This is a genomic window from Streptomyces sp. RKAG290 (assembly GCF_023701695.1).
Taxonomy (GTDB): domain Bacteria; phylum Actinomycetota; class Actinomycetes; order Streptomycetales; family Streptomycetaceae; genus Streptomyces.
In genome coordinates, this window is sequence record NZ_JAJOZC010000001.1 from 7811494 (window position 1) to 7867969 (window position 56476).

Consider the following 56476-nt stretch of genomic DNA (forward strand, 5'->3'; position numbering starts at 1 on the left):
GGATCTGGCTGGCGATGCAGTTGTGGCCGGAGTTGTTCATCTTGCTGGTGACGATGTGTTCGGCCTGGAATCGGAAGTCGGCATCGCTCCACGGCCCCGGCACCACGATGCAGGGGCTGACGCCGCCCAGTTCGCTGCTGAAGGACTTGCTGATCAACGGGAGGTTGTCACGGCGGCGCTGCTCGGCATCGTCGTCGGTACCCCAGACGATGGCGTCGTGGGTGCGCTCGCTGCCCGTGACATGGATGGCGTCGACGCCTTCGTGGCGGCAGAGATAGCCGCCCTCGGCCGGGCCACCGTCGACGAAGGCCAGCCAGCCCCGTTCGACGAACTCGGCGAAGACGTACTCGAAAATGGGGCGCAGGTAGGCGTTGACCGGGTTCATCTTGGCGATGACGACCTGGCCCTCCGCGTAGAGCTTGTGCAGGATGTCCAGCGCGGTGATGGCGGCGACGTTGCCGGCGCCGAGCACCAGGGCCAGGGCGGGGTCGCCCTGCCTGCCCCGGTATTCGCCCGCGGCGCAGGCCCGCGTCTGCTCCGCGGTGACGCCGGGGCGCATCCACACCTGTGCCGTGAACCCGTTGAGCAGCAGGGAGTCCCAGCCCGTGGCGGGGAAGACGTTCACGCGGGTGCGCCCGTTCTCCTCGTGAACCGCCCGTCCGGCCAGCGGGTCCCTGCCCGCGGCGATCCGTCGAAGGACGTGGAGGTAGGCCGCGGTGTTCTGGGCGAGGGCCCAGGGCCACCGGTCCAGTCCTCGGCCGCCCAGGGGAGTCCGGTCCGTATCCCTTCGCCGTGGCGCCCGCACCGGCCATCTCGACCGCACGCGCGATGATGCGGGGCTGCAGCCTCTCCAGGAGGGCGATGCGTTCGGTGAGCGGGGTGCTGGACCAGGACTCGGCGTTGCCGCGTACGTGGGCCACGGTGCGGTCGAGGGCGGAGGTGTCGAGGGCGCTTGTGTTCAACGTCGTTCCTTGCGGAAGGGGAGGAGTGGGTGGCGCGCGGCCTGCTCCGTACGCTGTGCGAAGAGCAGGCCCCCGCGTGTGGTCACGCTGACAGCCGGCGGGCGTCGCGGTCCGGGTCGATCAGCGTGAGGGCGGCGGCTCCACTCAGCAGGAGCACGGCACCGGTGATCAGGACCGCGTACCGGTAGCCCTCGGCACCGTGGGTGTCCACGAGGCGCCCGATCAGCGTCGGGGCGATCAGGCCGGCGGTGGTCACCACGGCGTTCATGATGCCCAGGGCACCGCCGCGACGGTCGGCCGGAGCGAGTTCCGTGACGGTGGTGACGGCGACGCTGCTCATCGCTCCGGCGAGCCCGAATCCCGCGACCAGGAGTATGACGGTCACGGCACCGGCCGGAGCCACCGGCAGGGTGAGGCATGCCGCGGCGCCGATGAGCAGCAGTACGCCGCCGACTCCGCCGCGCGCCCAACGGCTCGCCGTCCCGCGGCGCAGCAGCCATCCGGTCAGACCGGCCTGCCCGAGCACCACGACGCCGCCCAGACCCCAGACCAGCATCACCACCTGCGTGGACCCGGCCGAGGTGTAGCCCAGCGAGTCCTGGAGGTAGGAGGGGAGCCAGACCAGGGCGAACGCGATGACCCAGTAGGTTCCGAAGTAGGCGGCCGTGGCACCGATCCAGGTGCGGGTCGCGAGGATCCGTCGGTAGGGCATCCTGGACCGGGCCGGACCCGGCGCGGCTTCCACCGCAGCCTTCTCGTCCCTCCCGTGGCCGGTGCCCGACGCGGTCGCGTACGGCCCCTCTCCGCCGAAGGTGATCCACAGCAGCGCCCACACGACACCGGTGAGAGCCACCATGGCGACGGCCGAGCGCCAGCCGTGGTGCTGGATCACCCAGGTGAGTACGGGAGCGGCCACCAGGACCCCCAGGGTGATTCCGAGGACGATGAACGCCCCGGGCAGGTTGCGCCGGTGGTTCGGAAACCAGGACAGGGTGGCCTGCTGGGCGACGGGGAAGGCGGGCCCCTCGGCAGCACCGAGGAGAACCCTTGAGGTGATCAGCACCGCCAGCCCGCCGCCCACCGCCATCGGTGCCTGAGCGGCGGACCAGAGCACGGCCATCGCCACAATCAGCCACTTGGGCCGTATGCGGTCCGCGAGCAGCCCCACCACGGCGCCGGAGATCGAGAACAGCAGGAAGAAGGCGCTGCTGGCGAGTCCGAAGGCCGATGCGGACAGGCCGAGGTCCTGTCGGATCTCCTCCGCGGCAAGGCCGAGTACGGACTTGTCGGCGAAGTTGATCATCATGAAGACGACGAGCAGCGCGGTGACGATCCACGCTCGGCGTCTCGTGCTGCTCTGCGCCCTCGGGGGGACGGCGGGCACAGCGGGTGCGACATCGGTGTCGGTCACAAGGGCTCCGCGGAGACTGGATGGGGGAGGGGAAGGGGCCGGGCGCTCGTTCAGGAGAGCGGGACGCCCGCGATGGCGATGCGCTCCATGACACGGCGCTGCGGGAAGTAGTCGCTGATCGCGTAGTGCTGGGTGGCGATGTTGTCCCAGATCGCGACGGAGCCCGGCTGCCAGCGGAAGCGCACCTGGTACTCGGGAATACGGGCCTGGAGGACGAGCTCCTCGAGCAGATCACGGCTCTCCACGTCCGACAGGCCGACGATCCGGGTGGTGAAGGGCTCGTTGACGTAGAGCAGCTTGCGGCCGGTGCGCGGGTGGCGGACGACCACCGGGTGCTCGACGGCCGGCAGGTTCTCCCGGTGCGCCGCGACCTGGCTTTCGGTCATCAGGGCGCCCCAGCTCGGCACCCAGTCGTGCACGGCGGTGAGGCCCTCGATGCGGGCCTTCATGGACTCGGTGAGGTTGTCGTAGGCGGCAGCCATGTCCGCCCACATGGTGTCGCCGCCGGCGGAGGGGACCTCGACGGCACGCAGGACGGAGCCGAGCGCCGGCGCGGCCATGAACGAGTGGTCGCTGTGCCAGATGTTCTCGGTACCGGTGGCCATGGCGTCCTTGGCCAGACGGGAGACGCCGACGGTGTCGCCCTTGGGGAAGAAGGGGTTGGCCTCCGGCTCGCCCCACAGGGCGGAGAACGCGAGCTGGGACTGCGGGTCGAAGGCGTGCTGGTCGCGGAAGAAGAGCACCTTCCACTCCAGCAGGGCCTGCCGGATCTCCTGCGCGAGGTCCTCGCCGACGGGGTGGGAAAGATCGACGCCCCGATCTCGGCGCCGATGTGCGGGGTGAGGGGGCTGACGTCCAGAAGCCGGTAGGCGGGCTGCTCCGCGCCCGGTGCGATGCGGTCGAGCATGCGCTTCCCGTAGTGCATCAGCGGCTTGTCGAGCGCGGGAGCGGGGGTGGTGACGACGCTGTCCATGAGTCCTCCACGAGGGCGGCCTGAATATCGTTACGGGGAGTATCGTTATTAGGGCGCGAGGAAGCAAGGGTCCGTGCAACATGAAAATGTGCAGCCGGAAAGCCGAAGCCGGGAGCTGTCAGCCGCCGGTGCCGGCCGCCCGGGCGACCAGATCGACCAGTGAGTCCACGAAGCGGGCGTCGGGCAGCTCCAGCTCGCCGATCAGCCGGAAGATCAGTGGTGCTGCCACCAGAGTCGCCGCGGCCCGGACGTCGGTGTCAGGGCCCACGTCACCGCGGGCGATACCCCGTTCGAGGATGCGCCGCGTCTCGCTCGTGATCCGCTCGGTGTACTCGGCGTACTGGCCCCGCCCGCGCCCGCATCGGCCGACGCCCCGATCAGGCCCGCGATCAGCCGGTCCGAACCAGGCAGTCGGTAGGCCTCCAGGCGAGCGGTGAGTACGAACCGGAGCTCGGCACGGAAGTCGCCCAGATCGGGCACCGACAGGGCGCCGATGCGGGTTTCCGCGGCGGCGATGATCAAATCCTGCTTGGTGGGCCACCGCCGGTAGATGGCGGGCTTGCTCACCCCGGCCCGTGCCGCTACGGCGTCCATCGTGACCGCCCCGATCCCCTGCTCGGTGACGAGGCCGACGACCGCTTCGAGGACGGCTCCGGCGACCCGCTCCTCGCGCGGTCGACCCGGTCCTCGCACGGCCCCGTCCCGCTGCATACCCACCATGCGCAGAGACTACGGCCTCCACCGCCACCACCCCGCGTCACACCCTCACCTGTGGGGTGGCGACCGGCGGAGCCGCGAGCCTCTGGCACGGACGCGGGACGTATCGCTCGGGCCCTTCGCTGCCCTGCGCGTGGGGCCCGGAGGTGGTGCGCCTGGCGGGCCATCAATTCCCGGCACGGCACGGTGCGGTGCGCATGGAGAGGGGGCGTTCTCGCACATATTTGCGTGCCTGGCCGCCGGACGTGGCCCATTTGCGTGGATCCTTACTCCGGGTGACCCACCTGTGGTTGTCGGGCGGCTACCGGGGAAGCAGCGAGATGACACGACGGAACGGCCACCGGTTTCGGTTGCCCGGTGTGAGGAGATGGGTCTGTGAGCAGTGTGTGGACGTACAGGCAGGACAGCGGTTACACGCACGGGCAGTCACTGGCGGGCTTCACGGTGGAGGCCTCTGACGGGGGCATCGGGCACGTGGACCGTCAGCAGGACCAGCCCGGCATGCAGCACCTGGTGGTCGACACAGGCGTGTGGAAGTTCGGCAGGAGCGTGCTGATCCCCGCCGGAGCTGTCACCGCTGTCGACACCGAAGCGCAGACGGTGAAGGTCGCACCGCCCCGGGAGGAGATCAAGTCCGCTCCCCGCTTCACCACCGACAGCGAGACAGCCGACCATGACTACCTCTCTGCGGTCGGCGACTACTACCTCTCCCGCCTCTGAGCGAAGGGGCGCCCTTCGCAGGCGAGGCAGGGATCGTTCCCGGGCACGCATCCCATTTGGTGCCCGGGAACGCCGGGGCGGGGGCGTTTCGCTCCGGCTCTGGGATGGTGTGGCGCGGTTTCGCTGTCCGTGAGTGGTTCCAGGTGCTGCACACCGCAGGACATCACTGTCAGTCCTCACAGAAAACCTGTCGTGGCGAAGGTAGACATCTGGGTCTTGCTGGGGTTAGTGTCTTGTCCGTAGCCAAGAGATCGAGCAGGCTCGGCAGAGATGAACTGCTGGGAAGCAGTACACGTATGTGCAGGTCGGTACGGTGGTGGAGTTCCGAAGCCAGGATTGTTGCTGGATGGTGACGGGGCTGACGACCGGACCGGGTGGCCCGCAGTGATCAGGGGCCGCCGTGAGCAGTGCCGCAGTTCACGCAGTGGCAGGACCAGCAGCGAAGTAACAGCAGTCCCTCGGTAAAGGCGTCAGGCTGCGGCGCGCGTGCCGGGAAGTTCGGCAGTGGGGTTCCAAGCCAGAGCGGATGCAGGACGGGCGACGGGGCTGGCTGCCGGAAGGTGGCGCTTGATCAAGCCACGAGCAGTTCGCTTCACCAGCAGTACGCAGTTCCCGCAGGTAAGCAGTTGATCCCCAGAGGGAAGAACGGAGGAGTTGAGCGCCATCAGGATCGCCCGGGCGGAATGACTGAGCTCGGGTACCGCAGGACATCGATAGTGAGGTGGTCTCCGGTCAAGCAACCGCGATCCCCGCACCCCCGACAGAGTTCAGGTCGGGTCTGCGGAACAGAGGGCCGGCGCAGTACCAGGGCCGGCTGATGGTGTAGCAGTTCCTTCGGGGCCCTGGTGCCATTGGCACCAGGGCCCCTCCGACGCGTGTTTCACAGGAAGGTACAGATGACAGCAGACGACTCGTTCGGCCGTCTCGATGACGACCACTACCCCGCCTACACCATGGGCCGGGCAGCCGAGATGCTTCACACCACCCAGGGTTTCCTCCGCGCCATCGGCGAAGCCCGCCTCATCACCCCGCTCCGCTCCCCAGGCGGCCACCGCCGCTACTCCCGCTGTCAACTGCGCATCGCTGCCCGCGCCCGGGAACTCGTCGATGCCGGCACCCCCATCGAGGCCGCCTGCCGCATCGTCATCCTCGAAGACCGGCTCCAAGACGCTCAGCGCATCAACGCCGAACATGGCCGCACCGCTTGATAAGCGGCGCCCCGATCGAGCGAGATCGGCCACGGAGGGTGCACCCTGCCCGCCGCCTTCAGCCTGTGTGACACCCGACCGCCGGACCAGGCGCTCCTTCAGCTCGCTGTAGAGCGGGAAGCGGCGGTAGCGGTTGCGGCGTCGGCGTGGATGGTGAAGACCCGGTCCAGGCCGACAATGGACAGGACTCGGGCGGTATTGGCAGGAACCGCGGCCAGGGCGATGTCGGCGCCGTGCTCGGCCGCGAGGTTGCGGGCGGCGAGCAGCGCGTTGATGCCGCTGGAGTCGCAGAATTGCAGGCCGGCCAGATCCAGCACCAGCAGTTGCCCGGACGCCAGGATGAGGCGGTCCACGGCCTCGCGGAGGTCGGGGGCCGTTCCGTATTCAAGGTCACCGGTGATCTCCAGTACGGGCCCGGTGGCGGCGTCCCGAGAGATGATCGTCAGCGGGCTCATATCAGGCTTTCACTCGCGGGGCAGGGAGCAGCGCGGGCACGCCGAGGGCGAGTAGCGCGGTGTCGTCGTCGAGTCCGTCGCCGAAGCCGGCGAGGAGCCCTGTCAGTGCAGTGATCAGGGCCTGGGGGCCGGCCGGGGGTTGGGCAGCGGCAAAGGCGCGCAGGGCATCGTCGCCGTAAAGCTCGCGCCGGGGCCCGGTGCGGGCTTCGGTCAGGCCGTCGGTGTAGAGCAGGAGCGTGTCCCCGGGCATCAGCTGGGTGCGGGCGGTCGCGAACTGTGCCTCGGGCAGAACCCCGATCAGCATTCCACCCGGGGTGGGCAGGTACTGGGCGGTGCCGTCGGCTCGCTGAACGAGCGCGGAAGGGTGGCCGCCGGAAGCCAAGTGAACAGCGGCGCCGTCCTTGCCGGGCTCAAGGAGACCGTATATGGCGGTGCAGTAGCGGGTGTCGCCGCTGGTGTAGCGCTCGTGGAGCACCGTGTTCAGGGTGGTCAGCACATTGACGGGGTCCTGATCGTGCAGGGCTGCCGCACGCAGGGTGTAGCGGGTCAGCGAGGTGACTGCGGCGGCCTCGGGACCCTTGCCGCACACGTCGCCGAGGAAGAATGCCCACCGGTCCGCTCCCAGGGGGAACAGATCGTAGAAGTCGCCGCCGAGCAGGTCCGGGGAAGCGGTGTGGTAGTACGAGCCGGCTGCCAGCCCCGGAATCGCGGGCAACTCGGCGGGCAGCAGGCTCTGCTGGAGCACGGCGAGGGCTTCTTGGAGTCGCTCACGGTCCGCCTCTGCCTGCCTGTGCGCGGCTTCGGCCGCCTGGCGGCCGCGCAGCAGTTCGGTCTCGTAGGCGCGACGATCGCGGGCGTCGAAGATGCTGGTGCGGATCAGTAGCGGCTCGCCGACGTCGCTGGTCTTCACCTTCGAGGTGACAAGGACGGGCATTCGCTGCTTGCCGGCGGTCTTGATGTCCAGGGCGATGCCGCTGATCTCGCCCTTCATCTGCAACATCGGGGCGAAGTGAGTCTCGTGGTAGAGCTTCCCGCCGACGGTGAGCAGGTCGGTGAACCGCATCCGGCCCACGACCTGGGCCCGCGACAGGCCCAGCCAGTCCAGCAGCGTGGCGTTGATCTTCGCGATGGTGCCGTCCATCAGCGTCGACAGGTAACCGCACGGAGCCTGGTCGTAAAGCTCCTCCGCACTGTCCTCCAGCAGCGAGGTGAACACGGCGTCGGTGGCATCCACGTCCTGCTCCTCACTGGACTCGGGGACGGGTCGGTGCGGCACATCATCGCGAGGCGCCGATGAAGTCAATGATCGCCCCTGCAGTGGCCTGGGGGGCACTGAGCTGCGGGCAGTGCCCCGTCGCGTCCAGAGTGACGAGCCGGCTGCCGGGGATCGCGGCGTGAACGTAGGCGCCGACCTCGCGGGGAGCGATCACGTCCTGCCTGCACTCCAGCACCAGAGTCGGCAACGCGACCGTCTTGAGGTCCTCACGGCTGTCGGACAAGAACGTCGTACGGGCGAAGACCCGGGCCATCTCAGGGTCGGTCGCGCAGAACGAGGCCGTCAGCTCTTGACCAAGTTCCGGCCGCTCCGCGTTGCCCATGATCACCGGAGCCATCGCCGCCGACCAGCCCAAATAGTTCGACTCGAGCGACTCCAGCAGCTCATCGATGTCCTCCGCGCCGAACCCACCTCGGTACCCGTCCTCATCGATATACCGAGGCGATGGCGCCACCATCACCAGACGGGAGAACCGCTCCGGTGCCTCCGCCGCCGCCAGGACGCCGACCATGGCGCTGACCGAATGCCCCACGAACGTCACATCCCGCAGGTCCAGCTCCTGGCAGACATCCAGCACATCACGCGCGTAGCCCGCCAGCGAGCTGTAGCGCTGCTCACTCCACGCCGAAGGCTCAGAGCGGCCCGATCCCACGTAATCGAACAGCACCACCTGGTAGCCCTCGGCCAGCGCGGGCACCACAAGGCGCCACATGTTCTGGTCACAGCCGAACCCATGCGCCAGTAGGAGCACCGGCCCATCGGCACAGCCCGAGACAGTGACGTTGTTCCTGCGACGGATATCCATCCGGGCATTCTCCCATCACTCACACCACCTGATGGGCAGGGGGACTACCGCCTGGGCGTAGTCCTGGTACCGCGGGCTGACCGGTCGGCGTGGCCACGCGAGGAGACGCGGTCGAGGACCACCGCTCGGTCCGAATATCGCTCCTGCCAGCTGAGGGGGCGCCGCAGGCGCGGCTGAAATCGCCTGACCGTGGCCACTCGCTACGGGCACCCACCGCAGCGCCGAACCCGCATACGCCTCGCTGCCCCCACCTGCCAGGTGGCTCCGGTCCCGCCGTCGCAGCGTGAGAACGATCACTCGATGGTTTACCCAGCCGATCGGCGGCGAGAGGAACGTGGCTGGACTCACCGTAGGCCTGTGTGTGGCGACGCCTCATGCCACGAAGCGGCGAAGGTACCGAAGGTTCCCCAGCACCGATGCAATGAGGAGGTTGAGTGCACATATTGGAACGCTCCCGTGAGCGTTCGACCGGGGCGCGAAGTCAGCCTTTAGCGTCGCCCGTTCGGAAGCAGCACCGAGACCAGTGGCTGCACTTCCAGCCTCAGGCGGCATGTAAAACTCTCGTGCCCTAGTCACAATTTCCTGTGCGACCAGAGTCACACAGAACTACCCATAGATTGCGAATCCGTTCTTGTCTGCGCAACCGGTACATTCAGTGACCTCGTCATTGGATACGGCACCTTCAGCCCCTCGCGCGATTACTGCTTGTGCGGGGATGAACAACGCCCCCCAGCAGGGAGGGGTTCGAAGATGACGCCTGCCCTCACCCCGCTGACGGGCCGGGAAATTGCCCTGGTGCGTACGAGTCTGACGGTGGTCGCCCCGGAAGCCACAGAGATGACCGTCTACTTCTATGCCATCCTCTTCGCCCGGTATCCCGAAGTCCGTGGGCTGTTTCCCGAGAACATGGATGTGCAACGCGACCGGCTTCTGCGCGGCCTGCTGCGCATCATCGATCTCGTCGACGACATAGACAACCTCGTGCAATTCTGTTCTCGGCTGGGCCGGGACCACCGCAAGTTCGGTGCCCTCGATGCCCACTACCCGGCTGTGGGAGAATGCCTGGTCGCCTCACTGGCCCGCTATGCGGGGACCGCATGGAATCCCGAAGTCGCCGCTGCCTGGACGCATGCTTACACCGTTGCTGCGCAAGTGATGACCGAAGCCGCCGCCGATGACACCCGCCTGCGCCCGGCATCCTGGGAAGCGCAGATCATCCGCCACGAAGACCGCGGCCATGGCATCGCCGAGATCACCGTGGAGCCCGAACTGCCCTACGCCTACGTGGCCGGACAGTACGTGAGTATGGAAACCCCTTGGCATCCACGCACGTGGCGGCACTACTCACCCGCGCACCCTCCTCGAGCCGACAACACACTCACGTTCCATGTCCGCGCGGTCCACCGTGGTCAGGTCAGTAGCGCGCTGGTTCACCAGGCCGCTCCGGGCACAGGGTGCGGCTCGGACCACCGCTGGGCGACATGACCCTCGCCGCGGCCGGCGACCGGGACTTGCTTTTCGTAGCCGGCGGAACCGGTCTGGCACCGATCCGCGCGCTGCTGGAGGAAGCCGGCGCGCGCCGGATGGACCGCTATGTGGACCTGTTCGTCGGAGCCCGCACCGCCCAGGAGCTGTACGGGCTCGACGACATGCTGCGCTTGTCGCAACGTCACCACTGGCTGACTGTCCGGGCAGCCGTTTCGCACGAGAACATTCCCGGCCAGCAGGGCACACTTCCCCAGGTTCTGCACGAGTTCGGTCCCTGGGACCGGCACGAAGCCTTCCTGTGCGGTCCCCCCGACATGGTCACCACAGCCGTACGCACCCTCCTGCACCAGGGCACACCCCGGGCCCATATCCACCACGACCCGCTCGACACACCCGTCCTCACCGAGCCCCTCACGCCACCCCGACCCGGTCAGGAGATCAACCAGCTGTGACCGACAACGACGCCACCCCCTCCCAGGGAGAGCGCCTGCTGCAGACTCATCTGGGCACCAGCGAACGCGCCGAAGCCTTCTACGACCGGCAGGTCCACCCGCACCTCACCGCGGCCATGCGTGACTTCATCAACCGCCAGACCATGGTGTTTCTCTCCACCGCCGACTCCCGCGGCCACTGCGACGCCACCTTCCGCGCCGGCCCTCCCGGATTCGTCACTGTGCTGGACGACCAGACCTTGGCCTACCCCGAGTACCGCGGAAACGGCGTTCTGGCCAGTGCCGGCAACATCACCGAGAACCCGCACATCGGTTTGCTCTTCATGGATTTCACCCGAGATCACATCGGGCTGCACGTCAACGGCTCCGCCCAACTGCTCGGCGACCAGCAGCTGCGCTCCGTCCACCCCTGGATACCCGTCGATCCCGCCCCGGGGCGGAACCCCGTGTTGTGGACGGTCATCAACCTGCACGAGGCGTACGTGCACTGCTCCAAGAACATTCCCCACCTCGAGCCCGCCCCCGCCCCCTGCGGCTGGCGCGGTCTCGCCCCAAAGACGCCGAGTACTTCACCAACCGGGCCCCGGCACAGACGGACGTCAGTCAAGGCGTGCCGTACGGAGAGGTATCGAGGACCACCATGCCCGCAGACTCATAGCTGAGCCTCAGCAGTTCGAACAGCAACCGCCACGGGGTGCCCACCCTGGGCCTGTTCGCCCGGCAACGACGAGGGTGAGGGCGGCTGGTGGCAGCCGGCCGGGTATCGGCACGCGCAGTCGGGTCAGGTCCGGCCATCACCGCTGTCGGGGCAGTCGATATCGGTGATGGCAATTTCACGCCCCCACGCCATCCCCTCCGCCGGCGCAGGTTGACTTCAGCGGCTAGTGCAGATTCACTAGAACGACGCTGATGCCCATGCACTATGAAGGAGTGCTGCGTCAGTGGACAGCGGGGGTTCCTCCACGGGGAGGGCCTCAAGACTGCGGTGCGCGGGCACGCGCCGCACGTGAGGACGAAGAGGGCGGGACATCGTGACCGTTTACCCGTTCACGTCGTATGTCGTGGTTCGTTCGGGTGTCGGGCGTGTGGCTCTCGCCGGCGAACTCGACCTGGACACCGCCCCCGCGTCCGGGAGGCGGTGACGGCGTGTCTGGCGAAGCAGCCCACGAGCCTTCACCTCGATCTGGCCGACGTCACCTTCTGCGACTGCGCCGGCCTGAGCGCCCTGCTGATGGCACGGTCGACAGTTCTGCGGGCGGGCGTCGGTCTGGTCGTGGAAGGGGTCGGAACGCAGTTGGCACGACTGCTTTTCCTGATCGGAGTCGACGGCATCCTCACCGGGAGGGACACAACTGCGGACGCGGAGCCGGCTCGTGTCCTTCCGGGCAGAGTCACTGGGCATGGTGACGCAGAGGCAGCGACCGCGACGGCGCAGCAACTCCGGGACCTTCTGGCATGATCGTGAGCTCCGCCACCTGCAAGGACGCACCGATGCCTTCACCCTCCCCGCACAGCCGACCGGTCAGGCTCCTGCTGGTCGAGGATCACGACATGGTGGCCGAGGCGATCCGCCTCGCACTGGAGCGCTCATCCGATCTGCAGGTCGTGGGACGCGCGGCGACGGTCGCGTCGGCACTGGCCGACGTCAAGCGATGTGAGCCGGACGTCGTACTGATGGACCGGCGTCTGCCGGACGGTGACGGGGTCGCCGCCATCCCCGACCTGCTGGCACTCGTGCCGGAGGCGCGGATACTCATCCTGGCGGGCGAGGGCAACGGCGCGGTCGCCGCGCGCGTCGCGGAGACCGGCGGAGCCGGCCTGATCCTTAAGGCCCGCGGTCTGAGCGAACTGGAAGACGCCGTGCACAGAGTGGCGGCGGGCGAGATGGTGTTCAGCCAGGACCTGTTGGGCGACGTGCTGGGACGGCTGACCGGCAGATCGCCGGGCCCCGGCGCGAACCTGACGCCGCGGGAGCGGGAGGCTCTCCAGCTGCTGGGTGAAGGCCACACCACCGCAGAGATCAGCGAACAGCTGGGGGTCGCTCTCAACACGGGACGCAACCACGTCCAGCGGGTGCTGGAAAAACTGGGCGCGCGTTCGCAGCTGGAAGCCGTGGCGATCGCGCGACGTGAAGGGCTCCTCAAGTGACGACGCAGCCACGACCGCGGAAGCAGGCGGCCCCGCTGTCCGAAACGGCCTTCACGCTGCTGGTCCAGGGGGTGCTGGACTACGGCATCTTCATGCTCGACCCGCAGGGCTACATCATCAGCTGGAACGCAGGGGCGGAGCGGATCAAGGGTTACAGGGCCACGGACATCCTCGGACAGCACTTTTCGGTCTTCTACCCGCCCGAGGACCAGTCTTCGGGCAAGCCGCAGTGGGAACTGGAGACTGCTGTGGCCGAAGGCAGACTGGAGGACGAGGGCTGGCGGGTCCGCCAGGACGGCTCCCGGTTCTGGGCGAACGTGGTCATCACCGCGCTGTGGGACGAGAAGGGGGTGCTGCAGGGGTTCGGGAAGGTCACCCGCGACATGTCCGAACGACGGGCGGCACAGCAGGCCCTCAGCGAACGACGACGGTTGTTCGATCATCTGGTGCAGGCGCAGGAGACGGAACGACGCCGCATCGCGTGGGACGTCCATGACGACTCCATTCAGGCCATGGTGGCGGTTGCGATGCGGCTGGAACTGATGGCGGAGCGGGTGCCGGAGGCGCACTCCGCGGAACTGTGGCGCCTGGACACGACAGTGCGCGAGGCGATCGCGAGGCTCCGGAGTCTGACCTTCCGGCTGCATCCGCCCGGGATCGACAGGCATGGCCTGGTCGATGGGCTTTCGAGTCACCTGGACGACGTCGTCCGTTCCTCCTGGGGGATGGCCTGCTCGTTCGATTACGAGATCGGCCGTGAGCCCACGGCCGAGACGGCCATCACCATCTTCCGTATCGTCCAGGAAGCCTTGCTGAACGTGAACAAGCATGCGCGTGCGAGCAGAGTCGACGTGCGCGTCACGTCGACTGACGGAGGTCTGCTGACGCATGTCACTGACGACGGAACCGGCGAACCCCGCTCCGAGGACGGCACCCGCGATCATTTCGGCGTCATCGAAATGCGGGAGAGAGCCGAGACGGCAGGAGGATGGTGGTCCATGCACAGCCGCCCCGGGACGGGGACGACGGTCGAATTCTGGGTGCCGAACCCACTTCCTGTACCGGCGTCGGTGCCGACGGGCCAGAAGCCTTGAACATGACCACACCGGGCAGCTCTTCCGGCCCGCCGTTCAGCGTGATCCTGTGCGATGACAACGTGCTGCTTCTGGAGACCCTGAGCGAAGTCGTCCAGTCGCAACCCGATCTGGAAATTGTGGGCACCGCGCGCAACGGCGAGCAGGCGCTTCGGCTCGCAGGGCATCATCAACCGGACCTCGTGCTTCTGGACGTCCGCTTCCCTGGCGGCGGCCCCGCCGTCGCCAGGGACATCGCTCGGTGTTCACCGGCCAGCCGGATCGTGGCGTTCTCCGCGTACGACGACAAGGGATCCGTCGAACAGATGACGAGCGCCGGCGTTCTCGCGTACGTACTCAAGGGCGCGAGCAATCGGGAACTCCTGACAGCACTGCGCCGGGTGGCCAAGCCCCGGTGAAGGCAGCCGCGTCAGAGGCGTCCTGCCCCAGGCAGCTGCCCCCGGCTCACTTCCCGTACCGGACGGGACAGCTGGCCGCCGCCCGTCTTTTACGGAGATCACGCCAGGGTGACCCGCATGCCGCCCGCGGCCAGGACGTCGACGACCTCGGCGAACAGGTCGTACGACTGTTCCTCCAGCATCGGGCGCGGACATCAGCCGGCGGCGGAACGGTGCTCGCGGTTCCACTTCCAATTCCAGAGCGCGGAGAGACGGTGGTCGTGCTCGAAGCCGGGGCGGGAGAGCGGACGGACCCGCTCGATCGCCTCCCCGGTGCGTGGGTCGTCCCGCCGAAGGAGACCATAGGCGGCGTTGAGCCGCGTCCCGAAGTCCTCCTCGTCGAGCAGGGCCACGAGGGCGTCGGCGACCGCCGCCGAACGGTCCACACCGTCCGCGACGGCCTCCGCGGTACGAGCCCGCACACCGGCCACCGGGTCCCGGAGCAGCCCCACGATGACGTCCGTGAACTCGGAGCTGCCGTCGTGAGCCGCGATCAGCGCCCGGCCGGCCATGGCACGCACCCCCCAGTCCTGGTCCCCGGCGAGCACCAGCAGGGCGGCCCGGGCCGCGTCAAGGAGCGGGCGAGGCGTGGCCCAGCCGAGCAGGAGGTCGGGGACCCGGCCACGGACGCGCGGGTCCGGGTGAGCGGCGTGCCGCAGTCCCACGGCCTCCGTTTCCCGGTGCTCTGACTCGCTCAGAACGAAGAGCACCTCGGCAAGGACGCCGGGGTCCACCTCCCCATCGGTCGCCCAGTCGACGAGCAGCTCCGCCGACTCCTTGTCGTAGGAATTCCGCCGGCTCGACGACGTCAGGAGGTAGAAGTGGAGGACGTCGAGGACAAAGCGACGGTGTTCCGGAGCCGGGTGGTAGCGGTGCGCCGTGAGAGCCGACCACGTCTCCTTGCTGCGGCGTTCGCTGAGGACCCACCGGGCGGACGACCAGTCGACATGGTCCGGGTCGCGCTGCGCCACGGCCCTGGCCACCAACTCGTCCACCGACGTCAGGACGCGGAAGGCCCATTCCAGGTCTGTGAGGATCGCGCCGTGCCCGGCGCGGACCGTGAGGGCGCCGAGCCTCAGCTGCGTCACATGACCACGCCCGTCGTCCATCGCCCGAACCTGGCACACGTGGCCGGCGTCGCCCGTCCTGCCCCGGAGCTCTTCCTCCGCACCCCGCTCGTACCAGCGCCGGGCCAGGGCGAGCAGCTGCAACCTTTCGGCCTCCGGGAGGCGCAGCCGGGGCTCGCGGCCCAGCACGGCGGTCACCACCGTTGGAGAGCCGCCGTCAATTGCCCGTACCAGCGGCGTCGTTCCGTCCGGCAGCTTCTGGTCCGGGTCCGCGCCGCCCTCGACAAGGGCCTCCGCGACGCCGGCGTCATAGGCGGCGGCCGCCAGGCACAGCACCGGAAGTCCGTCGTCCATGACCGTGTTCGGGGCCGCTCCCGCTTCCAGCAATGCGGTCACAACCTTCACGTCCCCCCGCCGGACCGCTGCTACGAGCTCCGTACCGTCCATGTCCCGCTGTGCCCCCGTCGCGTATGGCCTGCCGGCCCGACCGCAGGGCTCACCGTCCCGCAGTGAACGCCCCCTCACCCACCGGACCCTGCCGACCGGCGAGCAGATGAGCCCGGCCAAGGCGAGGGTATCCGGCGGGGCTACGCCGAGGCGTCGTCCACAGAGCCGCCGGCGAAGGAGAGCCCGAGTGCACGGGAATTGCCGCACTGATCACGCCTATGGGCTGCCCGGACAGCCCTTAGATCCCCAACAGGCCCGACGGGAACGGTGCTGGAGGACGGCCACTCTCGCGTAGCGGGAAACTTCAGCCCGCGCGGGTGGCGGACGTACCTCGCTCATCGCACCGCCAGGGGCGGGCGGGCCTGCGGGACGCGCCATGCCGGCAGGAGCACTTTCCTCAGCTGGGCGCAGTTCCCCCGCTGCTGCCAAGCGAGTGGTGAAGACTGGACCCATGTCGATCGATGGGGTCGTGCGAGACGTCAATTTCCTCAACGGGGTGGGCACGCTTGCCGGCTCGTTGGGAGTGCCTGCCGGGGGCGCCGAAGGGTCTCCGGGTGTGGTCATGATCGGTGGGTCAGGACCGTCCGACCGGAACAACGACACGTATTTTCCGCCGCTCCGCAGACACTTCCTCAATGCCGGGTTCGCCGTGCTGTCCTTCGACAAGCGTGGCGTTGGTGAATCATCCGGGGATTGGCGCGAGGCGACCATCGAAGATCTGGCGGCTGATGCGACCGTCGCGCTGGACTTCATCCGTTCTCAGCCCGGGGTGCGGGCCGACGCAGTGGGACTGTTCGGTCACAGCGAAGGCGGCTGGGTCGCCCTTTCCGCCGGCACTGCACGGGACGACATCCCTTGGGTGGTCACCAACAGCTGTCCAGGGACGACTCCGGCAATTCAGGAACGGCATGCACTGGCCAACTCCCTGCGGGCAGGAGCGGCCACGCAGCACGACATCGACAACACCCTGCTTCTCTACGACCGTCTCACAGAAGCAGGTCGCCGCGACATCGACTTCATCGAGGCGACACGAATCGTCGACTCCGCCGGCGGGCCGCCCGGATTCGCCTACTACTGGGCGGATATGGACGAACGACTGTGGGAGTTCCTCAAACGCAAGCAGGACCACGACCCGATGCGAGACGTAACGCGCCTGCGCTGTCCACATCTGGCGCTCTTCGGAGGCGCGGACGAACTGGTGCCCGTCGCCGACAGCGTCCGCTTGTTCAGCACCGCGGCTTGCCACCCTGACCGCCACCGTCGCGCAACGCTGACCGTTGAGGTATTCCCCGGAGCTGACCATCGTGTCCAGACCAATGGAAGCGCTCACTTCGCACCCGGATATCTCAGCAGCCTGATCCGATGGATCGAGGACCGGAACCCCTGCCGCTGACGGGGCGGCGGGAGCGGACGGGAAGGGAGTCGGCCCGGGCACGTTTCAGCGCCCAGCCCGGCCCAGCCCCGGGTCCTCAGCCGGTGCGGCCGAAGTCGTCGATCAGCCGCACTCTGTCGTGCAACCCGCGCCGCGCACTGACCGCGCGTTGCAGTGACAAGGGCGGCACCCGGATGTCCCGGTCCCGCCACCGGACCGTCTCCAGGCCGGCGGCGGCGACCAAGCCGAAGTCGGTCGGCTCGGGGAGGTCGGCGGCGGGGCCGACGCCGCCCACCCACTCCACCCGCGCCCCGAGCATCGCCCGCCCCACCAGTCACAGAACCAGTCGGCCGGGGCCACCGGTTCGACGAGCCCGTCGAGCAGCAGGTCACCCACCCGGTGCGCGTGCGGCCCGGAGACCACCAGGTCCAGATCGCCCGGCGTGACGGCGATGCCCCGTACGGCCAGAGCGGCACTGCCGGTCAGCCACCAGTCCACCCCGGCGGGGGCCAACCGCCGGCAGACATCGGCCAGGGCCTCCCGCCACGGCACCGGATCTGCCCCCACGGCCTGCCGCAGCTGCGGCACGATCAAGCGCTGGAAGTTCTCCCAGGCCCGGTCCAGGTGCGTGGTGCCGGCGGGGAAGCTCTTGAACCAGTACCCGTCGCGTTCGGTGAACCCCGCCGGACCCAGCGCGGGGAGCAACGCGTCGGCGACCTCGACGATCCGGAACTCACTGACCGCCCCGCCGTCGTACCGTTGGCAACGCACCACCGGCCCGCTCATGCCGTCCACCCTCTGCCTCCCTCGCGCCCGCCGAACCGACGTCATCCCGAACCTGTGGGAAGGCGTCGCCCCGCTACTTCTGGTTCGTCCGCCTCGGGGCGGGACCGGTATCCCGGGCGGCTGCCCGCCGATGGCCGTGCTGCTCTAGCGGGGCATCGTCTACGTGCTGCGCAAGAGTGTGAGCTGGCGGGACGTTCCCGCGGAGCTGGTGGGCTGCAGTCACGATACGAGCCGACCTCCACCTCCGACTACTCCAACTCGCCTGCAACATAATCTGCTTGAGACGACTCCGGGCCTCGTTCTGAAACGATCGGTAAGCCAGAACCCGAGAACGGGAGTCAGCGCAGCAGACCTTCCACCCGGGAGTCCGTCACGTCCCCGTCCGGTTGAAGCGGGCTACTGAGAAACGGCCGGTGGTGCGAATAGTTCCTGGACGGTCTCGGTGGCCAGGCCGCGCAGCCAGGTGTGCGCGCGGTCGTCGTCGTAGCGCTGGTGCCACAGCAGATACAGGGGTACGCCGGGCAGCGGGAGTGGCGGCAGCAGGGTGACCAGGCCAAGTTGCTCCCGGGCCGTTCGGGTGACCGCGTCAGGGAGGGTGACGACCAGGTCGGAGTCGCGGGCGAGTTGCAGCGCGAAGGCGGCGGTCGGCCCCGCGGCGACGACACGTCGTTCGAGGCCCTGTGCGGTCAGGGCGTCATCGATCGGGTCGCGCAGGTTTCCGCGCCGCGAAACGGTGAGGTGTTCCGTGGCGGCGTAACGCTCAAGGCTCAGAGGTCCTTCGGTGAGCGGGTGGCCCGGACGGACGGCTACGACCAGCCGGTCTTTGCCGACGAGATGGTGGCGGATGTCCGGGATGGCCGGAGCGCTGGAGCTCGATTCGAGGTCGACTTCTCCCCGGCGCAATTCGGCGTCGTCCGTACCGGGTTCGGCGGACAGCCGTAGCCGGACGCCGGGGGCCTGGCGGTGGACCGCCGTGGCCAAGGCGGTGCCGCACGCGGTGGTCAGGGCGTCGTGCCAGCGCACGGTGAACACCCGGTCCAGAGCCGCCAGGTCGAGCTCCTGCTGCGCGGACAGTAGGTGGTGGGCCTGCTGCACGAGGACGTGGACCTGGGCGCGCATGGCCAGAGCGCGGGTGGTGGGGACCATGCTGCGCCCGGTGCGGACCAGGATCTGGTCCCCGGTGGCCTTGCGGATGCGGCCCAGGGAGCGGCTCATCGCCGGCGAGGTGACGTGGAGGCGGGCTGCCGCGCCGGCGACGCTGCCTTCTTCCAGCAGGGCGTCCAGGGCGGTGAGCAGATTCAAATCCAGTTGCATGAGAGTAACTCTATAAGTGACAAGCATGCACTTGCTGTTAATAGTCCGGCGACCTACCTTCGAAGTGCGGGGCAGGACAACCGCCCCCGCTGAAAACCCACTTCGACTGAGCCCAGGGAGACCACCATGAGCACCGCCACGCCTTTCGACGCCGGCAGGACGCTCCTGTCCGACGTGACGGCCGCGGTGACGGCCGCCGGCGCCACGCTGCGCGACCGCCACACCCCGTACGCCCGGGGCGTGAGCCTCGACGAAATCGTGGGCGAGATCCACGCCAACGACGACGCGGTGCTGGACGAACTGCGGGAACCGCTGCTGGCGGCTCGGCCGGGGTCGCAGTGGGCCGAGGACGAGCTGGCCGGCGGCGCGCTCCCGCCCGGCGAGTGGTGGGTCGTCGACCCCGCCGAGGGCAACATCAACCACGTCCACGGCATGGACGACTGGTCCGTCACCGCCACCCTGGTCCGCGACAACCAGCCGGTCCTCACCGTCGTCCATCTCCCGCTGACCGGCGACACCTACACGGCGGTCGCCGGCGGCGGTGCCCACCTCAACGACCGACCCCTGAAGGTCTCCGCCAAGAGCGAGCTCGGCGCCGCGCTCATCGGCACCGGCCAGGCCAAGCCCGGCGAGGACGAGCGCACCTTCCGGCGGATCGGCGACTCCGTCACCGCGATGCTCGTCAACGGACTGGTCGTGCGCGTGTCCGTTCCCGCCACGATGCAACTCATCCACGTCGCCGCCGGGCGCATGGACGCCTTCTGGCAGTTCTCCGACGTCCGCTCCGGCCTCGTCGCCGGCGCCCTGCTGGTCTCCGAGGCCGGAGGCACCGTCACCGACCTCGCGGGCGAACCCTGGAACACCGGCAGCCGCGATTTCCTGGCCTCCGCCCCCGGCATCCACGCCGCCGCCCTCAAGGTCCTCGCACCGATCGCCTGAACGAAGTCTTCCCCTCCTCTCCACCGATACCGCTAGGAGCATCACCACATGACCCACATCGGCATCCTCGGCACGGGCCGCGTCGGAACCACCCTCGCCGGCAAGCTCGCCGCAGCCGGACACCACGTCACCCTCGGCGGCCGCGGCCCCGAAGCCGCCGCCACCCGTGCCCCCGTGCCCTCGCCGCAGATCGCCTTCGCCGACCAGCGCACCACCGCCCGCACCGCAGACATCGTGATCAACGCGACGCCCGGCGACAGCTCTCTGGAGCGCCTCGCCGACCTGCGCGAGGAACTTGTCGGCAAAATCCTCATCGACGTTTCCAACGCCACCACCGATGACGGCGACGGCCTGCCCGGCGACCTGTGCTACCCCGGAAGCAGCCTCGCCGAGAAGCTTCAGACCGCGCTCCCCGACACCCACGTGGTCAAGACCCTCAACACCATGCTTTTCATGGTCATGACCGCTCCCGAAACCCTGTCCACCCCACCGACCGCCTACCTCTCGGGCGATGACGAACACGCGAAGAGGACCGTCACCGCCCTGCTCGGCGACCTGGGCTGGCAGCCCGAACAGGTCGAGGACCTCGGCGGTATCACCACGGCCCGCGCCACCGAGGCCATGATCCTGGTCGTGCCCCACATCCTGCGCCGACACGGCTTCAAGCCCTTCGCGGTCTCCCTCACTCGCTGACCCAGGAAGAGCGGGCTCAGATCAAAACCAGTTACCGGGGGTGAGACGGTAGGGGGACTGGTCGCACCTGGGCATCCTCAAGGGAGCCAAGGGGGCGTTTCCAGCCTGTTTTATGGCTTGTTGGGCGCTTTGCCGAATTTGCTTCTTCTCTCGCTCCTAGCCTGTGATCTGCTGCGGCCGAGTGGCCGCGGAGCGTCGCAGCGCTGGGAGGTATCGGTGTCGGGCACGAGGGCCGGGCCGACGGAGCTGAACCGGTTGGAGCGGCTGCGGAGTCTGGTGCCGGGGCCGTGCGCGCTGGGTACCAGGTGCGCTTCGCGCCTTCTGGCTCCGGTCTGATGCCGAGTCGTCGGTTGCCAGCCACCCCGGAAGACGCATCCACACACCCACCTGGACAGCAAGCGCTGGGGCGAACAGTGCTTCCATCACCTCGTAAGCAAGAGGACCACCATGATCGCTTTGGTCGACCCCCTTTCCAGTGGCGTCTTCCTCTCCTCCGCTCTCAGGGAACGTGGCCAGGACTGCGTACACCTGTACGAGAAACGCTTTTCACGGACGGCCAGAAGCGACGCGAGCGCGCCTGTCCTGATCGCGGGTGAAAACACGGCGGACACGGTAGCCGCACTGCGCCACCGGGGCATCCGGCACGTTGTTCCTGGCAGCGAGTTCGGCGTCGCGTTGGCCCATGACCTTGCAGCAGCCCTGGGTCTGGCGCGCAACGAGGACGAGACGGCCGCCGCGCGGCGGGACAAGGCGCTGATGGGCGAAGCCCTGCGGAGGGCCGGCGTGCCCTGCGCGGGGCAGGCCGCAGTGGGAACGGTGGAGGACCTGACCGGGGCCCTTCGGCGTCTTGGGCTTCCCGTGGTCGTGAAGCCCAGCCACAGCTCCGGCAGCGACGGCTGCAGGGTGTGCTGGACGGAAACAGAGGCGGTGACTCACTTCCTCGACATTCACGAACAGATGAACCTCGTGGGCCTTCCCAACGACAAGATTCTCGTACAGGAGTACTTGCACGGCGAGCAGTACGTGGTGACAACGGTGAGTCTGGACGGCCGGCACGTGGTGTGTGAGGTGACACGAAATGTCATCGCCGAGCTCGACGGCCTTCCGGTGCGCCGGTACAACGTCAGCTGCCCAAGCCTTGGGGCAGCCGAGCGGAAATTGGTGTCCTACACCCTCGACTGCCTGGACGCTCTGGGGATTCGTCATGGCGCAGCCAATGCCGACGTGCGCCTCACCTCTGACGGCCCGCGCCTGATCGAGGTCAATGCGCGCATCCTGGGGCCGGTGCTCCACCCCGATCCGTACTTCGCCGCGTTCGGCAGCAGTCAGCAGCACTTACTGGCAGAGAGCCTCGACGACCCCGCCTCGTTCCGGACCCGCTTCACCGACCCATACGCTCCGCCGCAGGTGATGGGCAAGGCGTTCGTGCGTTGCTGGGAGTCCGGAGTCCTGACTGCGGTCCCGGGCCTGTCATCCGTGCGCCGACTCCCGGGTTTCCACAGCGTGCAGGGACTGCCGTGCGTCGGGGAACCGATCCGGAAGAGCACCCTGACCAAAGGCAGGACAGGGATCGTCTACTTCGTCCATCCCCAGGAACCCGTGGTCCGGCAGTCTCTTGAGGCGCTGAGCAGACTGGAGGACGAAGGGGCCCTCTTTCACGTCACGCCTGCGCCGACGACGGAAAGTGGCTGTACATGAACGACGTATTCTCCACGCTGGCCGCGTGTGATCGCGAGACCACGCAGCAGATTGCGTCAGTGCTGAACTCCCGCAGGCAGGACCCGGATCAGTACCGGATGACGCAGCGATTCCTCAAGGCCGTCGACGTCACCTCCGGACCAGTGCTGGAGATCGGCTGTGGTTCTGGTGAACTTCTCGCCGACCTCTGCGACCGGACGCCTACCGCCCCAGTTGTCGGCATCGACCACAGCGTCGACCTGCTGAGGATGGCCGGCCTCTCGAACGGAACAGCGGGGAACCTCAGGCTTCTGGCAGCCGACGCGCACCGGCTGCCGTTCGCCGCCGAGTCGTTCTCGACGGTCCTCATGTACACATTGCTCAGCCACACTCCGGACATCCGCTCGGTGCTCCAAGAGGCATACAGGGTGTGCCGCCAGGGAGGGCAGATCGCTGTACTGGACGGTGACTACGCATCGACGGACTTCTCACTGGGACCGCACGATCCGCTGAACGCTTGCGTGGCCGCCTGGCGTGCACAGTACGTCGTGAACACGCACGACCTTCGATCCCTCCCGCGATTGCTGGAAGCGGCAGGCTTCCAGCTCATGCAGGCAGGTTCCCATAGCTACACCGCTGCGCACTCGGCCTACGCGTACACCATCATCGACCGAGGCGTGGACACGATGCTCGACAGCGGGACGATCGGCAAAGACCTCGCCCGCTCGCTGAAGGACGAAGCGCGCCGCAGGGCACACGAGGAAGGGTTCCTCGGCAGCATCACTTATCGCTTCGCGCTGGCTTGCAGGCGCCCATCCGCCAGTACAGCGCCCCCGAAAGCCTAGGAGCTGCGCATGCGAATCTGCATTGTGGGCGGGGCACGGCCGCGGCATGTCTCGTCATGGCGCTAGCCCGTGCGCTCGGCTCCCGAACCGTTGACCTCGTGATCGTGGAGCCCTCGGACCAGCTGTGGCGCGGCAGGGCGTATCGAATGGACCGGGACGAGATCGTGGTGAACGCCCCACCCTCCATGATGACGCTGGACCCGAACGATCCGGAGCACGCACAGCGGTGGCTCGCCCGTCGCCACGACGGGGGCTGTGCTCCCGACTCGTGGACGCAGGAAGTCTTCCCTCCGCGGCATGTCTACGGCCGCTACCTCGAGGAAACTCTCTCTCGGACCCTGGACGGCCTGACGGAAGCCGGCTGGCGTGTCAACTGGGTGCGTCGACGCGTCGCGAGTGTCGCGCCCGACGGTGACAAGGCACTGGTCGGACTGGAGGACGGGACCACCGTCCCGTGCGACTACGCAGTGCTGTGCGTCGGAGAACCGTCCGGCTACGACCCCTACGAACTCGCCGGCCACCCTTCCTACATCAGCTGTCCCTATCCCGTGGCATCCACTCTCGACACCGTTCATCCGTCGGCCTCCGTGGCCGTCATCGGCTGCGGGCTCACCGCTGTCGACGTCGTCCTGGGACTGCGCGCCCAAAGACATCAGGGGCAGATCACACTGCTTTCACGGGACGGCATCCTGGCTGCCGTGCGCCGCCCACGACAGGTCGGCCGCCCGACACTGATGACCCCCGAAACCGTCCGGGACCGGCTTGAGCGCTCGTCCTCACCTCTTCGGCTGTCGACGGTGGCCGCTCTGGCCCGGGCAGAAGCACTTCGCGCGGGGGCCACGCCAAAGCAACTCGCCGCCGAGAAGTCCATGGCGGACTGGGGGTTGAGCCGCGTACGCCGACAACTCGCCGACCGGGAACACGTACGGGACGTCGACTGGCTCCAGGTCACCACCTGGGCTCTGATCACCACCGTGCACTATTGGTGGCCGACTCTGCCCCGCACCGATCGGCAGCAGTTCTTCCGCCGCTACCACCGACTGTGGGCCAGCTTCACTTCCCCCATGCCCGCCGCAACGGCCGGCACACTCGTTGGAATGGCCGACAGCGGTCAGTTGCAAGTCCTACGCGGCCTTGAGAAGGTCACGCCCGCGAAGCGGGGGTTCCGGGTCGCGGCACAGCACCACACGGTGGAAGCCGACGTGGTGATCGCCGCTGCAACCGCGGCACCGACGGCACACCCAGCCACGCCACATGAGCTGATGGACTCGCTGATCCGTAACGGGTGTGGACAACGGCACCCGGACGGTGGCTTGCGCGTGCAGCCGGAAACCGGACGGCTGGTCAACCGGATCGGCAGGCCCCAGCGGTCGCTTCTTGCCCTGGGCCACCTCACCAGCGGCACCCACTACTACATGTCCGGCATCCCGATGCTCGTATGGCGCAGCGAAGCAGTCGCCGCGGCGATCGCCGCCGATTCCTCAACCAGCCCAAGCCTGTAAGGGCACCGGCCCTGCCCCGCACACTCCACGTCGGTGCGGTCTACGGGGGAGCCTATCCGTCGCTTGTCCTCTTGAACTTGGAATCAGGCGGCGACGAGCTCCTGCTCGCGTTCCGGCGTTTTGACCTTGGGCTTCTTGTTCGGCAGTGAGAGCCGGAAGACCTTGTGCCACGCGGAGAACACCTGCTTGGGCAGCGGGCCGGTGACGTACTCCAGCTCGTACTTGTCGAACAGCGCGCGCACCTTCACCGCAACCTCGGCGTACCGGTTGCTCGGCAGGTCCGGGAACAGGTGGTGCTCGATCTGGTGCGACAGGTTGCCGGTCATGAAGTGCATGGCCTTGCTGCCGCTGATGTTCGCCGAGCCCATCATCTGGCGCAGGTACCACTGGCCGCGCGTCTCACCCTTGATCGACCGGCGCTCGAAGACCTGTACGCCCTCGGGGAAGTGCCCGCACATGATCACCGAGTGGGACCAGATGTTGCGGACCAGGTTCGCGGTGAACGTGGCGGCGAGCGTGGGGAGGAACGACGGGCCCGACAGCAGCGGGTGGACCACGTAGTCCTTGAGCACCTGCTTGCGGATCTTGCGGCCCACGGCCCTGGCCCGCGCGCGGAACTCCGGGTTCTTGCGTCGGCGCTTGTGCAGGTTCATGCCGAGCTCCAGGTCGTACGCTGCGATGCCGTACTCGAAGAAGCAGGCGTTGAGGAAGTTCCACAGCGGCTGGCCGAGGTGGAACGGGTGCCACTTCTGGTCCTCGTCGACGCGCATGATGCCGTAGCCGAGGTCGTTGTCCTTGCCGATCACGTTGGTGTACGTGTGGTGCAGCTCGTTGTGCGAGTGCTTCCACTGCTCGGACGGCGAGACGTGATCCCACTCCCAGGTGGTGGAGTGGATCTTCGGGTCCCGCATCCAGTCCCACTGGCCGTGCAGGACGTTGTGGCCGATCTCCATGTTGTCCATGATCTTTGCCACGGACAGCCCGGCGGTGCCGAGCAGCCACGCGGGCGGGAAGATCGAGAACAGCAGCACACCCCTGCTGACCAGCTCGAGCTTGCGCTGGGCCGAGATGACCTTTCGGATGTAGGCGGCGTCTTGCTCGCCGCGGCCGGCGATGACCTCGTCACGGATCGCGTCCAGCTCGCGGCCCAGCTCCTCGATCTGCTCCGCGGTCAGGTGGGCGGTGGGGTCGATGGCGGTCAAGGTGCTCCTACCGTTCGATGTCGCAGGGGCCCGCCGCGGCGGACACGCAGGTCTGGATGAGGACGCCCGGCTCGGCCTCGGTGATCTCGCCGGTGCGCAGGTCGCGGACGGCGCCCGCCTTGAGCGGCGTGACGCAGCCGAAGCAGATGCCCATGCGGCACCCGGAGGGCATGAGCACGTCGGCCTCCTCGCCGACGTCCAGCAACGGCGTGGCGCCGTCCGCGTCGACGGTCTTGCCGGTGGTGCTGAACGTGACCTCGCCGCCGTTACCGTCGCCGGCTAGGGCGATGCTGGGGCGGAAGCGTTCGGTGTGCAGGCGCTCCTGTACGCCGTGCTCGGTCCAGTGCTTTTCGGCGGCGTCGAGCAGGCCCGCGGGCCCGCAAGCCCAGGTCTCGCGCTCGGCCCAGTCGGGCACGAGTGCGTCGAGACGGGCGATGTCGAGCATGCCGTCCGTGTCGGTGTGCAGCTCGGTGAGACGCAGCTTCTTGTCCGCGACCAGGTGGTGCAGATCGTCGCGGAAGATCACGTCTTGCGGCTGTGGCGCGGAGTGGACCATGACGACGTCGTCGAACGCGGTGTCGCGCAGCATGCCCATCACGGGCGTGATGCCGCTGCCGGCCGTCAGGTAGAGCACCTTGGCGGGCTTGGCCTCCGGCAGCACGAAGTCCCCGGTCGCCTGGTCGAGCTGGATCAGCGTGCCCGGTTCTGCCCTGCGGACCAGGTGGTTGCTGACCTTGCCGTCCGGGATCGCCTTCACGGTGATCGTGACGCGGCCGTCCCGGCGGTTTGTCGGCGAGGTGATGGAGTAGGCACGCCACAGGCGCACCCCGTCGACGTCGACCCCGATCCGCACATATTGACCGGCTGTGTGGCCGCGCCAGCCCCGTCCGGGCCTGATCACGAGGGTCGCGGCGTCACTCGTCTCGGGGTGCACGGCCTCGATACGCCCACGCAGGTCAGCGCCCGCACGCAGCGGGCTGACCAGGTCGAGGTAGTCCGACGGCAGCAGCGGCGTCGTGACCATCTCCAGCAGTTTCCACGCCCTGCTGCGGAGGGCTGCACTCGTCATGACTCCAGCTTGATGTGCCTCAGGGCGTAAAGTCCTGTCCGTAGGACGTGAATCTGGTCGGCTGAATTGTTCGCAGGGAACAAAAAAATGGGGCATGTAATCCGGAGGGCCACCGTGCTGGCCCTGGATGAGACGACGGTCACCGCACTTCGGGCCGCGCTGAAGAGCACCGCCGACGAGGTCGTCCAGGCGATCATCGACGAGGTCCCTCCCTACGCCAATGCCCTTTCGGGCCGCATGGGCGCCACCATCCGCCGAGCCGTCCGCACCGCTCTGGGGCACTACCTGGACCTCGCGAGCGGGAACGCCACAGGCGGCGACGCCGGTGACGCGGCCTACGAGCTGGGCCGCGGCGAGGTGCGCGACGGCCGTTCGATGGACGCCCTGCTCAGCGCCTACCGCGTCGGCGCCCGCGTGGCCTGGCGGTGGCTGGCAGCGGGTGCGGTACCCGCAGGTCTGCCCGCCGTCGAGGTCGCCAAGTTCGCCGAACTGACCTTCGCCTACATCGACGAGCTCTCGGCCGCGAGCGCCGCGGGCCACGCCGACGAACTGGCCGCCCGGGGCAGGGCCCACGAGCGCCACCTGGAACTCCTGGCCCGTGACCTCCTCGCCGGCGCGAGCCCGGACGTGCTGCTTGCCTCTGTCCAGCGGGCCGGGTGGCAGCCTCCGGTTTCGCTGACCGCGGTCCTGCTGCCCGCCGCCCAGGCCCGGCCTGCCTACCGGGCGCTCGACCCGAGCACCCTCGTCCTCGACGATCTCCCGGACGCGACCGGTGTGCTGCTCGTCCCTGATGCCGACCGATCACATCTCTTGCGGCAGCTGACCGACCGCACCGCCGTGGTCGGCCCGGCCCGGCCGTGGACCCGTGCGTCCGCCTCGTACGCACGAGCCGTACGGGCGCGCTCCCTCTCCTCTGATTTTCGGGACACCGAGGACCACCTGCCCGAGCTGGTGTTGAGTGCCGACGTGGAGGCCTTCGCAGACCTGCGTGCCCGAGCTCTCGCACCGTTGCGGACCCTGCCCGTCGCGACCGCACGGCGGCTGGAGGAGACGTTGCGGGCGTGGCTGCTGCACCAGGGCAGGCGGGACGAGGTGGCGGCGGCGTTGTTCGTCCATCCCCAGACAGTCCGGTACCGGATGTCGCAACTGCGGGAGCTGTTTCCGGATCTCGCATCGCCACACCGGGTGCTTGAACTGACGCTGGCGGTCGGTCTTGGGGTCAGGTGACGTGTACGTCGACCGCCCACGAGCGCGTCCGCGAGCGGTCCAGGAACGGTGCCCCGGGAGGGATGATGGGGATGGAAAGACGGAACATGAGGTCAGGAGTTTCCATGGCGAAGCGGGTTCACCGACCCCGAGAGGACGCGGAGTTCAACTTCATCCTCGGGATGAGCGGAGTTCCGGTCCTCGCATACTTCACCGGGACGTGGCCCAAGGCAGTCGAGCCCTGCCGGGTGATGGACCTCGTCGTGGGTGGCATAGCCGACGAATACACGGGCCGCCTGACGGCCGTCCGCACCGACATCACGCGTTGTCCGGCCGCAACCGAGCGGTACGGCATCACCGGAGCCCCGTCCTACGTCCTGCTGAAGGAGGGAGAGGCGGTGGCGCACGGCACGGGGCCTATGACCATCGCCGAGGTACGGAATTTCCTGGACGGCCACCTCTGAGCGGCCGCTGCGGCCGTGGCCGCGACGCCCGTCACGTCTCGTCTGTGGTTGTTGCTTCGAAGACTGCGGCCGCTGCGCCGCCGGCCTCCAGGTTAAGCTCACCGACATCTGACTAAATCGCGCTCGACTTCTGATCCTGGGCAACACGGACGGGTCAGAACCCGCCTCAGTGAGTCGAAGCCCGGTAGCTCTCATCAAGGCAACTCTGTTGGCACAGAGATCGAAGGCGCCGGACCGCTCATGGCTTGCTACGTGAGTGCAGGGCGAGTGCGCCCACCACCGCGAGCGCACTCGATCCGACCAGCGTGAGCGTGCCTCGGGCGCTGATCACGCGGTAGGGGCCGACGGCCAGTACGGAGCGCCGTGCCTGGATGGACAGCGCACTTGCGGTGCTCTGAATGGACCCCAGTGATACCAGGGACATGGCGGAACCAATCGAGCCGATGGACATCGAGGAGCCGATGGACCCGATGGATAGTGCGCTGCCGACCGAGCCGATGGACAGAACGGATCCCACGGATCCGATGGACAGGAATGAGTCCTTCGACCACAAGGAAAGCGAGGAACCCCCGACCGGGCGGGACGAAGTATTTACCATGTGCGCCATTATCTCGCGAGAGCAGCAAATTCGGCATAGCGGCGACGAGGGTCTCGCCGGTTTCTCGCTGGTGACAGCAGCGTGCTGATTCCAGGACAGCAAGCCTCCCGCACGAGGCGGAACGGCACGCCAACGTCGTCCTTTGGTGGCACCCATTGTGCTCCGGCACAGGATTGAAGTACCCAGAAGCATCCTCAGCTCGCTCCTGCATGCTTCCGCAGACTCGAGACCCCTGTCTCAGTCTGACCGAAGGAACGAGCCGGCACCTGGACAGTAAAGTGCCGACCCGTATCCCACGTCCCTTGCAGCGGGTTCTTGTCGCAGTGGTTGCTCAGCGGTCGGAGTAGCTGAAGTCGCCCATGGTCCAGGCGCTGACGTCGGCGATCGCGACGCGGTACATCCCGCCCGTCTCGGGGATCCCGACGGTGCCTTGCAGGATCCGGGCGACGTGGAAGTGCAGGTGGGTGGGTCCGTCCTTCTTCGCGGGGGAGTCGAAGACGGCGGAGAACCCGCCCAGGCGGGCGGAGTCTCTCAGCACGTCCGACACCCTCTGTCTCCACACTGCTTCGGGAGCCAGTCGGCCGGTGATGACAGCACCACCGGTGACCACGGTCAAGGACATCTGGTTGCTCTGCTCGGACTCCACCACGGCGGCGACGTCAACGAGGAGCTCGTCAGGCTTGGACATGGGGCACATCATATTGCTGACCACCCGGTTCTTGACAGGTGATGAGAGTGGGCACGAAAGCCCGCTCGCGGACAGGGTCGGCCGACCCTGCAGCAGCCGCCGATGACGACAGCGATTTTCAAGAGGCGCCGTTGCCCTGACGGGTACCACCCGCGAGGCTGGCCCACCAACATCACGCCGAGACCGACCACCAGTGCCAGGCTGCCGGTCAGGGTGGCCCATGCCCGGGTGCCGGGGTTGCTGATGACCAGGAAGATGGCCTGCCAGCACAGCGCGAAGGCACCCACCAACTGTCCCCAGCCATAGAGGTGCATTCCAGAAGGACACTCGCATCCACGATTACGGAACGTCACAACCGCGTGATTGCCGGAACGCCGTGCTCGCTTCTCTGTATTGGCGCCACCGTGCCTATCTGCGCGTCCACGCGCTGCTGGAAATCATTGCACTCACACGGCAGCAAGCGCTGAAGTTCAGACGCCGCTCCAGGCGTCGAAGAATGCTTTGCGTCCCGTTGGGTCGTCGAACCTGCGGTCCGCGTGCAGGACGCGCCAGGCGGTGAGTTCGAGGTCGCGGAGCCATAGCTCCCCGATGACCTGAGTTTTGAGGTCGGGGAAGTGGTCGGACTCGGCGAGAGCCTGACCGATTACCTCCGCGGCTGCGACGCGCTGGGGCGGGGTCATCTCGTCGACGGCGGACAGGATCTGTCGGGCCAGCACGACTCCCTCTCCCGCCAGAGAACGCAGCACCGCATTCTTGATGTTAGCGGGCAGCAGGTATGCGGTGCCCGAAGACCGCCACAGCTCCGACCAGAAGCGTTCTCCCGCTTTGGTGGGGGAAGGCAGCGCGGCCAGCAGCCCCAGGAGATGACCGGTGGCCGCGTACCCGTCGGAGTGGGCAGCGGCGACGACGGCGATGCCGGCGACGCCCTGTACATCGAGATCGCCGGCTCCCCGCTGCGGAGGCAGACCCAGTTGGTGTTCCAACTGGCCGACGAGGGGATCGGAAAGGTGGGGGTGGAACTGAGGAAGCATCGGCAATCCTTGCGCCCAGGGGAGCGGAGATGCCCGCTCGGAAGCTCTGAGCGTTCCCATGGGCAGCTGATCTATGCCGCTTCGCGCCCAGTGGGCGGCAGCCACGACCGGCCCGAGGCCACACGGCGTCGCAGGGCTCCAATTCCGCCGACGTTTCCCTGACTGTTTCGAGTCCGACCTTGCTGAAATCTGTCCAGGTGAGATCTTTTAGCATGACTGCATGATCACCGGTGATGCCCAGGAGTCCGGGGAGGGACGAGAAGCCGTGCCGCACGATGCCTCTGAACCCGAATACACGTACGCCGCCGCACCGCGCGGAGAACAGCGTGCGGAGAGGCTGCCTGATGGATCACAGGGGGACGAGGCAGGGAAGGACGCGCGCTCTGTCACCGCCCTGGTGGAGCAGGCGGCCGGCCTGGTCGAACCGATCAAGCCGAGGCTGCGTGGCTGGCTCCATGCAGGAATGGTCCCTGCCTCACTGATCGCAGGCATCGTGCTCATCTGCCTGGCCGGCACCTCGCAGGCTGCCGTGGCTTGCACCGTGTACTCGGTCACCGCCTGGCTGCTGTTCGCAACGAGCGCCGTCTACCACCGTGGCACCTGGGGGCGGCGCGGAGAGGCGGTCCTGCGACGGCTCGACCACGCCAACATCTTCCTGATCATCGCAGGCACCTGCACGCCCCTTGCGGTGGCCCTTCTCCCCACGGACCAGCGGCCCGTGCTGCTGTGGATCGTATGGGCTGGGGCACTGGCCGGCATCGCCTTCCGGGTCCTTTGGGTGGGAGCTCCGCGCTGGCTGTACACCCCGTGTTACCTCGCCCTGGGTGGGCGCCGGTGCGCTATCTGCCCGACTTCCTGCACAACGGCGGAGTCGCCCTCCTCACCCTGGTGGTGGCGGGCGGTCTCCTCTACAGCGCGGGCGCGGTTGTCTACGGCCTGCAGCGCCCCGACCCCTCACCGCGGTGGTTCGGCTTCCACGAGGTGTTCCACGCACTGACCGTGGCAGCCTTCACGGCGCACTACATCGCCATCTCCCTGGCCGTCTACTGACCAGCGACAACGTTCCGCCGCCGCTGGTCACGCCCCACACGGACCCCGCAGACACGGGGGAGTGAGAGCCCTCGGAATCATCGTGCGCAAGCGGTCCCCTCTACAGGCGAAGAGGCGGAGGCGTCGTGGAGGTCGGCGCCGGTGTCTGCGTCCCGATGGGAGTGGCCGATCCCGTGCCAGTCCAGGCACATGACGGTCGCGTCGTCCTGCAAGGAACCGTGGTTGCCATCGGCTACCGCGGCGATGAGGGTGCGGGCGGCCTTGCGGGGATGCAGCGCGCGGGTGCGGACGATCAGGTCCGGCCGATCAAGGCTGTGGGCGTTGCGTTCCAGCACGCCGTCGGTCAGCATCACCAGCCGGTCGCCCGGCCACAGGTCCAGTGGCTGGACGCGGTAACCCTGCGGTGTGTGAAAACCGGACCCGAAGCCGAACGGCATATCGATCTCCGGAGCGATCTCCTGCACCTCTCCGTCCCGCATCCTCAGCGGCCAGGGGCGCCCGGCATTGAGAAACTCGATTGTGCCGTCGAGCAGGTTGATGCGCAGGAGCTGACCGGTCACGTAGCCCTGGCGACCGTGCTCGCGCACGGCCTGATCAGCCTGACGGCCCTGTTCGGCGAGGCCGGCAACAGCGCGCCGTGCCCGGCGCAGCGCACCCACCAGGAGAGTTGCGAGCAGCGCGGCATCGACATCGTGGCCCATGGCATCGGTGACGGAGAGCTGGACCGTGTCCCGGTCGACCACGTAATCGAAGGTGTCACCTCCGACGTGGTCGGCCGGCTCCAGCGCCCCGGCCAACGCGAACTGGGCCGCCTCATACGCCAGCGATGCCGGGAGCAGCCTGTGCTGGATCTCCGCGGCCGGGCTCAGCGGGGCGGTGCCGGCGGCCCCACTGGTACACGTCGGTGAAGGACCGGTTCGCGATGATGATGTACGCCAGGGCGTGCGCAGTCTCGCTGACTTCTTGCATCACCTCCGCGTCCGGCGCCGCGGGCAAGAACAGTTCCAGGAGTCCGATGGCGTCCTCACGGTTGGTGCGACTCCACGGGAGCTGCGGCCTCCGCCGCCGCCAGTGCCCCCGCCAGGGGCATTGCCCTGCCCCGACCACCCCCGCTGCCGGGCAGTCGACTGGTCGGCCTGCCTTGTTCGGCAGGCCCCCATACGGCCGCGCTGACGCCTCGCTCTTTTCCGCCCGCTCACGCTCAGGGCCCCCTGCGAGCGGGGGAGGGCGGCATTACGACCCGGTGCCGGTCCTCTGTCACTTCATCATGAAACACCCGAAAGTACACCGAGGTTCACGCCGACTCATGGTCGTAGACGCTGTCCGTGCGGCATGTCCCGGACGACGCTGCCCTCGGAGCCCTACTTGACGGAGTTGGGCAAGGTGCCCGGCCCAGGTCGCCTACTGTGCCGAGATGCGGGACCGGCCCGCCCAGGACCTTGAACACCGGATGACAGCACGCACGCTCCGTTCCACCGCCCGGCGCGTCCAGTCCCTGCAGGCCGAGGCCAAAGACCTTGAGAAAGAGATCCTCACCCTGATCCGGAAGGTCGCCCCAGAACTCCTTGGTCTGCTCTGGTCAGTCGGCGTTCCTGCGAGTGGCCGTGTCGGGTCAGGCGTCCTGCCGCATCCGGCACTGGGTGCAGGTAAGCCTCATGACGAGCGGTAGCCACCGGTCCGCCTGCGAAGAAGCCCATCGGCGGGAAGCCGTTCGACTCGTAGTAGCGGACGGCGCGGGCGTTGTCGCCGCGGTCCGCCACGAGCGGCCCCCGACAGATCCTCCCTCTGATGAAACTGCCCAAAGCCTCACGCGCCAGCCAGATCCCGCTGGCAGCTGACCGTTGTCACTGAAGGCAGTCGCTCGGCCGATGAGCTCAGTCCGCTCGATTCCGCACGCGAGGCAGCGGAGCGTCGGGCCGATGAGTCTGCCGGTTGCCTGCAGTCTTCCTTATGACGTTTCCGTCCCTCTGCAGATCAGGAAATGCAGGTCCCGGTGTCATGGAGGAGAGAAGGAGACCAGGATGAACCCGATTCGGCTGTACATGTCGATGTCGCTCGACGGCTATATCGCCGGCCCGGACGATCGGCCAGGGCAGGAGCTCGGACGTGGCGGTGGTCGGCTCTTCAATTGGCTCGACGACCGGAAGTCCGACGGTCCGAGTGGCCAGGTCTTCCGTGAAGCGATGGCAACCGGCGCGGTGATCTCCGGGCGTCGGACTTTCGAACTCGCCGGGCGCCGGCAGGGCGACCACCACTCCGGTGTGCCGGTCTTTGTCCTCACCCACCAGGTGGATGACGGGGACACGCCACCCGGCCACACGCGCTTCGTTACCGATGTCGAAGACTGCGCCCGGCAGGCTCGCGCAGCCGCAGATGAGCGGCCGGTCATGGTCCATGGGGCCGGGGCGGCCCAAGCGCTTCTCCGGTCCGGACAGGTGGACGAGATGGAGATCCACCTGATTCCCGTCCTCCTCGGGGACGGCCGACGGCTGTTCGACCACCTGGGTAGCGAGCACATCGAACTCGACCTCGTCCGACGGCTCGAGGATCGAGACGTCACACACCTCCGATACCGGGTGCGCCGCCCGGAGGAGGTCGCGTGAAGACGCTGTTCGTCTCCTACCGCATCAGCGACCTGGACCGCTCGCTCGGCTTCTACGCCGCCTTGGGCTACGCCGAACTGGGCAGGGTCGAGGTCGGCGAAGGGGCTCGCCTCGTGATCCTCAAATTCCCCGGCGAACCGGCGGCCTCGCTCGAACTTGTCCACCGCCCCGGCGACGGACCGGTCGAGGTGGGCGACGGTTTCGATCACCTCGCGATCCAGGTGGAAACGCTCGCCACGACCCTGGAGAGGCTGACCGAGGCCGGTCTGGCGCCCGGACCTCTCCAGTGCCCGGGCGGCCCTCACGGCCCGAAGACGTCATGGCTCACGGACCCGGACGGCTACCGGATCGAGTTGGTGGAGTGGCCGTCCGGACATCCCGACGGCATCACCGCAGGAGACTTCGCCTGAGGCGGACACGATCTGTGGACCCGAAGCTCCCACATACGCGACCGGACACCCCACCGCATCCACAGGGCTGGCGATAGCTTCCGACCGGCCGCTGATGATGACGCGAGTCTCGCGAGGCCCCCTTCGCCCAAGTGATCACAGAGCGTGCGAGCCCACTCAACGGGAGACGGCCGCGGGTGGGATCTGGGATCTGCCTCAAGGCCCATGCCGAGGAGGATCTGAGTGCCACAACTGCTCTTCTCAGTAGCGGAGTTGCAGCGCGAGCTGAGTGGGAATCGTGAAGAGTCCGCGCATGCCTCCTGGAATCCGGTCACGGGAGCGGAACACTCGAAGGATTGCTCGGCGCTTCCGAACAAGTCGGGAGTCGTCCCACGCGACGGGAGACTGATCAATGATGCTCACCCAAGCGCGGCGCAGAGTGCGGACGGCCGCACTCGCGCTTTCGGCCATCGTGGCTCTCGCCCTCGGCGCGCATGCCGCGACCGGCGCGGTTGCCGCCCCTGCCCCGGCGAAGCAGGGGCCGACCTCAGTGGCGTACGTCGAGGTGAACAACAACAGCATGCTGAATGTCGATAAGTACACCCTTGCCAACGGTGGTGGCAACGTCTTCGACGTTGCCGTGATCTTTGCGGCGAACATCAACTACGACTCGGGCACGAAGGCGGCGTACCTGTCCTTCAATGAGAACGTCCAGCGCGTCCTTGACGACGCCGCCACGCAGATACGACCTCTGCAGCAGAAGGGCATCAAGGTCGTCCTCTCCGTCCTGGGAAACCACCAGGGCGCGGGTTTCGCCAACTTCCCGTCCCAGCAGGAGGCTTCGGTGTTCGCGAAGCAACTGTCGGACACAGTGGCCAAGTACGGTCTCGACGGCATCGACTTCGATGACGAGTACGCCGAATACGGCAACAACGGCACTGGTCAGCCCAACGACAGCTCGTTCGTGCACCTGGTGACGGCGCTGCGCCTGAACATGCCGGACAAGATCATCAGCCTCTACAACATCGGCCCGGCCGCGTCGCGCCTCTCCTACGGAGGTGTCGACATCTCGACGACGTTCGACTATGCATGGAACCCGTACTACGGCTCCTGGCAGGTCCCCGGCATCGCACTGCCCAAGTCAAAGCTGTCGCCGGCGGCCGTCGAAATCGGCCGGACCTCGCAGAGCACCGTCGCCGACTTCGCCCGACGCACCGTCAGTGAGGGCTACGGGGTATATCTGACGTACAACCTCGACGGTGCCGACCGCAGCGCCGACGTCTCGGCCTTCACCCGAGAGTTGTACGGCAGCGATGCCGTCTTCACCCCGTAGGGCGGGCTCGCGCCGCCGTGGGCGGCGGTCCCTTCGCGAGTCCGAAGGATGAACCGATGGCGCGGCGTATGTACGCCGCTAGCGCGCCGGTGATCGACGGCATCCAGAAGGACGTGCACTGAGCGTCCTCCAACCTCAGTGCCTGAGCCTCTGACCCAAGGCTCCCCCCGATGGCTGTGTGTACATCTGGGTGGAGGTCAGGCGGCCAATCCATCCCTTCGCCCGAGGCAGGCTGAATCTCACCTCACCTGAGACTTTGCGGAGTGCGCCCCTGAAGTCCTCTACGGCGGCTGCCGGCTGCTCCACCAGGTCGGGGGAGAGGTGGTTGGTGAGCCATTCGGGCAGCAGGATGCCCGCGGGAGCGTCTGGCCGGCGCTCGCGAGCGGCCCGGCATACTGACTCCGCTTTGATCATCAGCGATCGGTACGCCTATCCGCAGGCCCCTACCGGTTCAGAACGGGTCACCACGCGACCCTCAGGAGGAGAACCACCACCATGGCCGCCACGTTCAAGACCGTCATAGAAGTCAACCCCGAACACCTCGATCAGGCCCGGGCCATCGACCGGCTGTTCCAGCAAGCGATCGCCCCGGCTACCGTCAACTTCGACTTCGGCCACATCAGGGCCGCTGCCGCAGCGATCCCCGACAGTTCGATTGTCAAGATGGTGCGTGGCTGGGGCCTTCAGGAGACCGCTCCGGTTGCCGTTATGGCGCTCTCGCTCAAGGAGGCGGTACGCCAGGCGCTCCCTGAGGAGTTCGCCGGGGCCGCGTTCTGGGGCACCGTCGAGCAGGAACTGGTCGAGGCATTCACCGGACTCGCCGCCCAGGAGGGGACTCCGGGGCTTTCGTACTACGACCAGTCCCCGGACCGGACCAGCTACTATCGCGACTTGTTCTTCGCCCTTCAGGGAGCGGAGACCGGCGCTCACATGTACGCGATCGCCTTCTGTATCGATGTGACCGTGGGCCTCGACCCCGCCGGCGCGGGAGCCCTGGAACTCACGGACATTGCTCCGTACCAGATCCGGCTCAACGCGATCGTCGTTCGTCAGCAACTGAGCGTCGCAGCCTGAACCCTGGCCCACTCGCGCCGACCGTCCCGCCGTCCCGGGCCGGTTCTGCACACAGGCAGGTACACGCGCACAACTGACCCGCCCCGCTCCGCGTCGAAGAGCAGGTGGACGGGCCGTGTGCATCTCGGTCGTGAACTCGTCTGCCAGGGGCCTCACCACGTCCGGCGCGCGATGCCGCAGTCACCCCGCCGAGCCCACCAGGCTGGAGCGGGCAACGAGGGTTTGCAGGGTGCGGGGGACCGACGAAGTCGCCCCAGCCGTCCCAGTAGCCCCTCCGTCGGCCGCGCCGAGCGTCGAGCTGACGATCAACGAGGTCCTGCACGCCCGCAACGAGAACAACACCGTCGACCTCTACCTCGTCAGTGACATCAGTGTCGACACCCGCACCGCCCCGTACACCCCCAGCGAAGGGACCCTGTCGCGTACGTCGACTGGGAACCGGCCGAAGAGGACCTCCGGCCCCGCATGTACGAGTACCGGCTCCCGGAGACGACCGGCTGAACCCGATGCACAGAGACCGGTCCGACCACGCTGCCCGGTGCAGCACACGGATCCTGCCCCCTCGTTCCTGGCGGGCACAGTCATGCACGCACCACCCCGCCGCGTCGCACCGGACTGACCGGGTCACCGATTCATCACACCGAACTGGTCACCGCTCGCCACAGGTCCGGTCCGGGCCCGACCAGGCGCCCGGCCTTCCGTCAGCCGTGGCTCGTGCGCCGCTGACTTTCCCGACCTTGCGCCGCTTCTGAGGACAAGAGCGTGAGACGAAATGGCGTGTCCCCGGAACGAGACAGCCGAGGGCAGTTCAGGTCACGGTGGCGGAACGGGACATGTGAGCGGGTGTCTCCGAAGCTATACAGGACTGCCGACCAGTGTGCTTCACGGAGGTCACATGCCCCAGGACATTGAATTCCACCTCCCTTTCCCGAGCGCCCTCAGCCCTGATCTGGAGGGGGCTCGGCAGCGGAATCTGGCGTGGACTTCCGGCATCGGCCTGGTCGCGGAGGGGCGCTCGCTGCAGTGGTTCGCGTCGTGGGACATGCCGCGGCTCGCGGCCCTGGGCTTCCCCTACGCCCAGGGTCCGGCACTGGATCTGTGCGTGGACGCGATGGCGTTCTTCTTCGTCTTCGACGACCAGTTCGACGGTTCTCTGGGCCTCGCCCCTGCCCGGGCTGCGGCCGTGTGCCAGAGGATGATCGACATCGTTCATGGCGCAGGCCCCGCCCAAGCTGTGGACGCGTGCTCGGCGGCGTTCGGCGACATCTGGGCGCGGTGCACCCGTGGTGCGGATCCCGGCTGGGTCGCACGGTGCGCGCACGAGTGGGAGTACTACTTCGCCACCCAGGCCCACGAGGCAATCGGCCGGCTTCGCGGGACCCCGGGTGACATGGAGACCTACCTACAGGTCCGGCGCGGCATCGCGGGCACCGACCTCCCGCTCTCCCTCGGCGAGAGAGCCGCCGGCATCACCGTCCCCCCGGCCGCCTTCCACAGTCCGCAGCTGCGAATCATGCGCCAGGCCGCCATCGACGTCACCTTCATGTGCAACGACGTCTACTCCCTGGAGAAGGAGGAGGCACGGGGCGACATGGACAACCTCGTCCTCGTCATCGAACACGACCGCCACGTCACCCGCGACCAAGCCATCGAGCAGGCCAGGCGGGAAGTCGGCCGACGTGTCGAGCGGTTCCAGGAACTGGCCCGCCAGGTACCCGGCCTGTGTACGGAGCTCGGGCTGAGCGGCCCGGAGCGGGCCGCGGTGGAGGTGTACGTCGAGGTCATGGGCGCCTGGATGAGCGGCTACCACGCCTGGCAGACCCAGACCGACCGCTACACAGCCGCACCCCGCGTCCTGCCTCACACCGGCCCCGGGTACTTCGATCAGGTACTCCGGGCGTAGCCACCCCTTGCACCGGCTGCCCGGTCTGCGCAGTTGAAGGATCGCCTGCTGAGGTGCCTGTTCGGCATCACCGAGCAGGCCGCCTTGCGCTGTGCCGGCACTGCCTGCCCGGATCGCCGCGCGAAAACTGCCCAGGTAGCGGGACCACTCCGAGTCCGACACCGCAGCCAAATTCCGTGGCCGTAGGGCAATGGGTCCGGCATCATTCCCATGTGATTGTGATGCAGGCCGTCCTGGAGACTTCCGCTGCCGACGGCTTCTCTCTCTGGCCGGTTGACGAGTACAAGTCGCACGGCTACCTCGGCCTGGACCGGAAGCTGACTCCGGCCCAGGTCGGCACGGCCGTCATGCGGATCGCCGACTACAACTGCGCCGGGCCGGAGGAGGAGCGCGCGCCTTGCCCGGCCGACCCGCTCGGCACATTCCTGCAGGGGCTGCTCACCCTGCCTGATCTGCTGGCCGCCGGCGGGTTCCGGGTGACGGACAACGCCACCAGCACCGTCTTCGTCGAGCCGGGCTGCTGCAACGGCCTGGAGACCTGGCGGGACTGGCTGAAGGTGCTCGAGCCCGGCGGCTGCTGCTACTTCGGTCACGATCCGTCCTCGGTGGCCGAACGCGTCGGCGACGTCGTCAGGCTGACGTACGACGTCCACGGGACGGGGAGCAGCCCGGTGGTCGAGCTGCCGGCAGAACAGGTACGCACGCTGGTCGCCGGAGCCCAGCAGGACTTGCAGGACTTCCTCAGCGTTGCCGGAATCTGGGCTGAAGAACACCTGCCGGCACATGCCGCCGAAGTCACTGCCGCCCTGGCACGGGCGCTGGACCTGGCGTCCGCACGATGACCAGCTTCCTGACCCACCGGGCGCACGTGCACAACGTCCGCCTGCCCCTGCGCCGCCGGCACAGTGCGCTGCGGACCTGCATCACCCTCTTCGCTCCGTACGGCTTCCGTGCGACGTACCACCACCTCACGCTCAGTGCCGCGATCCCCCGGCGGCTGGAGGCGGACCCGGAGGCACTGGTGAGGGCGGTGGAGGAACTGCATGAGGCGCGGGTGCTGTGGCTCGCGCGCGCGCAGGAGTACGCCGCGCAGCGCCGGGCAGAGAAGGGGGCCGGGCGGCGGGCCGTGCCGAACCCGCGACCGTGGTGGCTACGGAGCAGGGGGAGGGCCCGGACCGCGCCTGGCGCCAAGACCCGTTCCGACACCCGTCACTACGACTGCCCGAGTACGTCCGGCGGCAGAACGCGATTCTGGACGGTGCTGTGCCTCCCGGCTGCCCGGCCTGCGGGGATGAAGGACCGCGGGAACTGAGCTCGACAGGGCACGGCTGGCTCGAACTGTGCCGTGGGTGCGCGTGGGTGCTGGCACCATGTCCGTGCGGGGAGCGGCACCGGTTCGTCACCGAGACCCCGTTCAACTGGAACGGGATCTTTCGGCGGGCGCACATGAGCGATGACGGCATGCCGAACCCGCATTGGCCTGTTTGGCCAGCCAGTTGAACGTGGCTGGGGGTGTCCGAGTGCGGCAGCTCAGCGGGGCGGTGCGCGCTCTTCAGATCGTTGACCGCATCCCGCCCTTGCGCAACGTTGCGGGACAGCCCCTGGGCAGGGATGAAGGCAAGCTCCGCCCGGGCCGCCGGCGGCTGTGCAAGGCGGAGAGGACCCGCCTGGGTATCTGCCGGTTCTGTAGCGAAGGTTCTGGCGGGTCAGGAGTGGTGGATTTCGGTGTCGCCGTTGACGGTGCGCAGGGTCAGGCGGCGGTGGGAGGTGCCGGGGGTGGTGGGGATGTTCGTGGCGGAACGGCCATTGACCGTGCTCACGTCTTGCAGGTACGCCGGGGCTTGGGCGGGGAGGGTCACCCGGACGGAGCCGTTGCGGGTGCTGCCGTCAACGGCGTCGGGCGGGGTCGTGCAGAGTAGTTCCACATCGCCGTTGACTGTCTCGGCGCCCACGGTGCGGGCTCTCAGGCCGGTGGCGCGGACCGATCCGTTGCGGGTCACGAGGTGGTCCCTGGTGCCCTTCGTGCCTGAATCCTGCACCGTGACATCGCCGTTGACGGTGCTCAGGCTCAGCGCGCCCCGGACGTCGCTCACGTCGATCCCAGCGTTGCGGGCCCGCACGGTGAGCGTTACCCCGGAGGGAACGCGAACGAGCGGCATCCCCCCGCAGTTGTCCCGTGCCCGCTCGTCCCCCTGGTCACAGGGCAGGTCGAGCGTGCGGTTGGTGCCTTCGGCGTCCCAGTGCGCGAGGGTTCCCGCATCCACCCGTACGGTGTCGGTATCACTTCCGGTGACCCGTACCCCGCCTTCGGTAGTGATCACGAGATGGCTGCCGGAGGGCAGCGAGGCCTGCCGGAACTCCTGCGCTCGGCCGTCCTGGGCCCACCCCGCCCCGCGCCGGTCCCGGTCCCGGTCCGCGAGGGGGCCACTCCGGCCGTCCCCATGACCGCAGGCCGTGAGCGCGAAAAGCGGCAGGACCAGGGCGCAGCCGACCAGGGCCGCGGCGGCCGTGCGCACACGACGGTCGTTGCTGGAACACGTTGATGTCGTCCGCATGCGGATACATGTGCCCCGGACGGGCGGCTTCATCAACGCCGCTGTCCCAGCGCCACGGGTCGTCCCCTCTTCCGGCCGGTGATTCATGCAAGGGTCGTTGTTCGGGGGTATGCGCAGCGCTTCGCTTCGCTCAGACCGGGGCAGGTCGTTGGGGCAGGAGGGCGAAGGTGGCATGGTGCCTGGATATGTGGCGGCTTCCGGCCTGGGCAGGGGTGTGTCGAGGGGGCCGGGGCGCCGGGGTGCGGCTCGTGTGGTGGACGGCCACCCGGTTTCGTCGAGGAACGGGGCAGGAATCGCAGCACCATGGAACGGGCGGTCAACTGGCTCGAGCAGCACCGGGCTGTGGCCCCTGGGGATGACACGAGCGGCTGCGTCTTTGTCGGGGCCGCCACCGCAGCGGCCCTCACCATCCGGTTCCGCCCATGATCGGCCGGAGAAGTCCTCACCGGCGCCGCGGTGCTCTCGAAGTGTGGCATGGGACGCCCAGGTCCGTCGTGCGTGGCCGCGCTGCAGGCCGCGTAGTGCGGTGTTCAGTTCGAGTGCCGCAGGGCGGGCAGGTCGGCGCACAGCGCGGCCGGGAAGGCGGGTTCGGTGCGATGCACGTCGGCGCAGCCGGCCTTGGTGCCGCGTGCGAGGGGCACCCAGCCCGACTTCTCGGCCCGGAAGAACCACCGATCGCCGAGGCTCGCCCCACAGCCCGGCGCCTGACCTTCGGCGCAGGCCGGGCCCATGCGCGAGGACACGTCGAACACCAGCCATTTCCCGTCGCAGTGCTCCTCGCCGCGGGAGGTGTGGTTGGGGACGTCGAGCGCCGCCACCGCCTGGTCGTAGGAGGCGGGGTGCAGCCGGTGGGCGCCGGGTGGCAGCCGCGGTCACCGCACACGCGCAGGCCGGACAGGCCGGCATCGTCCGCGGTGAACGTCGTGTCGTTGTCCACGACCAGTTCGCGGTCGCCGAGCGCGGAGGGCAGCCGCACCTTCGCCGTGCCGGTCGCGGTCTCCGAGCAGTCGGCGTGCGGGTCGCCGGTCAGGGCGGAGAAGGTGACCTGCACCCACACGGTGCGCTCCGACGTGTCAGTCACGACCGCCTTCAGCCCGCGCGCGCAAGTCTTCCCCTTGCCGGGCACCTCTGCGTCGACGCTGAGCTCGCGCCCGCCGTCGGTGAGCCGGGCGGTAGTCACGCGGAACGGCGCGAACGTCTGCCAGTGCGGCCCTTGCGCCGTTGGCGCCCCGGCCCCGGCCCGCTGGGTCCCGCAGGCGCTGAGCAGCAGCACGGCGACGACACTCAGCAGGACACCGGCCAGTGAGCTCCTGGACTGCATCTGTTCCGGACCCCCCATGAAAACGGTCGACCGGGCGACTATAGAACGCCGCGTACATGCCAGGTGCCGCCGCAGCAACCACGTCCCTCCACGGTGTACGAGAGGTGGAACAGGCGGCCGGTCAGCGTCTTCACCCGGGCCGGCGTCCACCGTCGATCGGACCACCCGTCAGCCAACGGGCCGCCCTTCAACTCCCGCTCCCGTCTGGCTGTCTGTATGCCCGACAGTCGAGGTCCCCCAGACGTTCCCCCAGACGTTCCCCCAGACGTTCCCTCCGACGCGCTGCCCCGGCCAGAGCCTCCTCACGCCGCCGGCGCCGCCGGCGCGCTCCACCGACCGCATGGAGACCCGTAACGCAGCTACGGGCTCCCGGTTCTTCTCGCCGACCTGGAAACCGTTCGCGTGCCGGGAGCCGCACCCGCCCGCCCTCCGGGCGCCGGTCAAGCCACCACTCTGCGGACAACCTCACCTCACCAGGACTGCCGAGGCCATCCGCCTGACGTCCGGCGAACCGCCCGGCATCATCTGAACAAGTTCGCCTGCGTGACCTGGTACGGCTGCGCCCCTGCGTCGCTACCATGGCCCGATGGCCGGGACGAGCAAGCCCATCGACACGCCGGCGCCCCGCGTGCTGGCCCGCGCCGGCCGGGAGAGTCTTGGCGAATTCGAGCAGCGGGTGCGCCGGCGCCCCGGTCTCGGCGGAGCGGCAGCGTGTCTGGTGATTCTCGTCGTCGTCATGAACTTCTTCGTCAACGGGCCGGAAAACGTCTGGGGCCGCGGCGTTGTGGTGGTCGGCCTCCTCATAGTCATCACATGGGGTTATGTCTGGTTTCACCGCATGCGTGGTGGGCTCTACCTGTTCTCGGAGGGTTTCGCCGACGCCGCCGGCAGGCGCGTGGTCGTCGTTGCGTGGTCGGACATCCGCTCGATCAAGGGCCACGGGACACAGTTCGCCGCTGGCTCACTTCCGGTAGGCAGCGCGTTCGCCTACGAGGTGGCGTTCACGGCACAGGTGACCGGCCGCGAAGCCGTGTGGGGGTTCAACACCACCTACAGCGGCGTAACGGAGCTCGCCGCACTGATTTCCCGGCGTTCCGGCGTCGCGGTGACCGGCCCCACCGGCCCGTACCAGCGGTGAAGTAGCGTCGAGGAAGCCACACTTGGCGACGACAGACCCGCCAGCATGGAGCCCCCGGACGATCCGGCTGATCTGTCTCGCCGGCGGCGACCTGTCCGGTGACAGCAAGCCTGCCTCACCCCTCGCCGATGACGAGTACGGAACGTGCATGAACTCCCAGGCCTGTGGCCCCGTTGTGTCCGGCACAGTTGCCTGCCGGCTGGGCGGCTGGGACTGTGGTCGCATGGTCGATACTCACTCGCGCGGGTACCTGCTTGCCGCACGCTGGATGCTGTGGTGCGGAATCGTGCTCTTCGTACTCGGTTTGGCCGGCGTTGCTGGTCCGCATAGCGACGGGGCGATGTCGTTCAGTTGTGAACCGACGTGCCGACGCGTGGAGAGCGGGCTGTGGAACATCGTGGGGACGGCCGGCGCGCTGAGTGCCGTGACGGGATTGGTGCTGCTGGTCGCGGCGTTCTTGATGGTCATGCTTCGTCGGCCCCGTTCCGAAGGGGAGCGCGCGAAAAGGTGAAGGGGCGCCGCCCGCTGCACGCAGGATCACCCGAGCCACGCGCCAGCGCCCGAGTTGTCCGGCACTGATGGAGCGCTCCTTTACTGCTTCGTTCGCGACTCTGCCGGCTGAGCATTCAGAGGCTCTGCTGCTCAAGGGGGTCGCCGCGGCGAATCGTTCCTGCGGTGAATGTTGACGCCCGTGCGGGTGAGAGACCGCTCCTGGGCATCCGCCGGGAGTGGTAAGGCAGGTAGAACGCGGGGGTGATCAAGAACTGTCTGCGCGGCTTCGCCGCGCTCTCCCTCACTCTCGTTCCACTCCTCGCTTCCGCTCCGGCACGGGCCGCCGGCCTTGCGGGCTGCTGAGGTGACCACGCTCGCCGATGCCGTCGCCCTGGTCACGACGGATGACGTGGACCGCACCGGCTACACCCGCTCGTCCTTCACGCACTGGAACTCCGGGGAACTGGCCGACGGCTGCGATCCCCGCAACGAGGTCCTGCTCGCGGAAGCGATCACGGCGCCGGGCGGTGGCGGCAAGGTACAGGCCGACCGGTGGCAGCTGGTGGTCGTACTACGACGGCCAGGAGGTCACCGACCCCGGCGCCCTGGACATCGACCAGATGGTGCCGCTTGCCGAGGCCTGGGACTCCGGTGCTTCTGCCTGGACGGCCGCGCGACGCGAAGACACTGCGAACGACCAGGGCGCGGCGACGTCGCCGGTCGCGGTGACTGTGCGTACGAACCGTCAGAAGTCCGACCAGGACCCCGCCCAGTGGCTGCCGCCGGCGCCGGAGGCGCGGTGACGGTGCGTGGGGGAGTGGGTGGTCTCCAAGCTGCGCTTGCACCTGACCGCGGTCGCGTCCGAGCTCGAGGCGCTGAAGGGGTTAGCCGAGGGCCCCTGCGAGGACAGCATCGTCGCCGACACCCCCGCCCCGTACTGCCCCCGTTCCGGGGGTGCCGGAGCCCAAAAGCGCCGGCCACCCCGGCGCGGACGTTTCCCGTTTGCTCCGTATGACCTGAGAGGTGTGTGTGATGAGCCGAGGCCTGATCGTCGTGGATGTGCAGAATGACTTCTGTGAGGGAGGCAGCGTCCCCGTCTCCGGAGGCGCACGGATCGCGACCGCAGTCGCAGAGCTGGTGGAGCAGACCGCGGGCGAGGACTACCAGTACGTCGTCGCGACCCGGGACCACCACATCGACCCGGGGAGCCACTTCTCGGACGACCCCGACTTCAAGAACAGCTTTCCCGTCCACTGCGTGGCTGGGAACGAGGGCGGCGAGTTCCACCCCAACTTCGCCCCGACGGCGAGGGGCGGCAAGGTGGACGCCGTCTTCTTCAAGGGTGCCCACAGCGCTTCCAAGAGCGGCTTCGAGGGAGCCGACGAACAAGGCATCTCCCTGGCCAACTGGCTGCGCGCCCGTGGGGTGGAAGAGGTCGACGTGGTGGGCATCGCCACCGACCACTGCGTGCGCGCGACCGCCCTGGACGCCGTCAAGGCCGGCTTCCGTGCCCGTGTACTCCTGGACTACTCGATCGGCGTCGCCCCGGACACCACAGCGTCGACCCTGGAGGACTTCCGCCAGGCAGGAGTCACAGTCTCCGGCCAGACACCCGTACCGCAATAGATGGCTCTGGGGTGTCTGAGGCAGGCGCCCGCGTACGCCAGCGGTACCGCTTGGTGACGGACCGGTCGACATCGGTGTCCTCGGCGAGGGGTTGAAGGTGCGGGAGGCCGGGGCGACCTTGACGGGCTGGGAGGCCGGCGCGCAGCGCCGGTAAATGGAAGTCACCGACTCCAAGAGGGGCGCGGCCACCGGTCCGAGAACACGGCGTGGAAGGTCGACGAGAGCTACCCGCACCGCTCTCAGCCTTGTGTAAAGGTCAAGGGTTCACGACCGGTTGCCCCGCGTCACCGGCGCGCTGGCCTCGCGGAGATCTCGAACGGGGCCGACCGCCTGGCGCCGGGCCTGGACCACCGCGTGGACGTGCTGCCCCATGCAGCCTTGAGCTGGGGCCCGCCACGGACGGCACCACGTGGCGACAGCTCCGCCTCGCGGGACCGGCCATGCCGTCGCGCATCCCCCGCAGTATCGTCGGCCGGTCCAACCCGGCCGGCCGGTACTCGACCCGCCCGTCGCGCAAGCCATCGGCCAACTGGGCCTCTTCGAGGCCGATCGGGACACTGGCGTGCTTTGGTCGGCGCCCTGTTGCCACCACCAACACCGTCGGTGCACGTCCTGCTGGCGGACTTCGCCCGTCACACATCCGAGCACCGCTGGACCGCGAACTCCGCCGAGGCCATGTCCCGCCTCCTGCGCATAGCCGCCACCAGGCTGGGCGCCGACGCCATCTACCCCACCGCGCCGGCGGCTCGGTCCCTCGCTGTCAGCGGAGAAACCGGAGGCGGAGTCGACGACGGACATCACGGCAGTGACCGGCTACTCGCCCGGACCGGTCATGACGGGGACCCTCGATATTGGCTCTGCCCGGATTTCCGCAGGATCCCAGGCAGACTTCTAGGTCGGCAACGTACTGCTGCCAGCCTTGGGGCCGCCGCCGAACCTGGCCAGTGCGACGTCGCGGCCGCCGGGGCAGCCCAGGTTCTTCTCCAGTTCGATGACGCTCACCTCGCCCGGCAGACCGGGGAAGTCGGGGAGCGCGGAGCCGTTGCCGACGATGGCGCTGCGCGTCGGCGCGACATCCTGTTCTGCGACCGACGCCAGCAGCGCCTCGACCAACTGGCCGGGTTCCTGCTGGAACGCTCGGTCAGCAAGCAGAGACAGGGTTCCGCAGGAGGGGCCGGGATGTTGTGCGTGTACGACATCCACACCTCTTGTGGCATGTCCGGATCCATACGAGGACATGCTCCCGCGTATGAAATGGAGCCGGACGCGTGCACTGGTGCTTGCGCTGCTGGCCGCCGCTTTCGTCGGCTATGCCCTGCTGTTGTGGCAGGGCCCGTGGTGGTTGGACGGCGATCGACTACGCCGACGCGATCTCCAGCCGGCGGACGGGGTGGTGATCACGGGGTTCCGGACGACGCTGGTGGCCCTCGGCGCTGGTGCGGTCGCCGGGCAGGTCTTTTCTACACCGACCGCACGCTGCGGCACACTCGTGACCGGGACCGCGAGCAGGCCGAGATCGCACGGGACGGCCAGGTGACCGCGCGCTATGTGGAGGCCATCAAACTGCTTGCTTCTGACCGTACGGTCGAGCGCCTGGGCAGCATCTACGCTCTGGAGCGGATCATGCGGGACTCCGCCAAGGACCACCTCACGGTGGTCGAGGTCCTCGCGGCGTTCGTCCGAGACCAGGTTTCGATAGCCCCTGATACGGAGTTGGCATCCGCAGCGCAGCTGGAGGAGTCCGTCCAGGCCGCCTTGACGGTGATGGGGAGAAGGCCGCTGTTGGAGGAGCCGTTCCGTATAGACCTACGGCGTACGGACCTGCGCGGAGCGGACCTTCAGAACGCCCGGCTGGGGCGTGTACGCCTCGCTGGTGCGCGTCTGGAGGGTGCCAACCTGATTGGAGCGCATCTGGAGCAGGCGTGGCTGCGGGAGGTCCGCCTCAATGGCGCGTGGCTCGACAGCGCCCACCTTGAAGGCGCGTACCTGAGAGGGGCCGACCTACGCGGCGCGAGTCTCAAGGAGGCTCACCTCGCGCGAACGCGTCTGTTCGGAGCGGACCTGTCGACGGCAGTCGACCTGACTTCGGATCAGGTGGGCGAGGCGCTGCTCGACGTGGAGACGAGGCTGCCTCCCGCACTGGATGGCACGGTTCGAGCAGACCCGTGATCGCCCGGAGAAGTCCTGACCGGCGCCGGCGCCTGTCCTCCTACGGGGCCCGCTCCTGGCGGGCCGCGGAGTGGTGCCGCTCGTGCGGAGCTGGTTAGTCCTGGGTGGCGGCGGGCTGGTCCATTTTTTGACGGAGGCTCAACGGGCGCATGTCCGTCCACACCTCGTTGATGTGCGCGAGACATTCTGCCTTCAGGCCGGTTTTGCCCTCAGCGCGCCACCCCAGGGGAGTTCCTTCTCTGCTGGCCAGAGGCTGTACTGCTCCTCCTCGTTCACAACTACCTGGTACTTGCGGTTGTCTTCCTCTTCGTTCCAACTCACCTTGAGTTCCCCTCAGCTGCTGGTCGGTTGCCAATCTCTGAACGAGGGAAGCGCTACCACGTCACGTTCCGGCACGCCCCGGACCCGGGCCCGATGCAACGGGGCGGTCGATCTTCAACAGCAAACGGTCATGGTTCAGCGGCTCTGGACATCGAGAGAGCGGCCTGGCTGGCAGGCTGTTTTGCCTGCTCTGCGCAATTCTGGGGTGATGTGAGTTGCGTCGGAGTTGGCGTTTCTCGTCGAGGTCTGCCGTGGCCGAGGTGGCCATGGCCACGCCCAACGCACGCACATGCCGAGTTCAGGGTGTCTGCGGGAGCGCGCACGCGATTTCGGTCGTGCCGATGAGTTTTGTGCGGATCAGTAGTCGATACGGCTGGATGCACCGACAGCGGTGGGCCTGTGCTGGGGACGTTCCAGCGCGGGAGGAAGCAGATGGAGGCTGTGATGAGCGTCGACGAATCCGACCAGGGGCACGCGATCCGGACGGGCGGGCAGGGAACGCGGGTGGGCGTTCCCAGGGTGTTGGTGGCGGGGGCGAGCATCGCGGGGCCCGCGCTGGCTCACTGGCTGCGCCGGCGGGGGGCTGAGGTGACGGTGGTGGAGCGGGCTCCCGAGCTGCGACCCGGCGGGCAGGCGGTGGACGCGCGCGGGGTCGCCAAGGAGGTTATCGGGCGCATGGGTCTGGACGCGGCGGTGCGCGCGGCGTGCACCGACACCGCCGGCGCGCACACCGTGGACGCGGACGGGCAGGTGCTGGAGACCTTCCGTGCCGACGACGACGGTGGCGACGGGTTCATCGCGGACATCGAGATTCTGCGCGGGGACCTGTCCAAGGTGCTCTACGACGACACCCGCGACGGCGTCGAGTACCTCTTCGGCGACCGGATCGCCGGGCTCGCTCAGGACGCGGACGGGGTCGACGTGGTCTTCGCGGGCGGCGACCGGCGGCGCTTCGACTTGGTGGTCGGGGCAGACGGGCTCCACTCGGAGCTGCGAGGGATGGTCTTCGGGCCGCACGAGCGGTTCCTCCGCCACCTCGGGCAGGTGCTGGCCTTCTACAGTGTGCCCAACGAGTTCGGGCTGGACCGCTGGCTGCTGGAGTACCAGGATCAGGAGTCCGGGCGCTCCGCCCTCCTGCGGCCCATCCAGGACGCCACCCGGGCGATGACCATGTTCTACTTCGCCTCGGCCGGCTTCGAGGTCGACCACCGTGACGTCGCGGCCCAGAAGGCCCTGCTGCGGGAGCGGATGTCGGGCCTGGGCTGGTGGACCCCGGACATCCTCGCGCACCTGGACGACGCCCCGGACTTCTACCTCGACCAGGTCGCCCAGGTGGTGATGGACCGCTGGTCGAGTGGACGAGTGGGGCTCCTCGGAGACGCGGCGTTCAGCTCGTCGCCGATGTCCGGGCAGGGCACCGGGCTGGCCCTGGTCGGCGCCTACCTGCTGGCCGGAGAGCTGGCCGCTGCCGGATGGGACCCCGACGCCGGGTTCGCCCGCTACGAGGCGCGGATGCGCTCGTTCGTCGAGGCCAACCAGGAAATCGGCCGGTTGAACGCCCGCAGTCGCGACGTCCCCGGGCCAGACGCCGAGCCGCGCCCCGACTTCGCCGGTGAATGGTTCACGGACCTGGTCGGGCGCGCGATCAACGGCGTCGAGCTGCCCGACTACGCGGGGGTGCCGGACTCCGCCAAGCCGTAGGTGACCCACGACGCGTCGAGAGAAGCCGCGCTTTGGTAGGGCACCCGGACGACCTCCGCTCATGCTGCATGGTGCGCGCGGGGGCGTCCGTGCGCCGCCACTGTCGCGGCCGGCTGGTGGAGGCGCACGTGCCCCTGCAGCGCAAGGTGGGCGGGCATGACGACCTCGACAGCAGACCGCGCGCGATGGAGGTTCTCTCCCACCCAGAAAGCTCAAAATCTATGCTTGTCAAACTAGACTTTGCTTGTTGGCGCAGCTATGGTTCCTGTCGTGGTCAAGGCTGGCATGCCCGGGCGGAGCCGAATGACCAGGCAGAAGGGCGCGACTGTCTTCGGGCTGCGGGCGTTCGCCTGGAAGCGCGGCACCGGGTGCAAGCCAGCTCAGACGCAGGAGGGGTGACGGGGCAGGTAGCCGAAAAGTTCTCCCGCAGGCCACGGAGCGGTTCGCCCATCTCAGCAGCAGGTGCCAGCACTAGGTAACGGTAAGTGAGGGAAAGATCGCGATGTCGACACGCGAATGTGTGCAGCAGACGGCTGCTGATGCCGGCCCGGCGGCGCTCCCGAAGATCGCCGTCCCGCAGGAGATCGCACCGAAGGACGCCCGAGCGATCAGCAGGCTGTTCTTCGACCGGCTGCCGACCCTCGAAGAGGGCACCGCGGAATACCAGTACGCGCGCAACACCCTCATCGAGATGAACCTGTCGTTGGTGTACTTCGTGGCCGCCCGCTACCGCAACCGCGGCAGCGGTGAGATGGAAGACATCGTGCAGGTGGGCACCATCGGTCTCATCAAAGCCATCGACCGCTTCGAGCTGTCCCGCGAAGTCGAGTTCACCTCCTTCGCGATCCCTTACATCAGCGGCGAGATCAAGCGGTTCTTCCGCGACACCACGTGGTCGGTCCACGTTCCAAGGCGCCTTCAGGAACTCCGGGTCGTCCTCGCGAGGGTCAAGGAGGAGCTCGCCACGGGCCTGGGCCGGGAGGCCACAGTCGCCGAACTGGCCGGGCACCTGAAGATCAGTGAAGAGGACGTCGTCGAGGGTCTCATCGCCTCCAACGGCTACACTGCGGCCTCCCTCGACGTGCCCGTCGACACAGGCGAGAGCAGCCCTGGCGCGGCGCCCCGGACCCCCGCCGACCTCATTGGTGGCTGCGACCCCCGGATGGAACTGGTCGAGAACCTCCACTCCCTCGCCCCCTTGCTCGAGACCCTGGACGAGCGGGAGCGTGCCATTGTCCAGATGCGTTTCGGGCAGGAGATGACCCAGGCTCAGATCGGCGAACAGCTCGGGCTTTCCCAGATGCACGTCTCACGCCTGCTCATCCGGATCCTCGGCCGCCTCCGAGAGGGCATCCTCACGGAGGACTGATCGACGCCCAGTCCGCCTGGCCCTGAGGACGCGGGCCGTCACCACCGAAGCCCGGTAAGGGGCGGGCAACGCTGGAGCAGGCCGCGAAGAAGGTCGCACTGCACCCCGAGCCGGCGGGCGCAGCGCTCGCCCGCGTCCGGGAGCGGCCATGCGGGGCGGGAGCCAATGGACAACCGGGCCCGTGTCAGACCGGCCCGGGGCACGACTCGTACCTGTCCGGCGTCGGCGTCGGCTTCTGCGGTGAGAGCGACGCGGGTCCCGTCGATGCCGCCTCACTCGCTGATCCAGGACGCCTTCGGTCGGCCGTCGCCACGTCAGACCACCAACCACGCACCATGGTCCGATCCCCATCATCGCCGTCGAAATACGCCATGCGCAGGGGATCCTCCCCTCGCAGATACCGAAGCCGGGCCGTCGGGCACCCAGGTCATGGAGGGTGCCCGACGGCCGGGCGGGTTCAGCTACCGCCTACGGCGCCTCAGGCAGACGGCAGAGGACAGGCGTGGGTGTCGGGGAAGGCTCCCAACAGATCCGGGCGCGCTGGAATCAGATGTTGAGCGGGTCTCGACCCACACCACGTGGCATCTCTGACTGACCGACTTGGCCCAGATGGGCTGGGAACCCCATGAGATCGCCGAGACCGCCGAGGACGACGTCCGCACTGCGTCGTCGGAAGAGGGCCGGACCTCGGGCGACTGTCAAGACCGCACCAAGCTATGCCGTCCTTGTCCTGTGTGTCGCGACGGTGTGGAAGGGTGCCAACGTTGTCAGTGACAGGGGGAGAGGCTGTGGGTAAACAGGATGTGCGCAAGATGCTGCGGGAAATGGCGACCGGGGAGCCAGTTCAGGTCACCAGTGGCATGTCGTCCATTGACAATCTCGCCGAACTCGGCGTTGTAGCCGAGCAGTTCGGGTACCAGTACGTCGACGTACGGCGGGGCGGCGGGTATGTGATGTCCCTCGTGGCCGACCCCGCCCCGCGGGCCCGTGCGCGGGCCGCGCAGAACTGGGCGCAATATCCCAACGCCGTTGACGGGGGCGCGTTGCCGCCCTTCGTACCCGCCGCGTTCCAGCTCCTCAAGGCCCGCATCACGTTCGACCTCACCAGCGAGTACTCCGACAAGCAACGGTTGATCATCGCGAGTCTCGGCATCACCGTGATGGCCGTGAGTGTCGTCGCCTTGTTCGGCGCGGACACCACCTCCTTCGTCGTCGCTGGCGTCGTCTGGGTCCTACTGATGTGTCTCATACCCATCTTGAACGTCGCCGGTCGACGCTACAAAGCCAAGTACGCCGGCCGGCTGGCGGCTGCGGGGTTCACGCCGGTGACCGACGAGAGGGGCCGGCTGCGGTACCTGCCGCCGGGCGGCCAGCTTCCCGGGCGTGGCAATCCTTTCGCCTGAGGAATTGCGACGAGTTTCCCGCCGCGCCCCGCCGGGTCCCATCCGGGCGCCCGATCCCTCAACGCAGGGCCCTGCGCTCCTCGCTATCCTCCACCGAAGCCAACACCGCTCAACACCTGCCGCCCAACTTCAGTCCCACGCGCCCTCAGGTCGGCGAAGGTCAGCCGACCGCGCAAGCAGGCAGCCATTCCACCGGTGAGACATCGGCGTGCCTCACTGAGCCTTTTCCAACCTGTGCTGGCGGCTGTGCAGGGCAACAATCGCAGGGCTGCTCCCGGGCTCAACTGCCCTCGGAGTCCAGCCGCTCGGCGACTTGGAGCACGTACTCGGGGAGCTTCGACGTGGCGGCCAGGACCTCGATACCGATGAGGCGGCCCTGCTCGTCGAAGTCGAGGTTGACCATGCCGTCGACATCGATCGGATCGCAGGGATAGGTATGTGCTGATCTCACACTGACCTGTGGGTCGGTGAAGTATATGTACGCCGCGTTCACGGTCTTGTCGTAGGTGACTTTGACATCAGGCACGATGCTGGGGTCCTTTCTGCGTTGTTGGTTCCGGGCTCGTCAGTGCGCTGCGAGCTGCAGGGCGAGGACGGCCTTGACGATGGTGTTGACGCGGGTCGTACCGCAACGGAGTTTGCGCAGGAGGCGCCACGACTTGAGAGTGGCCATGGCCTGCTCGCCGATAGCGCGGATCTTGGCGTGGGAGGCGTTGACGGCTCGTTGGCCTGTGGAGAGTTTGCCCCAGCGGCCGCGGTAGGGGATGCGGACGGTGCCGCCTGCTCCTTGGTACGCCTTGTCCGCCCAGCAGCGGATGCCCGCTTGGGTCAGTGCGGCGGGGATGCCGTGGGTGGGGGTGGCCTTGATGTCCAAGGGCCCTCGACGGAGACGAGAGTGTCGTCGTAGACGTGGAAGGGCTCCTGCGGCCAGAGAGCCCGCTTTCGTGTCGCCATCGGGATGATGCCCAACGAGACGGCCGGCAGCGCCCCGGCCGTCAGAAGATGACCGAGCTGGGCCGCCGCGTCAGCAGCGGTCCCCAGCTGGTAGTACAGCACCGACTCCTCTATGAGAAGCAGACACCTGTGGCCTGGCTCATGGATCACCTCGGAGCGTTTGACCCTGGCCACGGCCGCTTCCGCACCATCGTCGGGAATGTCGAGGAGGCGGGCGTTCACGCTGAGCAGCGCACCGGCGTAGCCGACGGTCTGGACGAGGCCGGGCACGCTTGTGGGCGAGTACACCCGGAACACCCGGGTCGACCGGTATAGCCGCACATAGCTGTCCTACAGCTGCCGCAGGCCGGTGCGGACCCGGCGTCGCTGCAGCCTTCATGGGGACTCCCGAGAGCTCCGACCGGGATGCTGGGGGGGTACATGGACGACCAGGGAGAGCGCTCCCCGAAGCTAGTCAGCGCGCATGGCCACGTCAACGGTCTAGACGTGTAGTCGGATCAATCGGTAGTCATTCTCCGCTCACAGCTCTCCGTTCCGGAAATTCAACGGCCTTTGCTCCGACGTCTGTTGGTCACTGTTCGCGATTTCGGTCGTTTGCGTTGACAAGCGTTGTTCCCCTGCCCTTTGCTTTCGGGGATTCACCCCCACCGGTCCGGTGACAGTCATGCTGTCCGTACCTGGAGCCGCAACGATGAAACGATGGCGCATTTCCCTCGCGACCTGTCTGCTCTTCTTGGGACTCGCCGCGCCGAACACTGTCGCGCAGGCCGCCACGCCGGCCGCGGTGAGCGATCCCGCCTCCCTGGTCAATCCACTGCTGGGCACCTCCAACGGGGGCAACACCTTCCCGGAGCAGACGCCCCGTTCGGCATGGTCTCCTGGAGCCCCGATACGAACTCCCGCCCACCCGGCGGGAACTACGCATACTCTGACAACGTTGTCACCGGGTTCAGTCTGAATCACATCTCCGGACCCGGCTGCGGCGCGATGGGCGACATCCCGGTCCTGCCGACCACCGGTGGCATCGATGGAAACGCGACCGTCGGCTTCTCGCACAGCAACGAGACGGCGAGCGCGGGCGCGTACTCGGTCAACCTCAACAACGGGGTCAACACCGAGCTGACCACGACCGCCCGTTCCGGCATGGCGCGCTTCACGTTCCCGGCAACCACGCAGGCCAATCTGCTGTTCAAGCTGAACGCCGACAAGGCCACCAACCTGCACTTCAACAAGGTGAGCAGCACCGAGGTCAGCGGCTCCGTGGACGCCGGCCTCTTCTGCGCGTCGGCCCCGTCCTACACCGCGTACTTCGACATGGTCTTCGACCAGCCGTTCACCACCAGCGGCACCTTCAACGGCGGCAATTCGCTCACCTTCGACACGACCGGCAACCGCACGGTGCAGGCCAAGGTCGGCCTGTCGTACGTCTCGATCGCGGGAGCCACGGCCAACCGCCAGTCGGAGAACCCGAACTGGGACTTCACCGGCACCCGGACCGCCGCACACAACGCGTGGAACAACGTACTCGGCAAGATCGCTGTCACCGGTGGCACGTCCGACCAGCGACAAGTCTTCTACACCTCGCTCTACCACTCGCTGCTGCACCCGAATCTGCTCAGCGACAGCGACGGGAGGTACTGGGGATTCGACAAGAAGGTCCACACGCTGGCCGCAGGCCAGAAGGCGCAGTACGGCACCTACTCCGGGTGGGACATCTACCGCACTCAGGCGCAGCTGGAGGCGCTGGTCGCCCCCCAGCAGGCGAGCGACAGCGCCCAGTCGCTGGTGAACGACTACGAGCAGGCCGGTTTCTTCCCGAAGTGGTCGCTGAACTCAGCCGAGACGCAGGTGATGAACGGCGACCCCGGTCCGGCGATCATCGCGGACTACTACGCCTTCGGGGCGCGGAACTTCGACACCGCTGCGGCCAAGGCGGACATGGTCAAGGAAGGCACCACCACCAACCCGATCCGCATGGGTCTGGACCTGCAGACCAAGTACGGCTACCTGCCGTCCGACGGCTCCTACC

The 56476-nt window shown here is 68.0% G+C and carries 48 protein-coding genes and 12 pseudogenes (2 of these 60 running past the window's edge); 36 read left to right on the forward strand and 24 right to left on the reverse strand.

All coding sequences use genetic code 11. From position 1 onward, the window contains the following. The 5 genes and pseudogenes from LNW71_RS34580 to LNW71_RS34600 all read right to left on the reverse strand — a co-directional run. On the reverse strand, positions 1 to 823 hold the 5' portion of the coding sequence (locus tag LNW71_RS34580; protein ID WP_250971781.1) for an aldehyde dehydrogenase family protein. Its footprint begins 743 nt before the window's first position; 823 of the gene's 1566 nt are visible here — the first part of the coding sequence; the start codon lies at positions 821 to 823; its stop codon lies beyond the left edge, outside the window. A 221-nt stretch (positions 824 to 1044) separates the two neighbouring features. Beyond that, entirely contained in the window at positions 1045 to 2373 is a 1329-nt protein-coding gene (locus LNW71_RS34585) for an MFS transporter (RefSeq protein WP_250971782.1), read from the reverse strand. 50 nt (positions 2374 to 2423) lie between these two features. Then, positions 2424 to 3346 (reverse strand): annotated as a pseudogene (locus LNW71_RS34590) (TauD/TfdA dioxygenase family protein). A gap of 118 nt (positions 3347 to 3464) precedes the next feature. Further along, on the reverse strand, positions 3465 to 3644 hold the full coding sequence (locus LNW71_RS34595; protein ID WP_250972254.1) for a TetR-like C-terminal domain-containing protein: 180 nt from the start codon (positions 3642 to 3644) through the stop codon (positions 3465 to 3467). Continuing rightward, a complete protein-coding gene (locus LNW71_RS34600; protein ID WP_250971784.1) occupies positions 3560 to 4066 on the reverse strand; it encodes a helix-turn-helix domain-containing protein in 507 nt (168 codons plus the stop codon). The genes LNW71_RS34595 and LNW71_RS34600 overlap by 85 nt, the downstream gene beginning before the upstream one ends. A gap of 372 nt (positions 4067 to 4438) precedes the next feature. Here LNW71_RS34600 and LNW71_RS34605 point away from each other — a divergent pair, with 372 nt between their 5' ends. Continuing rightward, complete coding sequence (locus tag LNW71_RS34605; RefSeq protein WP_250971785.1) at positions 4439 to 4783, forward strand: PRC-barrel domain containing protein; 345 nt, start codon at positions 4439 to 4441, stop codon at positions 4781 to 4783. 896 nt (positions 4784 to 5679) lie between these two features. Next, the gene (locus LNW71_RS34610; RefSeq protein WP_250971786.1) at positions 5680 to 5991 is read left to right on the forward strand and encodes a MerR family transcriptional regulator; all 312 of its coding nucleotides are present in this window, start codon (positions 5680 to 5682) and stop codon (positions 5989 to 5991) included. Positions 5992 to 6089: 98 nt separating this feature from the next. On the opposite strand, the gene LNW71_RS34615 is transcribed toward LNW71_RS34610, so the two are convergent. From LNW71_RS34615 to LNW71_RS34625, 3 genes and pseudogenes are all read right to left on the reverse strand, one after another. Then, a complete protein-coding gene (locus LNW71_RS34615; RefSeq protein ID WP_250971787.1) occupies positions 6090 to 6446 on the reverse strand; it encodes an STAS domain-containing protein in 357 nt (118 codons plus the stop codon). Between the two features lies 1 nt (position 6447). Further along, positions 6448 to 7727: pseudogene (locus LNW71_RS34620) on the reverse strand (PP2C family protein-serine/threonine phosphatase). Next, positions 7724 to 8527 carry an alpha/beta fold hydrolase gene (locus LNW71_RS34625; protein WP_250971788.1) on the reverse strand — a complete coding sequence of 268 codons (804 nt, stop codon included), beginning with the start codon at positions 8525 to 8527 and terminating at the stop codon, positions 7724 to 7726. The pseudogene LNW71_RS34620 and the gene LNW71_RS34625 overlap by 4 nt, the downstream one beginning before the upstream one ends. A gap of 750 nt (positions 8528 to 9277) precedes the next feature. On the opposite strand from LNW71_RS34625, the gene LNW71_RS34630 reads away from it, so the two are divergent. From LNW71_RS34630 to LNW71_RS34655, 7 genes and pseudogenes are all read left to right on the forward strand, one after another. Beyond that, positions 9278 to 10012, forward strand: coding sequence for a globin domain-containing protein (locus tag LNW71_RS34630; RefSeq protein WP_250971789.1), 735 nt, complete (start codon positions 9278 to 9280; stop codon positions 10010 to 10012). After that, complete coding sequence (locus LNW71_RS34635; protein WP_250971790.1) at positions 10009 to 10467, forward strand: hypothetical protein; 459 nt, start codon at positions 10009 to 10011, stop codon at positions 10465 to 10467. The genes LNW71_RS34630 and LNW71_RS34635 overlap by 4 nt, the downstream gene beginning before the upstream one ends. Then, positions 10464 to 11125 (forward strand): annotated as a pseudogene (locus LNW71_RS34640) (pyridoxamine 5'-phosphate oxidase family protein). The gene LNW71_RS34635 and the pseudogene LNW71_RS34640 overlap by 4 nt, the downstream one beginning before the upstream one ends. Before the next feature lie 264 nt (positions 11126 to 11389). Then, positions 11390 to 11926: an STAS domain-containing protein gene (locus LNW71_RS37155; protein ID WP_374119497.1), complete on the forward strand. Its 537-nt coding sequence runs from the start codon at positions 11390 to 11392 to the stop codon at positions 11924 to 11926. Positions 11927 to 11958: 32 nt separating this feature from the next. Then, a complete protein-coding gene (locus LNW71_RS34645; protein WP_285802255.1) occupies positions 11959 to 12615 on the forward strand; it encodes a response regulator transcription factor in 657 nt (218 codons plus the stop codon). Next, positions 12612 to 13709 (forward strand): PAS domain S-box protein, encoded by a 1098-nt coding sequence (locus tag LNW71_RS34650; RefSeq protein WP_250971793.1) that lies wholly within the window; start codon positions 12612 to 12614, stop codon positions 13707 to 13709. Before LNW71_RS34645 ends, LNW71_RS34650 begins: the two co-directional genes overlap by 4 nt. A 2-nt stretch (positions 13710 to 13711) precedes the next feature. Next, on the forward strand, positions 13712 to 14107 hold the full coding sequence (locus tag LNW71_RS34655; RefSeq protein WP_250971794.1) for a response regulator transcription factor: 396 nt from the start codon (positions 13712 to 13714) through the stop codon (positions 14105 to 14107). Positions 14108 to 14301: 194 nt separating this feature from the next. Here LNW71_RS34655 and LNW71_RS34660 read toward each other — a convergent pair whose 3' ends face one another. Continuing rightward, complete coding sequence (locus tag LNW71_RS34660) at positions 14302 to 15660, reverse strand: ankyrin repeat domain-containing protein (RefSeq protein ID WP_285802256.1); 1359 nt, start codon at positions 15658 to 15660, stop codon at positions 14302 to 14304. 451 nt (positions 15661 to 16111) lie between these two features. Between LNW71_RS34660 and LNW71_RS34665 the strand changes: the two genes are divergently transcribed. Further along, a complete protein-coding gene (locus tag LNW71_RS34665; protein WP_250971796.1) occupies positions 16112 to 17053 on the forward strand; it encodes an alpha/beta fold hydrolase in 942 nt (313 codons plus the stop codon). Between the two features lie 102 nt (positions 17054 to 17155). On the opposite strand, the gene LNW71_RS34670 is transcribed toward LNW71_RS34665, so the two are convergent. Both LNW71_RS34670 and LNW71_RS34675 read right to left on the reverse strand, forming a co-directional pair. Beyond that, on the reverse strand, positions 17156 to 17818 hold the full coding sequence (locus LNW71_RS34670) for a malonate decarboxylase holo-[acyl-carrier-protein] synthase (RefSeq protein ID WP_250971797.1): 663 nt from the start codon (positions 17816 to 17818) through the stop codon (positions 17156 to 17158). Positions 17819 to 18214: 396 nt separating this feature from the next. Further along, on the reverse strand, positions 18215 to 19132 hold the full coding sequence (locus tag LNW71_RS34675; RefSeq protein WP_250971798.1) for a LysR family transcriptional regulator: 918 nt from the start codon (positions 19130 to 19132) through the stop codon (positions 18215 to 18217). 126 nt (positions 19133 to 19258) lie between these two features. Between LNW71_RS34675 and LNW71_RS34680 the strand changes: the two genes are divergently transcribed. From LNW71_RS34680 to LNW71_RS34700, 5 genes are all read left to right on the forward strand, one after another. Beyond that, on the forward strand, positions 19259 to 20071 hold the full coding sequence (locus LNW71_RS34680; protein ID WP_250971799.1) for an inositol monophosphatase family protein: 813 nt from the start codon (positions 19259 to 19261) through the stop codon (positions 20069 to 20071). A 48-nt stretch (positions 20072 to 20119) separates the two neighbouring features. Beyond that, positions 20120 to 20764 (forward strand): NAD(P)-binding domain-containing protein, encoded by a 645-nt coding sequence (locus LNW71_RS34685; RefSeq protein ID WP_250971800.1) that lies wholly within the window; start codon positions 20120 to 20122, stop codon positions 20762 to 20764. A gap of 447 nt (positions 20765 to 21211) precedes the next feature. Next, positions 21212 to 22462 carry an ATP-grasp domain-containing protein gene (locus LNW71_RS34690; protein WP_250971801.1) on the forward strand — a complete coding sequence of 417 codons (1251 nt, stop codon included), beginning with the start codon at positions 21212 to 21214 and terminating at the stop codon, positions 22460 to 22462. Beyond that, positions 22459 to 23286, forward strand: a complete 828-nt coding sequence (locus LNW71_RS34695) for a methyltransferase domain-containing protein (protein ID WP_250971802.1) — start codon at positions 22459 to 22461, stop codon at positions 23284 to 23286. The genes LNW71_RS34690 and LNW71_RS34695 overlap by 4 nt, the downstream gene beginning before the upstream one ends. Next, complete coding sequence (locus LNW71_RS34700) at positions 23244 to 24788, forward strand: FAD/NAD(P)-binding protein (protein ID WP_285802257.1); 1545 nt, start codon at positions 23244 to 23246, stop codon at positions 24786 to 24788. Before LNW71_RS34695 ends, LNW71_RS34700 begins: the two co-directional genes overlap by 43 nt. Positions 24789 to 24871: 83 nt before the next feature. Here LNW71_RS34700 and LNW71_RS34705 read toward each other — a convergent pair whose 3' ends face one another. Together LNW71_RS34705 and LNW71_RS34710 are read right to left on the reverse strand one after the other, a co-directional pair. Beyond that, positions 24872 to 25990, reverse strand: coding sequence for an acyl-CoA desaturase (locus tag LNW71_RS34705; protein ID WP_250971803.1), 1119 nt, complete (start codon positions 25988 to 25990; stop codon positions 24872 to 24874). A 7-nt stretch (positions 25991 to 25997) separates the two neighbouring features. Further along, a complete protein-coding gene (locus LNW71_RS34710) occupies positions 25998 to 27059 on the reverse strand; it encodes a ferredoxin reductase (RefSeq protein WP_250971804.1) in 1062 nt (353 codons plus the stop codon). Positions 27060 to 27146: 87 nt separating this feature from the next. On the opposite strand from LNW71_RS34710, the gene LNW71_RS34715 reads away from it, so the two are divergent. Further along, on the forward strand, positions 27147 to 28286 hold the full coding sequence (locus LNW71_RS34715; RefSeq protein ID WP_250971805.1) for a PucR family transcriptional regulator: 1140 nt from the start codon (positions 27147 to 27149) through the stop codon (positions 28284 to 28286). Between the two features lie 104 nt (positions 28287 to 28390). Further along, positions 28391 to 28729: a thioredoxin domain-containing protein gene (locus LNW71_RS34720; RefSeq protein WP_250971806.1), complete on the forward strand. Its 339-nt coding sequence runs from the start codon at positions 28391 to 28393 to the stop codon at positions 28727 to 28729. 238 nt (positions 28730 to 28967) lie between these two features. Here LNW71_RS34720 and LNW71_RS34725 read toward each other — a convergent pair whose 3' ends face one another. Further along, positions 28968 to 29246, reverse strand: coding sequence for a hypothetical protein (locus tag LNW71_RS34725; RefSeq protein WP_250971807.1), 279 nt, complete (start codon positions 29244 to 29246; stop codon positions 28968 to 28970). On the opposite strand from LNW71_RS34725, the gene LNW71_RS34730 reads away from it, so the two are divergent. Beyond that, positions 29173 to 29415: a hypothetical protein gene (locus LNW71_RS34730; protein ID WP_250972268.1), complete on the forward strand. Its 243-nt coding sequence runs from the start codon at positions 29173 to 29175 to the stop codon at positions 29413 to 29415. The two genes, LNW71_RS34725 and LNW71_RS34730, sit on opposite strands and share 74 nt — an antisense overlap. Before the next feature lie 243 nt (positions 29416 to 29658). On the opposite strand, the gene LNW71_RS34735 is transcribed toward LNW71_RS34730, so the two are convergent. Beyond that, a complete protein-coding gene (locus LNW71_RS34735; protein WP_250971808.1) occupies positions 29659 to 30015 on the reverse strand; it encodes a hypothetical protein in 357 nt (118 codons plus the stop codon). Positions 30016 to 30485: 470 nt separating this feature from the next. Beyond that, complete coding sequence (locus tag LNW71_RS34740; RefSeq protein ID WP_250971809.1) at positions 30486 to 31046, reverse strand: hypothetical protein; 561 nt, start codon at positions 31044 to 31046, stop codon at positions 30486 to 30488. Positions 31047 to 31266: 220 nt separating this feature from the next. On the opposite strand from LNW71_RS34740, the pseudogene LNW71_RS34745 reads away from it, so the two are divergent. Further along, positions 31267 to 32096: pseudogene (locus tag LNW71_RS34745) on the forward strand (hemolysin III family protein). 77 nt (positions 32097 to 32173) lie between these two features. On the opposite strand, the pseudogene LNW71_RS34750 reads toward LNW71_RS34745, so the two are convergent. Next, positions 32174 to 33131: pseudogene (locus LNW71_RS34750) on the reverse strand (PP2C family protein-serine/threonine phosphatase); the annotation flags it as partial. 986 nt (positions 33132 to 34117) lie between these two features. On the opposite strand from LNW71_RS34750, the gene LNW71_RS34755 reads away from it, so the two are divergent. The 7 genes and pseudogenes from LNW71_RS34755 (at position 34118) to LNW71_RS34785 (ending at position 40710) form a co-directional block, all read left to right on the forward strand. Further along, positions 34118 to 34699: a dihydrofolate reductase family protein gene (locus tag LNW71_RS34755; protein WP_250971810.1), complete on the forward strand. Its 582-nt coding sequence runs from the start codon at positions 34118 to 34120 to the stop codon at positions 34697 to 34699. Beyond that, complete coding sequence (locus LNW71_RS34760; protein WP_250971811.1) at positions 34696 to 35109, forward strand: VOC family protein; 414 nt, start codon at positions 34696 to 34698, stop codon at positions 35107 to 35109. Before LNW71_RS34755 ends, LNW71_RS34760 begins: the two co-directional genes overlap by 4 nt. 394 nt (positions 35110 to 35503) lie before the next feature. Beyond that, on the forward strand, positions 35504 to 36421 hold the full coding sequence (locus LNW71_RS34765) for an endo-beta-N-acetylglucosaminidase H (protein WP_250972256.1): 918 nt from the start codon (positions 35504 to 35506) through the stop codon (positions 36419 to 36421). A gap of 477 nt (positions 36422 to 36898) precedes the next feature. Then, positions 36899 to 37495, forward strand: a pseudogene (locus LNW71_RS34770) (Type-2Aa cytolytic delta-endotoxin); the annotation flags it as partial. A gap of 895 nt (positions 37496 to 38390) precedes the next feature. Next, the gene (locus LNW71_RS34775) at positions 38391 to 39398 is read left to right on the forward strand and encodes a terpene cyclase (RefSeq protein WP_250971813.1); all 1008 of its coding nucleotides are present in this window, start codon (positions 38391 to 38393) and stop codon (positions 39396 to 39398) included. Between the two features lie 221 nt (positions 39399 to 39619). Next, on the forward strand, positions 39620 to 40240 hold the full coding sequence (locus tag LNW71_RS34780) for a hypothetical protein (protein ID WP_250972257.1): 621 nt from the start codon (positions 39620 to 39622) through the stop codon (positions 40238 to 40240). Then, positions 40237 to 40710 (forward strand): hypothetical protein, encoded by a 474-nt coding sequence (locus tag LNW71_RS34785; RefSeq protein ID WP_250971814.1) that lies wholly within the window; start codon positions 40237 to 40239, stop codon positions 40708 to 40710. Before LNW71_RS34780 ends, LNW71_RS34785 begins: the two co-directional genes overlap by 4 nt. 394 nt (positions 40711 to 41104) lie before the next feature. Here the strand turns inward: LNW71_RS34785 and LNW71_RS34790 are convergent, their stop codons facing one another. Then, positions 41105 to 41914 carry a DUF4097 family beta strand repeat-containing protein gene (locus LNW71_RS34790; RefSeq protein WP_250971815.1) on the reverse strand — a complete coding sequence of 270 codons (810 nt, stop codon included), beginning with the start codon at positions 41912 to 41914 and terminating at the stop codon, positions 41105 to 41107. Between the two features lie 569 nt (positions 41915 to 42483). Beyond that, positions 42484 to 43274: pseudogene (locus tag LNW71_RS34795) on the reverse strand (hypothetical protein). 586 nt (positions 43275 to 43860) lie between these two features. Between LNW71_RS34795 and LNW71_RS34800 the strand changes: the two are divergent. The 4 genes and pseudogenes from LNW71_RS34800 to LNW71_RS34815 all read left to right on the forward strand — a co-directional run bounded on the left by LNW71_RS34800 (position 43861) and on the right by LNW71_RS34815 (position 46530). Beyond that, positions 43861 to 44412 carry a hypothetical protein gene (locus tag LNW71_RS34800; RefSeq protein ID WP_250971816.1) on the forward strand — a complete coding sequence of 184 codons (552 nt, stop codon included), beginning with the start codon at positions 43861 to 43863 and terminating at the stop codon, positions 44410 to 44412. 22 nt (positions 44413 to 44434) lie between these two features. Next, a complete protein-coding gene (locus LNW71_RS34805) occupies positions 44435 to 44923 on the forward strand; it encodes a hypothetical protein (RefSeq protein WP_250971817.1) in 489 nt (162 codons plus the stop codon). A gap of 242 nt (positions 44924 to 45165) precedes the next feature. Continuing rightward, a pseudogene (locus tag LNW71_RS34810) lies at positions 45166 to 45836 on the forward strand (HNH endonuclease); the annotation flags it as partial. 100 nt (positions 45837 to 45936) lie between these two features. Then, positions 45937 to 46530 carry an isochorismatase family protein gene (locus tag LNW71_RS34815; RefSeq protein WP_250971818.1) on the forward strand — a complete coding sequence of 198 codons (594 nt, stop codon included), beginning with the start codon at positions 45937 to 45939 and terminating at the stop codon, positions 46528 to 46530. Between the two features lie 936 nt (positions 46531 to 47466). On the opposite strand, the pseudogene LNW71_RS34820 reads toward LNW71_RS34815, so the two are convergent. Further along, positions 47467 to 47688, reverse strand: a pseudogene (locus LNW71_RS34820) (hypothetical protein); the annotation flags it as partial. A 91-nt stretch (positions 47689 to 47779) separates the two neighbouring features. Here LNW71_RS34820 and LNW71_RS34825 point away from each other — a divergent pair. Beyond that, positions 47780 to 48067, forward strand: coding sequence for a hypothetical protein (locus LNW71_RS34825; RefSeq protein ID WP_250971819.1), 288 nt, complete (start codon positions 47780 to 47782; stop codon positions 48065 to 48067). Beyond that, on the forward strand, positions 48064 to 48699 hold the full coding sequence (locus LNW71_RS36680) for a pentapeptide repeat-containing protein (RefSeq protein WP_250971820.1): 636 nt from the start codon (positions 48064 to 48066) through the stop codon (positions 48697 to 48699). The genes LNW71_RS34825 and LNW71_RS36680 overlap by 4 nt, the downstream gene beginning before the upstream one ends. A 94-nt stretch (positions 48700 to 48793) precedes the next feature. On the opposite strand, the pseudogene LNW71_RS34835 reads toward LNW71_RS36680, so the two are convergent. After that, positions 48794 to 49020 (reverse strand): annotated as a pseudogene (locus tag LNW71_RS34835) (MbtH family protein). A gap of 444 nt (positions 49021 to 49464) precedes the next feature. Here LNW71_RS34835 and LNW71_RS34840 point away from each other — a divergent pair. The 3 genes from LNW71_RS34840 (at position 49465) to LNW71_RS34850 (ending at position 53493) form a co-directional block, all read left to right on the forward strand. Next, positions 49465 to 50721 (forward strand): FAD-dependent monooxygenase, encoded by a 1257-nt coding sequence (locus LNW71_RS34840; RefSeq protein WP_250971821.1) that lies wholly within the window; start codon positions 49465 to 49467, stop codon positions 50719 to 50721. Positions 50722 to 51223: 502 nt separating this feature from the next. Then, positions 51224 to 52090: a SigB/SigF/SigG family RNA polymerase sigma factor gene (locus LNW71_RS34845; protein ID WP_250971822.1), complete on the forward strand. Its 867-nt coding sequence runs from the start codon at positions 51224 to 51226 to the stop codon at positions 52088 to 52090. Between the two features lie 788 nt (positions 52091 to 52878). After that, positions 52879 to 53493 carry a hypothetical protein gene (locus tag LNW71_RS34850; RefSeq protein ID WP_250971823.1) on the forward strand — a complete coding sequence of 205 codons (615 nt, stop codon included), beginning with the start codon at positions 52879 to 52881 and terminating at the stop codon, positions 53491 to 53493. 280 nt (positions 53494 to 53773) lie between these two features. Here LNW71_RS34850 and LNW71_RS34855 read toward each other — a convergent pair whose 3' ends face one another. The 3 genes and pseudogenes from LNW71_RS34855 to LNW71_RS34865 all read right to left on the reverse strand — a co-directional run. Further along, on the reverse strand, positions 53774 to 54019 hold the full coding sequence (locus LNW71_RS34855) for a DUF2283 domain-containing protein (protein ID WP_250971824.1): 246 nt from the start codon (positions 54017 to 54019) through the stop codon (positions 53774 to 53776). 39 nt (positions 54020 to 54058) lie between these two features. Beyond that, positions 54059 to 54349: pseudogene (locus LNW71_RS34860) on the reverse strand (transposase family protein); the annotation flags it as partial. 23 nt (positions 54350 to 54372) lie between these two features. Continuing rightward, positions 54373 to 54813, reverse strand: a pseudogene (locus LNW71_RS34865) (Scr1 family TA system antitoxin-like transcriptional regulator); the annotation flags it as partial. Positions 54814 to 55317: 504 nt separating this feature from the next. Between LNW71_RS34865 and LNW71_RS34870 the strand changes: the two are divergent. Further along, a protein-coding gene (locus tag LNW71_RS34870; RefSeq protein WP_250971825.1) for a GH92 family glycosyl hydrolase crosses the window boundary here: on the forward strand, positions 55318 to 56476 show its 5' portion. The gene runs 896 nt beyond the window's last position; only the first 1159 of its 2055 coding nucleotides appear in the window; it begins with the start codon at positions 55318 to 55320; its stop codon lies beyond the right edge, outside the window.

Excerpts from the sequence above, each read along its gene's own strand:
- LNW71_RS34680 (WP_250971799.1), top strand. The coding sequence starts at position 19,259 with ATGAGCACCGCCACGCCTTTCGACGCCGGCAGGACGCTCCTGTCCGAC.
- LNW71_RS34630 (WP_250971789.1), top strand. The coding sequence starts at position 9,278 with ATGACGCCTGCCCTCACCCCGCTGACGGGCCGGGAAATTGCCCTGGTG.
- LNW71_RS34740 (WP_250971809.1), bottom strand. The coding sequence starts at position 31,046 with ATGCTTCCTCAGTTCCACCCCCACCTTTCCGATCCCCTCGTCGGCCAG.
- LNW71_RS34825 (WP_250971819.1), top strand. The coding sequence starts at position 47,780 with ATGAAATGGAGCCGGACGCGTGCACTGGTGCTTGCGCTGCTGGCCGCC.
- LNW71_RS34785 (WP_250971814.1), top strand. The coding sequence starts at position 40,237 with ATGACCAGCTTCCTGACCCACCGGGCGCACGTGCACAACGTCCGCCTG.
- LNW71_RS34665 (WP_250971796.1), top strand. The coding sequence starts at position 16,112 with ATGTCGATCGATGGGGTCGTGCGAGACGTCAATTTCCTCAACGGGGTG.
- LNW71_RS34710 (WP_250971804.1), bottom strand. The coding sequence starts at position 27,059 with ATGACGAGTGCAGCCCTCCGCAGCAGGGCGTGGAAACTGCTGGAGATG.
- LNW71_RS34755 (WP_250971810.1), top strand. The coding sequence starts at position 34,118 with ATGAACCCGATTCGGCTGTACATGTCGATGTCGCTCGACGGCTATATC.
- LNW71_RS34765 (WP_250972256.1), top strand. The coding sequence starts at position 35,504 with ATGCTCACCCAAGCGCGGCGCAGAGTGCGGACGGCCGCACTCGCGCTT.
- LNW71_RS34610 (WP_250971786.1), top strand. The coding sequence starts at position 5,680 with ATGACAGCAGACGACTCGTTCGGCCGTCTCGATGACGACCACTACCCC.
- LNW71_RS37155 (WP_374119497.1), top strand. The coding sequence starts at position 11,390 with ATGAAGGAGTGCTGCGTCAGTGGACAGCGGGGGTTCCTCCACGGGGAG.
- LNW71_RS34845 (WP_250971822.1), top strand. The coding sequence starts at position 51,224 with ATGTCGACACGCGAATGTGTGCAGCAGACGGCTGCTGATGCCGGCCCG.
- LNW71_RS34615 (WP_250971787.1), bottom strand. The coding sequence starts at position 6,446 with ATGAGCCCGCTGACGATCATCTCTCGGGACGCCGCCACCGGGCCCGTA.
- LNW71_RS34840 (WP_250971821.1), top strand. The coding sequence starts at position 49,465 with ATGAGCGTCGACGAATCCGACCAGGGGCACGCGATCCGGACGGGCGGG.
- LNW71_RS34685 (WP_250971800.1), top strand. The coding sequence starts at position 20,120 with ATGACCCACATCGGCATCCTCGGCACGGGCCGCGTCGGAACCACCCTC.
- LNW71_RS34780 (WP_250972257.1), top strand. The coding sequence starts at position 39,620 with ATGCAGGCCGTCCTGGAGACTTCCGCTGCCGACGGCTTCTCTCTCTGG.
- LNW71_RS34715 (WP_250971805.1), top strand. The coding sequence starts at position 27,147 with ATGGGGCATGTAATCCGGAGGGCCACCGTGCTGGCCCTGGATGAGACG.
- LNW71_RS34670 (WP_250971797.1), bottom strand. The coding sequence starts at position 17,818 with ATGAGCGGGCCGGTGGTGCGTTGCCAACGGTACGACGGCGGGGCGGTC.
- LNW71_RS34720 (WP_250971806.1), top strand. The coding sequence starts at position 28,391 with ATGGCGAAGCGGGTTCACCGACCCCGAGAGGACGCGGAGTTCAACTTC.
- LNW71_RS34730 (WP_250972268.1), top strand. The coding sequence starts at position 29,173 with ATGGACATCGAGGAGCCGATGGACCCGATGGATAGTGCGCTGCCGACC.
- LNW71_RS34675 (WP_250971798.1), bottom strand. The coding sequence starts at position 19,132 with ATGCAACTGGATTTGAATCTGCTCACCGCCCTGGACGCCCTGCTGGAA.
- LNW71_RS34625 (WP_250971788.1), bottom strand. The coding sequence starts at position 8,527 with ATGGATATCCGTCGCAGGAACAACGTCACTGTCTCGGGCTGTGCCGAT.
- LNW71_RS34690 (WP_250971801.1), top strand. The coding sequence starts at position 21,212 with ATGATCGCTTTGGTCGACCCCCTTTCCAGTGGCGTCTTCCTCTCCTCC.
- LNW71_RS34635 (WP_250971790.1), top strand. The coding sequence starts at position 10,009 with ATGACCCTCGCCGCGGCCGGCGACCGGGACTTGCTTTTCGTAGCCGGC.
- LNW71_RS34775 (WP_250971813.1), top strand. The coding sequence starts at position 38,391 with ATGCCCCAGGACATTGAATTCCACCTCCCTTTCCCGAGCGCCCTCAGC.
- LNW71_RS34695 (WP_250971802.1), top strand. The coding sequence starts at position 22,459 with ATGAACGACGTATTCTCCACGCTGGCCGCGTGTGATCGCGAGACCACG.
- LNW71_RS34655 (WP_250971794.1), top strand. The coding sequence starts at position 13,712 with ATGACCACACCGGGCAGCTCTTCCGGCCCGCCGTTCAGCGTGATCCTG.
- LNW71_RS34600 (WP_250971784.1), bottom strand. The coding sequence starts at position 4,066 with ATGGTGGGTATGCAGCGGGACGGGGCCGTGCGAGGACCGGGTCGACCG.
- LNW71_RS34800 (WP_250971816.1), top strand. The coding sequence starts at position 43,861 with ATGGCCGGGACGAGCAAGCCCATCGACACGCCGGCGCCCCGCGTGCTG.
- LNW71_RS34660 (WP_285802256.1), bottom strand. The coding sequence starts at position 15,660 with ATGGACGGTACGGAGCTCGTAGCAGCGGTCCGGCGGGGGGACGTGAAG.
- LNW71_RS34815 (WP_250971818.1), top strand. The coding sequence starts at position 45,937 with ATGAGCCGAGGCCTGATCGTCGTGGATGTGCAGAATGACTTCTGTGAG.
- LNW71_RS34645 (WP_285802255.1), top strand. The coding sequence starts at position 11,959 with ATGCCTTCACCCTCCCCGCACAGCCGACCGGTCAGGCTCCTGCTGGTC.
- LNW71_RS34735 (WP_250971808.1), bottom strand. The coding sequence starts at position 30,015 with ATGTCCAAGCCTGACGAGCTCCTCGTTGACGTCGCCGCCGTGGTGGAG.